50 protein-coding genes and 3 pseudogenes (2 of these 53 only partly in view) are annotated in these 56106 nt (G+C 70.7%); 27 read left to right on the top strand and 26 right to left on the bottom strand.

Annotated features, from left to right (window positions below):
* Positions 1-126, top strand: the 3' portion of a protein-coding gene (locus ACH47Z_RS03945; RefSeq protein WP_399070162.1) for a hypothetical protein. 9 nt of this gene lie to the left of the window's left edge; 126 of the gene's 135 nt are visible here — the last part of the coding sequence; its start codon lies off the left edge, out of view; its stop codon occupies positions 124-126.
* Between the two features lie 7 nt (positions 127-133).
* Here ACH47Z_RS03945 and ACH47Z_RS03940 read toward each other — a convergent pair whose 3' ends face one another.
* From ACH47Z_RS03940 to ACH47Z_RS03925, 4 genes are all read right to left on the bottom strand, one after another.
* Positions 134-550: a Fur family transcriptional regulator gene (locus tag ACH47Z_RS03940; RefSeq protein WP_399070161.1), complete on the bottom strand. Its 417-nt coding sequence runs from the start codon at positions 548-550 to the stop codon at positions 134-136.
* A 63-nt stretch (positions 551-613) separates the two neighbouring features.
* The gene (locus tag ACH47Z_RS03935; RefSeq protein ID WP_399070159.1) at positions 614-1528 is read right to left on the bottom strand and encodes a metal ABC transporter permease; all 915 of its coding nucleotides are present in this window, start codon (positions 1526-1528) and stop codon (positions 614-616) included.
* Complete coding sequence (locus ACH47Z_RS03930) at positions 1528-2295, bottom strand: metal ABC transporter ATP-binding protein (RefSeq protein WP_399070157.1); 768 nt, start codon at positions 2293-2295, stop codon at positions 1528-1530. The genes ACH47Z_RS03935 and ACH47Z_RS03930 overlap by 1 nt, the downstream gene beginning before the upstream one ends.
* 11 nt (positions 2296-2306) lie before the next feature.
* A complete protein-coding gene (locus ACH47Z_RS03925; protein ID WP_399070155.1) occupies positions 2307-3266 on the bottom strand; it encodes a metal ABC transporter substrate-binding protein in 960 nt (319 codons plus the stop codon).
* Positions 3267-3428: 162 nt separating this feature from the next.
* On the opposite strand from ACH47Z_RS03925, the gene ACH47Z_RS03920 reads away from it, so the two are divergent.
* A complete protein-coding gene (locus ACH47Z_RS03920) occupies positions 3429-4811 on the top strand; it encodes a glycine--tRNA ligase (RefSeq protein WP_399070152.1) in 1383 nt (460 codons plus the stop codon).
* Here ACH47Z_RS03920 and ACH47Z_RS03915 read toward each other — a convergent pair.
* Positions 4790-5620 (bottom strand): endonuclease/exonuclease/phosphatase family protein, encoded by an 831-nt coding sequence (locus tag ACH47Z_RS03915; protein WP_399070376.1) that lies wholly within the window; start codon positions 5618-5620, stop codon positions 4790-4792. The genes ACH47Z_RS03920 and ACH47Z_RS03915 overlap by 22 nt on opposite strands.
* Before the next feature lie 247 nt (positions 5621-5867).
* Between ACH47Z_RS03915 and ACH47Z_RS03910 the strand changes: the two genes are divergently transcribed.
* Both ACH47Z_RS03910 and ACH47Z_RS03905 read left to right on the top strand, forming a co-directional pair.
* On the top strand, positions 5868-6890 hold the full coding sequence (locus ACH47Z_RS03910) for an aldo/keto reductase (RefSeq protein ID WP_399070150.1): 1023 nt from the start codon (positions 5868-5870) through the stop codon (positions 6888-6890).
* Between the two features lie 40 nt (positions 6891-6930).
* On the top strand, positions 6931-7527 hold the full coding sequence (locus tag ACH47Z_RS03905; protein ID WP_399070148.1) for a TetR family transcriptional regulator: 597 nt from the start codon (positions 6931-6933) through the stop codon (positions 7525-7527).
* On the opposite strand, the gene ACH47Z_RS03900 is transcribed toward ACH47Z_RS03905, so the two are convergent.
* The 3 genes from ACH47Z_RS03900 to ACH47Z_RS03890 form a co-directional block, all read right to left on the bottom strand.
* Positions 7508-7996, bottom strand: a complete 489-nt coding sequence (locus tag ACH47Z_RS03900) for a hypothetical protein (protein WP_399070146.1) — start codon at positions 7994-7996, stop codon at positions 7508-7510. The genes ACH47Z_RS03905 and ACH47Z_RS03900 overlap by 20 nt on opposite strands.
* A 227-nt stretch (positions 7997-8223) precedes the next feature.
* Positions 8224-8442 (bottom strand): hypothetical protein, encoded by a 219-nt coding sequence (locus ACH47Z_RS03895; protein WP_399070144.1) that lies wholly within the window; start codon positions 8440-8442, stop codon positions 8224-8226.
* Between the two features lie 105 nt (positions 8443-8547).
* On the bottom strand, positions 8548-9975 hold the full coding sequence (locus ACH47Z_RS03890; protein ID WP_399070142.1) for an MFS transporter: 1428 nt from the start codon (positions 9973-9975) through the stop codon (positions 8548-8550).
* A 101-nt stretch (positions 9976-10076) separates the two neighbouring features.
* Between ACH47Z_RS03890 and ACH47Z_RS03885 the strand changes: the two genes are divergently transcribed.
* Positions 10077-10982 (top strand): helix-turn-helix transcriptional regulator, encoded by a 906-nt coding sequence (locus tag ACH47Z_RS03885; protein WP_399070141.1) that lies wholly within the window; start codon positions 10077-10079, stop codon positions 10980-10982.
* Positions 10983-11104: 122 nt separating this feature from the next.
* Here the strand turns inward: ACH47Z_RS03885 and ACH47Z_RS03880 are convergent, their stop codons facing one another.
* Positions 11105-12547, bottom strand: coding sequence for an MFS transporter (locus ACH47Z_RS03880; RefSeq protein ID WP_399070139.1), 1443 nt, complete (start codon positions 12545-12547; stop codon positions 11105-11107).
* Between the two features lie 130 nt (positions 12548-12677).
* On the opposite strand from ACH47Z_RS03880, the gene dusB reads away from it, so the two are divergent.
* Positions 12678-13835: a tRNA dihydrouridine synthase DusB gene (gene dusB, locus ACH47Z_RS03875; protein WP_399070137.1), complete on the top strand. Its 1158-nt coding sequence runs from the start codon at positions 12678-12680 to the stop codon at positions 13833-13835.
* A 127-nt stretch (positions 13836-13962) separates the two neighbouring features.
* Here the strand turns inward: dusB and ACH47Z_RS03870 are convergent, their stop codons facing one another.
* From ACH47Z_RS03870 to ACH47Z_RS03860, 3 genes are all read right to left on the bottom strand, one after another.
* The gene (locus ACH47Z_RS03870; RefSeq protein WP_399070135.1) at positions 13963-15753 is read right to left on the bottom strand and encodes a sulfatase-like hydrolase/transferase; all 1791 of its coding nucleotides are present in this window, start codon (positions 15751-15753) and stop codon (positions 13963-13965) included.
* A 129-nt stretch (positions 15754-15882) separates the two neighbouring features.
* Positions 15883-17820: a glycogen debranching N-terminal domain-containing protein gene (locus tag ACH47Z_RS03865; RefSeq protein WP_399070133.1), complete on the bottom strand. Its 1938-nt coding sequence runs from the start codon at positions 17818-17820 to the stop codon at positions 15883-15885.
* The gene (locus tag ACH47Z_RS03860; protein WP_399070131.1) at positions 17817-19304 is read right to left on the bottom strand and encodes an MGH1-like glycoside hydrolase domain-containing protein; all 1488 of its coding nucleotides are present in this window, start codon (positions 19302-19304) and stop codon (positions 17817-17819) included. The genes ACH47Z_RS03865 and ACH47Z_RS03860 overlap by 4 nt, the downstream gene beginning before the upstream one ends.
* 131 nt (positions 19305-19435) lie before the next feature.
* Here ACH47Z_RS03860 and ACH47Z_RS03855 point away from each other — a divergent pair, with 131 nt between their 5' ends.
* The 5 genes and pseudogenes from ACH47Z_RS03855 to ACH47Z_RS03835 all read left to right on the top strand — a co-directional run bounded on the left by ACH47Z_RS03855 (position 19436) and on the right by ACH47Z_RS03835 (position 26546).
* The gene (locus tag ACH47Z_RS03855) at positions 19436-20659 is read left to right on the top strand and encodes an ROK family protein (protein ID WP_399070129.1); all 1224 of its coding nucleotides are present in this window, start codon (positions 19436-19438) and stop codon (positions 20657-20659) included.
* 408 nt (positions 20660-21067) lie between these two features.
* Complete coding sequence (ppdK, locus tag ACH47Z_RS03850) at positions 21068-23788, top strand: pyruvate, phosphate dikinase (protein WP_399070127.1); 2721 nt, start codon at positions 21068-21070, stop codon at positions 23786-23788.
* A gap of 163 nt (positions 23789-23951) precedes the next feature.
* A complete protein-coding gene (locus ACH47Z_RS03845) occupies positions 23952-24368 on the top strand; it encodes a TIGR03668 family PPOX class F420-dependent oxidoreductase (protein ID WP_399070126.1) in 417 nt (138 codons plus the stop codon).
* Positions 24369-24505: 137 nt separating this feature from the next.
* Positions 24506-24907, top strand: a pseudogene (locus tag ACH47Z_RS03840) (HAD family hydrolase); the annotation flags it as partial.
* Positions 24908-24989: 82 nt separating this feature from the next.
* The gene (locus ACH47Z_RS03835) at positions 24990-26546 is read left to right on the top strand and encodes an oxidoreductase (protein WP_399070124.1); all 1557 of its coding nucleotides are present in this window, start codon (positions 24990-24992) and stop codon (positions 26544-26546) included.
* Here the strand turns inward: ACH47Z_RS03835 and ACH47Z_RS03830 are convergent.
* Complete coding sequence (locus ACH47Z_RS03830) at positions 26543-27364, bottom strand: IS5 family transposase (protein ID WP_228622904.1); 822 nt, start codon at positions 27362-27364, stop codon at positions 26543-26545. The genes ACH47Z_RS03835 and ACH47Z_RS03830 overlap by 4 nt on opposite strands.
* Before the next feature lie 65 nt (positions 27365-27429).
* On the opposite strand from ACH47Z_RS03830, the pseudogene ACH47Z_RS03825 reads away from it, so the two are divergent.
* Positions 27430-27675: pseudogene (locus ACH47Z_RS03825) on the top strand (HAD family hydrolase); the annotation flags it as partial.
* Positions 27676-27836: 161 nt separating this feature from the next.
* Entirely contained in the window at positions 27837-28142 is a 306-nt protein-coding gene (locus tag ACH47Z_RS03820; protein WP_399070122.1) for a helix-turn-helix domain-containing protein, read from the top strand.
* Between the two features lie 116 nt (positions 28143-28258).
* Here ACH47Z_RS03820 and ACH47Z_RS03815 read toward each other — a convergent pair.
* Together ACH47Z_RS03815 and ACH47Z_RS03810 are read right to left on the bottom strand one after the other, a co-directional pair.
* A pseudogene (locus ACH47Z_RS03815) lies at positions 28259-28438 on the bottom strand (NUDIX domain-containing protein); the annotation flags it as partial.
* Positions 28425-29273: a helix-turn-helix domain-containing protein gene (locus ACH47Z_RS03810; protein WP_399070120.1), complete on the bottom strand. Its 849-nt coding sequence runs from the start codon at positions 29271-29273 to the stop codon at positions 28425-28427. The pseudogene ACH47Z_RS03815 and the gene ACH47Z_RS03810, both read right to left, overlap by 14 nt.
* Positions 29274-29383: 110 nt before the next feature.
* On the opposite strand from ACH47Z_RS03810, the gene ACH47Z_RS03805 reads away from it, so the two are divergent.
* The 7 genes from ACH47Z_RS03805 (at position 29384) to ACH47Z_RS03775 (ending at position 35778) form a co-directional block, all read left to right on the top strand.
* Positions 29384-29968 (top strand): hypothetical protein, encoded by a 585-nt coding sequence (locus ACH47Z_RS03805; protein WP_399070118.1) that lies wholly within the window; start codon positions 29384-29386, stop codon positions 29966-29968.
* A 155-nt stretch (positions 29969-30123) separates the two neighbouring features.
* Positions 30124-30417 carry a hypothetical protein gene (locus ACH47Z_RS03800; RefSeq protein WP_399070116.1) on the top strand — a complete coding sequence of 98 codons (294 nt, stop codon included), beginning with the start codon at positions 30124-30126 and terminating at the stop codon, positions 30415-30417.
* A gap of 7 nt (positions 30418-30424) precedes the next feature.
* The gene (gene tgmB / locus ACH47Z_RS03795) at positions 30425-31399 is read left to right on the top strand and encodes an ATP-grasp ribosomal peptide maturase (protein ID WP_399070114.1); all 975 of its coding nucleotides are present in this window, start codon (positions 30425-30427) and stop codon (positions 31397-31399) included.
* The gene (locus ACH47Z_RS03790; RefSeq protein WP_399070112.1) at positions 31396-32577 is read left to right on the top strand and encodes a methyltransferase domain-containing protein; all 1182 of its coding nucleotides are present in this window, start codon (positions 31396-31398) and stop codon (positions 32575-32577) included. Before tgmB ends, ACH47Z_RS03790 begins: the two co-directional genes overlap by 4 nt.
* A 222-nt stretch (positions 32578-32799) precedes the next feature.
* Complete coding sequence (locus ACH47Z_RS03785; protein ID WP_399070110.1) at positions 32800-34053, top strand: ABC transporter substrate-binding protein; 1254 nt, start codon at positions 32800-32802, stop codon at positions 34051-34053.
* Positions 34050-34952, top strand: coding sequence for a carbohydrate ABC transporter permease (locus ACH47Z_RS03780; protein WP_399070108.1), 903 nt, complete (start codon positions 34050-34052; stop codon positions 34950-34952). Before ACH47Z_RS03785 ends, ACH47Z_RS03780 begins: the two co-directional genes overlap by 4 nt.
* Positions 34945-35778, top strand: a complete 834-nt coding sequence (locus ACH47Z_RS03775) for a carbohydrate ABC transporter permease (protein WP_399070107.1) — start codon at positions 34945-34947, stop codon at positions 35776-35778. The genes ACH47Z_RS03780 and ACH47Z_RS03775 overlap by 8 nt, the downstream gene beginning before the upstream one ends.
* A 13-nt stretch (positions 35779-35791) precedes the next feature.
* Here ACH47Z_RS03775 and ACH47Z_RS03770 read toward each other — a convergent pair whose 3' ends face one another.
* The 5 genes from ACH47Z_RS03770 to ACH47Z_RS03750 form a co-directional block, all read right to left on the bottom strand.
* A complete protein-coding gene (locus tag ACH47Z_RS03770; protein ID WP_399070105.1) occupies positions 35792-36559 on the bottom strand; it encodes an SDR family NAD(P)-dependent oxidoreductase in 768 nt (255 codons plus the stop codon).
* Between the two features lie 69 nt (positions 36560-36628).
* Positions 36629-37213, bottom strand: a complete 585-nt coding sequence (locus tag ACH47Z_RS03765) for a TetR/AcrR family transcriptional regulator (RefSeq protein ID WP_399070103.1) — start codon at positions 37211-37213, stop codon at positions 36629-36631.
* A 73-nt stretch (positions 37214-37286) separates the two neighbouring features.
* The gene (nirD, locus tag ACH47Z_RS03760) at positions 37287-37637 is read right to left on the bottom strand and encodes a nitrite reductase small subunit NirD (protein WP_399070101.1); all 351 of its coding nucleotides are present in this window, start codon (positions 37635-37637) and stop codon (positions 37287-37289) included.
* Positions 37634-40246, bottom strand: a complete 2613-nt coding sequence (nirB, locus tag ACH47Z_RS03755; protein WP_399070099.1) for a nitrite reductase large subunit NirB — start codon at positions 40244-40246, stop codon at positions 37634-37636. The genes nirD and nirB overlap by 4 nt, the downstream gene beginning before the upstream one ends.
* Positions 40247-41461 carry an NAD(P)/FAD-dependent oxidoreductase gene (locus tag ACH47Z_RS03750; RefSeq protein ID WP_399070097.1) on the bottom strand — a complete coding sequence of 405 codons (1215 nt, stop codon included), beginning with the start codon at positions 41459-41461 and terminating at the stop codon, positions 40247-40249. It abuts the gene before it with no gap.
* 142 nt (positions 41462-41603) lie between these two features.
* On the opposite strand from ACH47Z_RS03750, the gene ACH47Z_RS03745 reads away from it, so the two are divergent.
* A complete protein-coding gene (locus tag ACH47Z_RS03745) occupies positions 41604-42386 on the top strand; it encodes a sulfite exporter TauE/SafE family protein (RefSeq protein ID WP_399070096.1) in 783 nt (260 codons plus the stop codon).
* 2 nt (positions 42387-42388) lie between these two features.
* Here the strand turns inward: ACH47Z_RS03745 and ACH47Z_RS03740 are convergent, their stop codons facing one another.
* Both ACH47Z_RS03740 and ACH47Z_RS03735 read right to left on the bottom strand, forming a co-directional pair.
* Positions 42389-43045 carry a class F sortase gene (locus ACH47Z_RS03740; protein ID WP_399070094.1) on the bottom strand — a complete coding sequence of 219 codons (657 nt, stop codon included), beginning with the start codon at positions 43043-43045 and terminating at the stop codon, positions 42389-42391.
* 117 nt (positions 43046-43162) lie between these two features.
* Complete coding sequence (locus tag ACH47Z_RS03735; protein WP_399070092.1) at positions 43163-43678, bottom strand: hypothetical protein; 516 nt, start codon at positions 43676-43678, stop codon at positions 43163-43165.
* A 666-nt stretch (positions 43679-44344) separates the two neighbouring features.
* Between ACH47Z_RS03735 and ACH47Z_RS03730 the strand changes: the two genes are divergently transcribed.
* Positions 44345-44764 (top strand): hypothetical protein, encoded by a 420-nt coding sequence (locus tag ACH47Z_RS03730; protein ID WP_399070090.1) that lies wholly within the window; start codon positions 44345-44347, stop codon positions 44762-44764.
* Positions 44765-44841: 77 nt separating this feature from the next.
* Here the strand turns inward: ACH47Z_RS03730 and ACH47Z_RS03725 are convergent, their stop codons facing one another.
* Positions 44842-46494: a M4 family metallopeptidase gene (locus ACH47Z_RS03725; RefSeq protein WP_399070088.1), complete on the bottom strand. Its 1653-nt coding sequence runs from the start codon at positions 46492-46494 to the stop codon at positions 44842-44844.
* A gap of 161 nt (positions 46495-46655) precedes the next feature.
* Between ACH47Z_RS03725 and ACH47Z_RS03720 the strand changes: the two genes are divergently transcribed.
* The gene (locus ACH47Z_RS03720) at positions 46656-47084 is read left to right on the top strand and encodes a gamma-glutamylcyclotransferase family protein (RefSeq protein ID WP_399070374.1); all 429 of its coding nucleotides are present in this window, start codon (positions 46656-46658) and stop codon (positions 47082-47084) included.
* Positions 47085-47461: 377 nt separating this feature from the next.
* Here ACH47Z_RS03720 and ACH47Z_RS03715 read toward each other — a convergent pair whose 3' ends face one another.
* From ACH47Z_RS03715 to ACH47Z_RS03705, 3 genes are all read right to left on the bottom strand, one after another.
* Positions 47462-48292 carry an arylamine N-acetyltransferase gene (locus tag ACH47Z_RS03715; RefSeq protein WP_399070086.1) on the bottom strand — a complete coding sequence of 277 codons (831 nt, stop codon included), beginning with the start codon at positions 48290-48292 and terminating at the stop codon, positions 47462-47464.
* 14 nt (positions 48293-48306) lie between these two features.
* Positions 48307-50400 (bottom strand): molybdopterin oxidoreductase family protein, encoded by a 2094-nt coding sequence (locus ACH47Z_RS03710; protein WP_399070084.1) that lies wholly within the window; start codon positions 50398-50400, stop codon positions 48307-48309.
* 98 nt (positions 50401-50498) lie between these two features.
* Positions 50499-51173 (bottom strand): vancomycin high temperature exclusion protein, encoded by a 675-nt coding sequence (locus ACH47Z_RS03705; protein ID WP_399070082.1) that lies wholly within the window; start codon positions 51171-51173, stop codon positions 50499-50501.
* Positions 51174-51358: 185 nt separating this feature from the next.
* On the opposite strand from ACH47Z_RS03705, the gene ACH47Z_RS03700 reads away from it, so the two are divergent.
* The 4 genes from ACH47Z_RS03700 to dnaG form a co-directional block, all read left to right on the top strand.
* The gene (locus ACH47Z_RS03700; protein WP_399070080.1) at positions 51359-52111 is read left to right on the top strand and encodes a sirohydrochlorin chelatase; all 753 of its coding nucleotides are present in this window, start codon (positions 51359-51361) and stop codon (positions 52109-52111) included.
* Positions 52112-52225: 114 nt separating this feature from the next.
* On the top strand, positions 52226-53500 hold the full coding sequence (locus tag ACH47Z_RS03695; RefSeq protein ID WP_399070078.1) for a deoxyguanosinetriphosphate triphosphohydrolase: 1275 nt from the start codon (positions 52226-52228) through the stop codon (positions 53498-53500).
* Between the two features lie 104 nt (positions 53501-53604).
* Positions 53605-54870, top strand: a complete 1266-nt coding sequence (locus tag ACH47Z_RS03690; protein WP_399070076.1) for an NAD(P)/FAD-dependent oxidoreductase — start codon at positions 53605-53607, stop codon at positions 54868-54870.
* Positions 54871-54908: 38 nt separating this feature from the next.
* Positions 54909-56106, top strand: partial view of a DNA primase gene (gene dnaG, locus ACH47Z_RS03685; protein WP_399070074.1) — the 5' portion only. 704 nt of this gene lie beyond the right edge of the window; only the first 1198 of its 1902 coding nucleotides appear in the window; it begins with the start codon at positions 54909-54911; the stop codon falls past the right edge of the window.

Below are 56106 nucleotides of genomic sequence, written 5' to 3'. Positions count from 1 at the left end.
GACAACACCACGGCCTCCGTCAACTGGGCCGCCCAGCCCCGTTACCGGGAGACGGCGGCCTCGCCGGCCCGGCGGACACCGGACCGGCTGCGGGCGGTCCTGGACCGGCACCTCGCCCGTGTCTGAGTGAGCGTCAGTCGGCCTGGGTCGCGCAGTCCGCGCACGTGCCGAAGATCTCCACCGTGTGGGCCACGTTGACGTAGCCGTGCTCGGCGGCGATCGCCTCGGCCCACTTCTCCACGGCCGGACCCTCCACCTCCACGGCCTTGCCGCAGACGCGGCAGACGAGGTGGTGGTGGTGTTCGCCGGTGCTGCAGCGGCGGTACACGGACTCGCCGTCCGACGTGCGCAGCACGTCGACCTCGCCGGCGTCGGCGAGGGTCTGGAGGGTGCGGTACACCGTGGTCAGCCCGACCGAGTCGCCCTTGTGCTTGAGCATGTCGTGCAGTTCCTGCGCGCTGCGGAACTCGTCGACCTCGTCCAGGGCCGCCGCCACGGCTGCACGCTGTCGGGTCGCGCGGCCCTTCACGGGCGGTCCAGCGGTCGTCACCGTTGTCTCCTCACGTCTCGCTTCTGCCCGGGCGGCCATTGTGCCAGCCCGGACTGTCAGCGGTCAGACGCCGACCTCGTCCCCGGCTCCTCTCGCGGTCGGGAGCGTGGCCGGAATCGTGCACTCCGCCGGGTCCCCGGCGGGCCCGGCCTGGGCCGCCGCGCGGGCGCGCCGCCGGGCCAGCGGGGTGGCCAGGGTGGTCAGCGCGACGAACGCGGCGATGGTCAGCAGGACGATCGTGGCACCGGGCGGAACGTCCTGGTAGTACGAGGTGATCGTGCCGCTGACGGTCACGGCCACCCCGATCGCGACGGCGATCACGAACGTGGCGGTGAAGCTGCGGGTGAGCTGCTGGGCCGCCGCCACCGGCACCACCATCAGCGCGGACACCAGCAGCAGGCCGACCACGCGCATCGCGACCGTCACCGTCACCGCCGCCGTCACGGCCGTGAGGAGGTTCAGGGCGCGCACCGGCAGGCCCGTGACCCGGGCGAACTCCTCGTCCTGGCTGACCGCGAACAGCTGGCGGCGCAGGCCGAGCGTGACCAGCACCACGAACGCGGCCAGCAGACAGATCGAGACGACGTCCGCCTGCGACACCGTCGACAACGAGCCGAACAGGTACGACGTCAGGTTTGCGTTGGAGCCGCCGGGCGCGAGGTTGATGAACATCACGCCGCCCGCCATACCGCCGTAGAAGAGCATGGCGAGGGCGATGTCGCCGCGTGTCTTGCCGTACCAGCGGATCAGCTCCATCAGGACCGCGCCGAGCACCGAGACCGCCGTCGCCATCCACACGGGGGACGTCGACAACAGGAAGCCCAGTCCCACACCCGTCATCGCCACGTGCCCGATGCCGTCGCCCATCAGGGCCTGGCGGCGCTGGACCAGGTAGATGCCGACGGCGGGGGCGGTGATGCCGACCAGGACGGCGGCGAGCAGCGCCCGCTGCATGAAGGCGTAGTTCAGGAAGTCCATCAGCTCAGCAGTCCCGTGCGGATCGGTTCGGCGCCCGCTGCGTGCGGGTGTACGTGGTCGTGGCCGGGCAGGGCGTGCTGGCCGACGGCGCGCGGCGGCGGGCCGTCGTGGAGCACGCAGCCGTCCCTGAGGACGACCGCCCGGTCGATCAGTGGCTCGAGCGGGCCCAGCTCGTGCAGGACGAGCAGGACCGTCGTACCGGACTCGACCTGCTGCCTCAGGGTGCGGGCGAGCACCTCCTGGCTGGCCAGGTCGACGCCCGCCATCGGCTCGTCCATGATCAGCAGTTCGGGCTCGGCGACGAGGGCGCGGGCGATCAGGACGCGCTGGTGCTGGCCGCCGGACAGAGCGTTCACCGAGTCCTTGGCGCGGTCGGCCATGCCGACCAGCTCCAGGGCCCGGTGCACGGCCTGCCGGTCCGTCGTGCGGAAGACGCCGAAGCGGGTGCGGGACAGGCGGCCCGAGGAGACGATCTCGGTCACCGTCGCCGGGACTCCGCCGGCGGCCGTCGTGCGCTGCGGTACGTAGCCCACGCGCGACCACTCCCGGAAGGCGCGGCGCGGGGTGCCGAACAGCTCGATCGTGCCGCCGCTGACCGGGACCTGGCCGATGATCGTGCGGATCGCGGTGGACTTGCCGGAGCCGTTCGCGCCGAGCAGCGCGACGACCTCGCCGCGCCCGACGGTGAGGTCGATGCCGCGCAGCACGGGGCGGGCGCCGAGTTCGGCGGTGACTCCGCGCAGGGCTATGACGGGCTCGCTGGTCATCTGGTCCCCTCTCATTTCGCGCTCAGCGCCTGCTGGAGGGCCTTGAGGTTGGCGTCCTGGACGGAGAAGTAGTCCGTGCCGCGGGACTTGGCGGTGATGCCCTCGAGGGGGTCCAGCACGTCGGTCTTCAGGCCCGCGTCGCCCGCGATGGTCTTGGCGGTCTTGTCGCTGACGAGCGTCTCGTAGAAGACGGTGCTGACGCCGTCGGCCTTGGCCATGCTCTCCAGGTCCTTCACGCGCGCGGCGCTGGGCTCCGACTCGGGGTCGAGGCCGTTGATGGCCTCCTCGGTCAGGCCGTAGCGCTCGGCGAGGTAGCCGAAGGCGGCGTGCGTGGTGATGAAGACCTTGGTCTTCGTGTGCGCCAGGCCGTCCTTGAACTTCTTGTCCAGGTCGTTCAGCTTCTGGACCAGGGCGGTGGTGTTCTTCTCGTAGTCGGCGGCGTTCTTGGGGTCGGCCTTCTCGAAGGCCTTGCCGACGCCCTCGGCGACCTGGGCGTAGCGCACCGGGTCGAGCCAGATGTGCGGGTCCTTGCCGCCGGCCTCCTCGCCCTGGTGGGTGTCGTGCACGGCGGAGTGGCCGCCGACCTCGTTGCCGTGCTCCTCCAGCGTGGTCAGGGAGGCCGCGTCGATCTTCGCCTTGACCTCGGACTGGGCCACCGCGTCGTCGACGGAGGGCTGGAGGTTCTTCAGGTAGAGGACCGCGTCGGAGTCCTGGAGCAGCGCGATCTGCTTGGGGCTGATCTCCAGGTCGTGGGGTTCCTGGCCGGGGGAGGTGAGACTGGTGACGTGGACGTGCCCGCCACCGATCTGCTCGGCCAGGAAGGCCATGGGGTAGAAGGACGCTACGACGTCGAACCTGCCGGTGTTCGCCGCCTCCGCCGTGTCGCTGGAGCAGGCGGTGAGGGTGCCGAGGCCGAGGGCGGTGACCGCGGTGATCGCGGCGGCGGGTATGAGGCGTCGTCGTACGTTCATGACAGTCATTTTCAACAAATATGGAAACCGTTGTCAACAAGCCTCGTCAGGGGCTTTCGGCGGGGGGCCGATTTGGCCGAGGGGGAGCCTGCGCCGGTAACCTGAATCATTCGCTGGAAGCATCTCGCTTCAACGCCCGTCGTCGTTAATGAAGAGAGCACCGTGGCCGCCGACAAGATCGACACCATCGTCAGCCTGAGCAAGCGCCGTGGCTTCGTTTTCCCGTGCAGTGAGATCTACGGCGGACAGCGTGCCGCCTGGGACTACGGACCGCTGGGTGTCGAGCTCAAGGAGAACATCAAGCGCCAGTGGTGGCGCTACATGGTGACGTCGCGCGAGGACGTGGTCGGTATCGACTCGTCCGTCATCCTGGCCTCCGAGGTCTGGGTCGCCTCCGGCCACGTCGCCACCTTCACGGACCCGCTGACCGAGTGCACCTCGTGTCACAAGCGGTTCCGCGCGGACCACCTGGAAGAGGCGTACGAGGAGAAGAAGGGCCACGCCCCGGCGAACGGCCTCGCCGACATCAACTGCCCGAACTGCGGCAACAAGGGCCAGTTCACCGAGCCCAAGCAGTTCTCGGGTCTCCTCTCCACCCACCTCGGCCCGACACAGGACTCCGGCTCCGTCGCCTACCTGCGTCCCGAGACCGCCCAGGGCATCTTCACCAACTTCGCCCAGGTGCAGATCGCTTCGCGCAAGAAGCCCCCGTTCGGCATCGCGCAGATGGGCAAGTCCTTCCGCAACGAGATCACGCCCGGCAACTTCATCTTCCGCACCCGCGAGTTCGAGCAGATGGAGATGGAGTTCTTCGTCAAGCCGGGCGAGGACGAGCAGTGGCAGGAATACTGGATGGAGCAGCGCTGGAACTGGTACCGCGGCCTGGGTCTCCGTGAGGAGAACATGCGCTGGTACGAGCACCCCAAGGAGAAGCTCTCCCACTACTCCAAGCGCACCGCCGACATCGAGTACCGCTTCCAGTTCGGCGGCAGCGAGTGGGGTGAGCTGGAGGGTGTCGCCAACCGCACCGACTACGACCTCGGCGCGCACTCCAAGGCCTCCGGCCAGGACCTCTCCTACTTCGACCAGGAGGCCGGCGAGCGCTGGACGCCGTACGTCATCGAGCCGGCGGCGGGTGTCGGCCGGACGATGCTGGCCTTCCTGCTCGACGCCTACGTCGAGGACGAGGCGCCGAACGCCAAGGGCAAGATGGAGAAGCGGACGGTGCTCCGCCTGGACCACCGTCTGGCCCCGGTGAAGGTCGCCGTGCTGCCCCTGTCCCGCAACCCCGAGCTGTCCCCGAAGGCCAAGGGTCTCGCCCAGGCGCTGCGGCAGAACTGGAACATCGAGTTCGACGACGCCGGCGCCATCGGCCGCCGTTACCGCCGCCAGGACGAGATCGGTACGCCGTACTGCGTGACCGTCGACTTCGACACGCTCGAGGACAACGCCGTGACGGTGCGTGAGCGCGACTCGATGAAGCAGGAGCGCGTGTCGCTGGACCAGATCGAGGGGTACCTGGCTCAGCGCCTGCTCGGCTGCTGAGGCCGGCCGCGGCTTTTCGCCCACCCACCTGTCCGAAACTCTCGGCTGGTGGGTGGGCCTTTTTTCGTCACAGGTCCAGGTCCACGTGCAGCGCCGCGTGGTCCGAGGCCTCCGTGAGTTTCGAGGTCACCGTGTCGAAGTGCTCGGTGTGCAGGAAGATCCCCCGCGTCTCCAGGCCGACCTGTTGCACCCGGTCCCACAGCGTGGGCGGGAGCAGGATGTAGTCGAGCTTGTCCCGTGCCTGGCGGCAGGTGCCGTGGGTGCCGGGCTCGCCCTGGTAGGAGGGGTGGCTCATCACGTCGCGCAGGCCGGTGTCCAGCAGCACGCCGACCGGCTTGCTGTCCGGCTGTCGTTGAGGTCTCCGGCGACCACGGCGTTCGGGGTGCGCTCCAGCGCGGCCCGGTAGATCTCCGCGACCCGTTCCGCCTGGGCCAGGCGCAGCGCCGGGTCGTCGTTGAACGTGCTCTTGAGGTGGTTGCCGAGGACCACCAGGGTCGTGTCCCCGAGCTGGATCTCGTACTCGGGCAGTCGCGGCTGAACAGGGGCCTCGTCGGGTGCGCCGGGTCCGGGTCGAAGAGGTGCGGCCGGACGGACGTGATCGGGTGGCGGCTGAGGATCCCGATGTCGATGCCGCGCGGGTCGTTGCCGTCGATGAGCAGGTTGAAGGGGTACGGCTGCCCGCCCAGTGCCTCGCCCAGGACGTGCTGGTTGAAGCGGTCCAGGGTGGGCCGGTCCTCGACCTCGGCCACCAGCAGGACGTCGGCGCCGACCTCGGCGACCACCCGGCCGGTGTTCCGGACCGCGTCCATGTCCAGGTCGTCCTGCCCGAGTTCGGCCCAGCTGGCCCATGCGCCGCGGCCGCCGGCGCGGATCGTGAGCTGCGTGGGGTGGGTCCCCGGCGCAGGCGTGTCGAAGAGCCCGATCGCCGAGATGTCCTGCTTGTCCGCGTCGGTGTACGTCGGCTTGTCCAGCAGGGCGACCACCGCACGGCGTCGCCTGACATCTATGGAATGACAGATATTGAAATCTGTCAGCTGTCATGGCACAGTGAACGGCATGACGATGCGAACCCGAAACCTCGGAACCACCGGACCTGCCGTCTCCGCCCTCGGCCTCGGCTGCATGGGCATGTCCGCGCTCTACGGCGACGCCGACCGCGCGGAGTCCATCGCGACCGTCCACGCCGCCCTGGAGGCGGGCGTCACGCTCCTCGACACCGGCGACTTCTACGCCATGGGGCACAACGAGATGCTGATCGGCGAGGCCCTGCGCACGGCGCCCGCCGCCCTCCGCGAGCAGGCCCTGACCAGCGTGAAGTTCGGCGCCCTGCGCGACCCGGAGGGCAACTGGGTCGGCTACGACGGCCGCCCGGCCGCCGTGAAGAACTTCGCCGCCTACTCCCTGCAGCGCCTCGGCGTCGACCACATCGACGTCTACCGGATCGCCCGCCTCGACCCCGACGTGCCGGTCGAGGAGACCGTCGGCGCGATCGCCGAACTGATCGAGAAGGGGTACGTCCGGCACATCGGCCTCAGCGAGGTCGGCGCCGAGACGATCCGCCGGGCCGCCGCCACCGCTCCGATCGCCGACCTCCAGATCGAGTACTCGCTGATCAGCCGGGGCATCGAGCGGGACATCCTGCCGACCACCCGCGAGCTGGGCATCGCGGTCACGGCGTACGGCGTGCTCTCCCGTGGTCTGATCTCCGGCCACTTCACCCGGGACCGGCAGCTCGCCGCGAACGACTTCCGCGCCCACTCGCCCCGCTTCCAGGGCGAGAACCTCCAGCACAACCTGAACCTGGTCGAGGCCCTGCGTAAGATCGCCGAGCAGAAGGGCGCGACGGTCGCCCAGGTCGCCATCGCCTGGGTGCTCGCCCAGAGCCCTCGGCACAACACGGACATCGTGCCGCTGGTCGGCGCCCGTACCCGCGTGCGGCTGGCCGAGTCCCTCGGCGCGCTGGACGTCGCCCTGGACGCGGCCGATCTGGCGGCGATCGAGGAGGCCGTACCGGCGGACGCGGCGGCGGGCGACCGCTACCCGACCGCGCAGATGGCCCACCTCGACAGCGAGCGCTGACCGGGCAGCCGGCCCCGGACCATGACGTACGGTCTATGACATGGCACCGCCCACCGAGACCCTGACCGCCGAGCGCATCCTCGAAGCCACCGAGGATGTGCTGCGCCGGTACGGCCCGGCCAAGGCCACCGTGGTCGACGTGGCCCGCGCGCTCGGCGTCAGCCACGGCAGTGTCTACCGGCACTTCCGTACCAAGGCGGCGCTGCGCGAGGCGGTCACCAAACGCTGGCTGGACCGCACGTGTCAGCAGCTCGCCGGGATCGTGGACTCCGGCGGCGGCCCGGAGGAGCGGCTGCGGGCGTGGCTGGCAGCGCTGTTCGAGGCCAAGCGGCACAAGGCGGGGGACGATCCCGAGCTGTTCGCGACGTACACGGTGCTGACCGACGAGAACGTCGCGGCGGTCGCCGAGCACATCGCCGACCTGAGCGGACAACTGACCCGGATCATCACGGCAGGAGCCGGGTCGGGCACCTTTCCGGTACCCGACCCGGCCGCCGCGGCCCGCGCCGTCTTCCAGGCCACCGGCCGCTTCCACGATCCCTGTTACGCCCGGGAGTGGACTCGGCCCGGCATCGACGAGGAGTTCACGGCTGTGGTGGACCTGCTGGTGAGAGGGCTCAGCTCACCGTCACCGTGACGGTGTTCGAGACGACCTTGCCGACCTTGCCGGACCTGGTCAGGCTCGCGATCCGCACCGTCTGGGTGCCCTTGGTCTTGAACGTGGTGGAGACGGCGAACGAACTGCCGGTCTTCACCTTGCCGGTGGCGCCCAGGGCGACCCACTTGCCGTTCTTCAGGTGCTGGAGCACCAGCGGGGAGCCGACCTTCAGGCCCTTGGTGCGTCCGGCGAACACCACGGTCTGTCCGACCTTCGCCGAAGTCGGTTTCGCGGTGAGGGAGATCGACGCCATGCCCGTGGTGGGGCTGGCCGTCGGCCTGATCGACGGCGTGACCGACGGCGTGGCCGACGTGGTCATCGTGGGCGTGGGACTGGGACTGGGCTTGTCGTTCGCCGCGAAGGCTCCGGCCGTACCGGCCGACAGCAGGGCGGCGGACAGGGTGCCGGCGGTGAGCGCTCGGACGCTGCGGCTCCGGGTGAAGCTCATGTGGGTCTCCTGTTGTGTGGGAGTTCCCCCCTGGTCGCGAGCGAGCCCCGCGGGGGCCGCTCGCGACATCCAGGCTCGCCCGAACGAGGCGGGACGGCATGTCGAACCGGCCCCCGGAGACGTTGAAACGTCTACGGCTTTCCGTAAAGCCGCAGGTTGGACAACGTTTTCCCAGATGCCTTCTTTGCCCGTTTCTTACCTCTGAGGTCATCAGAGGTCACGGAGAGTCACCGGGCCGGGGCCGCCGGGTCGACCGTCGCCTGATGAGCCTCGGCCAGATGCTCCTCCGCCTTCAGCCACGGCAGGAACTGCGCGCTCCGGCGCCAGCCGCAGGTGTCGCAGCGGATCAGTCGCTGCACCCCCGTACGCTCCACCCGTACGACGTGCTCCCGGCCGTGCCCGTCCCAGCGGCTGACCTTGCTCGTACTGCTGCCGTCCCGCGCCATCACGCCTCCCCGCGCCGCAACTCACCCCGACCGGAGGGAGTGTGCAGCACGACGAACATCAACAGGGGGCGATTCACGGGGCATTGGCCAAGTCGTGGCCGGGTCTCAGCCGATCTCGCGGGGCAGCCGCAGGCTGAGCAGACCCGTCAGCACGATCCCGGCCAGCTGCACCAGCAGGGTGATGACCAGCGCGTCCCGCATGCCGTGCCGCGGTACGAGGGTCATGAAGAGGGTGCCGAGAGTGGCGACTCCCAGCGCCAGCGCGGACTGCTGCGTGGTCACCATCACACCGCTGCCGACCCCGGCCCGGGCCGCCGGTACCTCGGACAGCACGATCCGGAAGATGTTGGGCAGTTGGAGCGCCTGCCCGGCACCGGCCACGGCCGTGCCCGGCAGCAGCGAGACGAAGTCCAGGTGCGGCCAGTCCCGCCAGGCGGCCAGCACGATCAGCAGCACGCCCACGCCCTGGACCACGGCCCCGACCGTGATCACCCGGGTGCCGTGCCGGGCGATGAGCCGAGGTCCGGCGAGCGAGACGAACAGGAACACCACGGCCATCGGCACGAGCGTGAGCCCGGCCGCCACCGGACCGAGCCGGGCGCCCTGTTGCAGCGCCAGCGCGATGACGAACATGAACCCGCTGAAACCGATCGAGAACGGCAGGATCAGCACCAGACCGCGCCGCAGCGAGTCCAGCGCCAGCAGGCTCGGCGGCACCAGCGGGGTCCGGCCCGCCCGGTCGGCCCGCCGCTCCACGGCCCAGAACGCACCGGCGGCGAACGGGAACGCGGCCAGCGACAGCCACGTCCACAGCGGCCAGCCGGCCGCCCGGCCCTCGGTCAGCGGGGCGAGCAGCGCCAGCAGGGAGACCGCGAGCAGGACGGTGCCGGGCCCGTCGACGGGCTCGGGGTGCTGCGACCGGGTCTCGGGTACGACGCGCAGGGCGAGCACCAACCCGAGTGCGACCACGGGCACGTTGACGAGGAACACGGACCGCCACCCGGTTCCGGCGACATCGGCGGCGACGAGCACGCCACCGAGTATCTGCCCGGCCACCATGGCGAGCCCGGCGGTGGCGCCGTACAGACTCATGGCGCGCGCCCGCCGCGTACCGCTCGTGGTGGCCTGGATGGTGGCGAGCACCTGCGGCAGCATCGCGGCGGCGGAGGCGCCCTGCGCGATCCGCGCCGCCACCAGGCTCCAGGCGTCGGGCGCCAGCCCGCAGGCCAGCGAGGTCAGCCCGAACGCGGCCATCCCGCCGAGGAACAGCCGGCGCCGACCGAACAGGTCCCCGAGCCGCCCGCCCAGGACGAGCAGCACGGCGTACGCGACGCCGTACCCGGCGACGACGAGCTCCAGCACGGCCTCGCTCGCGGCGAGATCACGGCCGATGGTGGGCAGGGCGACGTTGACGATGAAGAAGTCGATCAGCGGCAGCGCCGCGGCCAGCAGGACGGTGAACAGCCCGAGCCCGCCGAGCGCGGGCGGCGCGGCCGTCGTACGGACGGCCCGGGTGGTGACGGTCTCACTCATGTCCTCGAGCCTGCGCCGCCGCGCAGACTGGTACCAGAGTGTCTTCATCCTGGTAGAAGAAGTACCTGGCAACAGGATGACGGGAACGGCACCCTGGGAACATGACGACCATGGCCCAGGACAGCACAGCGGACGCGGCGGGCGCCGTACAGCCCGCCGGCGGTGCGGCGATCCGGCGGCACGAGCTGGCCGCGTTCCTGCGCAGCCGCCGTGAGCGCATCGCTCCCGAGCAGGCCGGCCTGCCGCGCGGGGCCCGGCGCCGGACGCCCGGACTGCGCCGGGAGGAGGTCGCCCAGCTGTCCGCGGTCGGGGTGACCTGGTACACGTGGCTGGAGCAGGCCCGCAACATCCAGGTCTCCGTCCAGGTCCTCGACGCCCTGGCCCGCACCCTGATGCTGGACGCCAGCGAGCGCGCCCACCTCTTCCAGCTGGCCGGCGCCACCGATCCGACCCCCGCCGCGAGCTGCGCGAGCGTCACCCCGGCGCTGCGCGAACTGCTGCGCCGGCTGGAGCCGGTCCCGGCCTGCATCCAGAACAGCCGCTACGACATCCTCGCCTACAACCGCACCTACGGCCGTCTCTTCGGTGACCTGGACGCGATCCCGCCCGAGGACCGCAACTGCATGCTCCTCGTCCACACGAACCAGGACTGGCAGGACGCGGTCGTCCACCTGGAGGAGACCCAGCGCCTGATGGCCGCCCGTCTGCGCGCCGCCCTCGCCGGCCACCTCGGCGAACCGGCCTGGAAGATGCTCCTCAAACGCCTGAAGACCGCGTCCCCCGAGTTCCGCGAGAACTGGGAGCGGTACGAGGTGGTCGGCACCCGCACCAAGACCAAGGAGTTCCGCAACGCGTACGTGGGTCACCTCACGCTGGAACACACCGACCTGTGGCTCGGCCCCGAGGTCGGCGCCCGCATGGTGACGTACACCCCGAAGGACGAGGAGACGCGGGAGCGGCTGGAGAAGCTCCTCGAGCTGGCCTGCGGGGCCGCACCGGTGCGCTGAGCAGGCCGTGCGAAGTCGGCTGCGGTTCGGCAGCGCCCTGAAGGGGCGCGGGGAACTGCGCGACCAGCCACGATGGTGCCGCAGATGATCGACGGCCCAGCACGGCACTTCCAGCGGAGCGCTTAGCCGGCGTTCACCGGCTCGCGGATCTCCGGTGCCTGCAGGGTCTCCGCCGCACGGGCCGCCGTCGCGCGGGCCCACCGCCCGCTCGTGACCAGCCCGAGGACGAGCACGGCCAGGCCGCACACCGTGAGGATCCACCAGCCGGGGCGGGCCGCCGGGACGAAGGCCTGGTGGTACGAGGACGCGCCGATGCCCGAGGCCAGGACGGAGCCGATCACCGCGACGCCGAGCGTCTGGCCCAGCTGCCTGCTGGTGGAGGCGACCGCGGCGGCGACCCCGGCCTGGGTGCGGGGCATGCCCGACACGGCCGTGTTGGTGATCGGCGCGTTCACGAAGCCGAAGCCGATGCCGAACAGGACGTAGCCGAGGACGAGGGTGACGTTCGACGTCTTCGCCTCGAAGGCCGCGAAGAGCAGGGCGCTCGCCGTCATCGCCGTACCGGCGATCACGAGCGGCACGCGGGGACCGCGGCTGCCGACCAGGCGGCCGGAGACCGGCGCGCACAGGAAGGCCGGTGCGGCCATCGGCAGCATCCACAGGCCCGCGTGCAGGGCGTCCAGGCCGCGCACGTTCTGCAGATACAGCGTCGACAGGAACAGGAAGCCGCCCAGCGCCGCGAACGCGCTGACCGCGATCACCGTGGCCCCGCTGAACGGCGCCGAACGGAAGAACCGCAGGTCGATGAGGGGTTCGGCGTGGCGGGATTCGTACCGGAGGAGCACCACGAGGGCCACGGCGGCGATCGCCACGAAGGGCGCCACCACGGCCGCGCCCGAGTCCGGCGCCTCGATGATCGAGTACGTCAGCGAGCCGAACAGGGCGATGACCAGGAGCTGGCCGACCGGGTCGGGCCGGCGGCCCTTGGGCGCGCGGGACTCCGGGACGAAGCGGAGGGTGAGCAGGAGGGCGGCGAGGCCGACCGGGAGGTTGATCCAGAAGATCGAGCGCCAGCTCACCGACTGCACCAGCAGACCGCCGACCAGCGGGCCGGCCGCCATGGATATGCCGACCACCGCGCCCCACACGCCGATCGCGCGGGCCCGCTCGCGGGCGTCCGTGAAGGTGTTGGTGATGATCGACATGGCGACCGGGTTGAGCATCGAGCCGCCGACCGCCTGCATCATCCGGAACACGATCAGCAGGGCCAGGTTCGGCGCCAGTGAGCAGAGCACCGAGCCGATGGTGAAGATCACCAGGCCCGCCATGAAGACCCGCTTGCGGCCGATCCGGTCGGCCGTCGAGCCCGCGAGCATCAGCAGCGAGGCGAGCACCAGCGTGTAGGCGTCGATCGTCCACTGCAGGCCGGAGGTCGTGGCGTGCAGATCGCGCTGCATGGAGGGCAGTGCCACGTTCAGCACGGTGTTGTCGAGGCTCACGATCAGCAGGCTCATGCAGCAGATCGCGAGTACGAGCAGGCGGCGGCGGTGGCTGGGCTGGGGCATGGGTCTCACCGTACGCCGATTTTAATAGTGTGTCTAACTAATGACTTGTGGGCCGAGCTGCCGGGGGAGTGAGGGACAATGGGTGCTTGCCCTGTGTCCCCGTGTCGTAGATCCGTCCCGGAGTCGTCTGATGTCCCACCCGCTCTCCATCGGCCCGCACACCGTGACGCCGCCGGTCGTGCTCGCACCCATGGCGGGCATCACCAACGCGCCCTTCCGCACGCTGTGCAGGGAGTTCAGCGGGGGCAAGGGGCTGTTCGTCAGCGAGATGATCACGACCCGGGCGCTGGTCGAGCGCAACGACAAGACCATGCAGCTGATCAGGTTCGACGCGAGCGAGCGGCCGCGCTCGATCCAGCTGTACGGCGTCGACCCGGCGACCGTCGGCAAGGCCGTCCGCATGATCGCGGAGGAGGACCTGGCCGACCACATCGACCTGAACTTCGGCTGCCCGGTCCCGAAGGTCACCAGGAAGGGCGGCGGGTCCGCGCTGCCGTACAAGCGGAACCTGCTGCGGGCGATTCTCCGGGAGGCCGTGAGCGGCGCCGGTGACCTGCCGGTGACGATGAAGATGCGCAAGGGCATCGACGACGACCACATCACCTACCTCGACGCCGGCCGCATCGCCGTCGAGGAGGGGGTGACGGCCATCGCCCTGCACGGCCGTACGGCCGCCCAGCACTACGGCGGCACCGCGGACTGGGAGGCCATCGCCCGCCTCAAGGAGCACGTCCCGGAGATCCCCGTCCTCGGCAACGGCGACATCTGGTCGGCGGAGGACGCGCTGCGGATGGTCCGCGAGACCGGCTGCGACGGTGTGGTCGTGGGGCGCGGGTGCCTGGGGCGGCCGTGGCTGTTCGCGGACCTGGTGGCGGCGTTCGAGGGGCGCCTGGATGCCCGTGCCGGGGGCACTGATGGATACAGTGCCCGGCCGTCGCTCCGGGAGGTGGCCGACGTCATGGTCCGGCACGCCACGCTGCTCGGCGAGTGGCTCGGGGACGAGTCCAAGGGCGTGGTCGACTTCCGCAAGCACGTCGCCTGGTATCTGAAGGGCTTCGCGGTCGGCTCCGAGATGCGCAAGCGTCTCGCGATCACGTCGTCCCTGGAGGAGCTGAGGGCCGGACTGGACGAGCTGGACCTCGACCAGGCCTGGCCGCTCGGCGCCGACGGTCCGCGTGGCCGGACGTCCGGCAACAACAGGGTGGTGCTGCCGGACGGGTGGCTGAAGGACCCGTACGACTGCGTGGGCGTGAGCGAGGAAGCGGAGCTGGACACGTCGGGCGGCTGAGCGGTTTCCCGCCCACCCGACTCGGTGGGCTGAGGGGTGGCCGCCACGGGGCTCCGCCCCGGGCCCCGGCGCCGTCCGCCCGGCTCGGTGGGCAGGGCCGGGGTCGCTCGGTCGGCTGGAAAGGGCCTCAGTTCTTCTTCGGGTGCGGTGTCGAGCCGAAGGCTGTCAGGAAGCGGTCGCGGAAGGCGCTCATCTTCCAGACCGGGGCGTTGTGGGCGGGGCGCAGGCCGTCGGTCCAGCCCCAACTGGTGATCTTCTCCAAGACCTTCGGGTCCTTGGCGACGATCGAGATCGGTACGTCACGGCTGGCGTGGTCGCCGCTGACGTGGGAGTTCGCCTGGTGGTCGCCGAGGAAGACGAGCACGGTGTCGTCGTTGCCGTACCGCTCCAGCCACTGGGTCAGGGCCGTCACCGAGTACTGGACGGACTTGCCGTACTCCTCCCTGGAGTGGGTGTCGCTGGTCAGGGTGTAGGAGGCCGGGTTGCCCGCCTTCTCGACGGAGTCGAACACCGAGCCGTCGCCCAGCTGGTTCCAGGGGACCATCTTGGGGATCGGTGCCCAGGGCGTGTGGCTGGAGGTCAGGATGACGAACGACATCAGGGACTTGCCGTCGGCACGCTTCTTGCCGTGCACCCGCTGCTGGAACTGTTCGAGGGTGTACTGGTCCGGCATGGTCGACCAGCTGAACTTCGGTCCCTTGTAGCCGAGTTGGAAGGCGTTGTACACCTTGTCCAGGCCGTAGTACTTCTGCTCCGGCCACGCCTTCTGCACACCCGGCATCACCCCGACCGTGTCCCAGGCGCCGGTCTTCTTGAACGCCTCGGTCAGGCTCATGTGGTCGCTCGCCATGACCGTGCGGTAGCGCTGCTGGTTGCTGATCCACAGGCCCGACATGGTGGTGGAGTGCCCGAGCCAGCTGCTGCCGCCGTAGGTCGCCGAGGTGAGCCAGCCGCTCTTGGCGTGGAACCCGGCCTTGGCCAGCGCCGCGGTGCGGGCGTCCAGGGTCGCGTCGACGCCGGGTGCCATGAGCGGGTCCTCGATCGCGCTGCGGCCGTAACTCTCGATGAACGTGAAGACCATGTCCTTGCCGCGCAGGCCGGGGACCAGCTGGCTGCCCGGGGTGTTTCCGAAGGCGTCGACCTTCGCGACCTTCCGGAACTCCGCCTCGTCCTTGAGCGTGTCCGAGATCCGGTGGGCCTGCGCCTTCAGCGCGGTGGCGGTGCCGGCGGAGGCGAGCGGCACGCCGGACATCTGGAGGCCGAGGGAGGAACAGGTGATCCACACGACCCCGGCGACCAGCGTGCCCCGGGTCGCGGTGCCGGGGTGCCGGGCGAGCAGATTGCTCAGCCGGACCATGGACAGGGCCGGCAGCGCGAGGAGGAGGAGCACGAGGATGATCACCCCGGCCAGGGCGACGAGGGTGGCCGTATGACCGTAGGAGTCCTCCAGATACGACTCCGCGTCGCTGAACAGGCTCCAGTCGAGTACGACGTTGAACGGGCGGCCGAGATACTGGTTGAAGCCGATGTCGAGTAGGTTCAGGACGGTCATCGCGCCCAGCGCGACCCCGGACACGGCCGCCAGCACGATCCGCGGCCGGCGCGGCAGCGCGATCAGCACGGCCGCGCCGATCACGCCTTCCGCCGGTATCCGCAGATACTTCGAGGGCTCCTCCAGCGCGGCGAGGGAGTTGGGCATCACGAGCGCGGCGACGACGAGGGCGGCCGCCAGCAGGGTGACACCGACGGACAGCGCCTGGCCGGCGGCCGGATGCGCCGCCCGCCACCGCCGTACCCACGCGGCCGCCGCGGCCCAGGGCCGGGGGAGAGATCTGGGGAAGGGCCGGGATGCGAGCACGGGCGCGGGTATCTCCTCTTCGGCACCCTCGGCCGTGCCCGTTGCCTGCCGCGTACTCATGTCCTGGGACAACCCGAAGGTCCTTCCGTGCGAGACCCGTATCGCAGTCTCGTACGGCGACCGGAAGGCCCCTGTTCAGGGAACTGAGCAAACACCGGGCAAATACAACGCCCTGCATCCCCTCACGCGCTACACCCCACCCACCGCCGTGAGCAGAGCCAGCGGCGCCGCGGCCGACCGGGACTCCCTCACACACGCATGCGGATACGGAACCGGCTCCGGATGCGTGTCCCTGCCGTACCCCGCCAGAACCTCCGGCAGCCGGTACCCCGCCGCCACCGCCGCGTCGACCAGCGCGTGCGCCACCGTCCGCGCCTCGTCATGCAGCCCGTACCGCGCCAGCCCCAGCGTGATCAGCGCGTTGTCATGGGGCCAGACGGACCCCCGGTGATACGACAGCGGATGGTACGCGGGCTGTCCGGCGGCCACCGTGCGCACACCCCAGCCGGAGAAGAAGTCCGGCTCCAGCAGCCGTCGGCCCACCACCTCGCCGTACTCCTTGTCCAGCAGCCCCGACCACAGCAGATGCCCGGCGTCGGAGGCGAGCGCGTCGACACGGCGGCCGTCGCCGTCGAGCGCGAGGGCCGGGAAGGAGTGCTCCGGCATCCAGAAGTCCCGCTGGAACCGGTCCCGGAGATCGGCCGCCGCCTGCTCCAGCAGCGCCGCGTACGTCTCGTCGGCCCACACCGTGCGCGCCACCCACGCCGTGCGGCGCAACGCGTCGTACGCGTAGCCCTGCGCGCCCGCCGCCATCACCGCGCCGGTGGGCCGGGTGCCGTCGGCGGAGCAGATCGCGCCGGGGGAGTCCTTCCAGTTCTGGTTGGCGAGACCGCCCTCGTCGGCGCGGTAGACGAGGTAGCCGCGCGAGGTCAGCCCGCCGTGGTCCAGCATCCAGCCGACGGCGGCACGCGCGTGCGTCTCCAGGCGGCGGGCCAGATCCGCGTCCCCGGTCTGCTCGACGTACGCGCCGAGCAGGATCAGGAACAGCGGGGTCGCGTCGACGGAGCCGTAGTACCGCCCGAACGGCACCTGCCCGAAGTGGGCCAGCTCGCCGTGCCGTACCTCGTGCACGATCTTGCCGGGCTGGGCGACCGGGGACAGGGCGGAGCCGGTCGCCTGGCTCGCGGCCAGGGCGAGGAGGGTGGCGGAGGCCGGCCGTGGCCGGTACGGCAGCGCGAACAGGGAGGTGAGCAGGGCGTCCCGGCCCAGCAGCGTCAGGTACCAGGGGGCGCCGGCGGCCGGGACGCGCAGTTCCTCGCCGTCCGGTCCGGTGGCCGGCACCTGGAGCGCGGCCAGGTCCGCGAGGCCGCGCGCACAGGCGGCCGACAGCTCCGGCCAGCCGGTCGGGAAGGCCACGCCCTCCATGAACTCGGCTTCCAGAGCGCGCTGTTGCTCATGTACGGCGGCCGGGTCGCGCGGCACCCGCAGGGCCCGCTTCGCGCCGTGCGGGCGGGCGATCACGCGCAGCACCAGCTCGGCCGTGCCGTGCGCCGGAAGGTCGAGGGTCCACACCAGACGGCGGGCGCCCGTGCCGGTCTCCTCCACGGCGTCGGGCGCCGGGTCGGCCGTGATCGCCGTACAGGAGTGCCATTCGGCGCGCCGGTAGGTGAACTCGATGCCGTCGTCCAGGATCTGGCGGGAGCGTACGGCGCCGGGTTTGCCGTAGGTGCGGTGGTCGGAGCGCAGCTCGAACTGGTCGGTGAAGTCGGCGTCGGCGGTGAGGGCGAGCCGGACCGTGGTCGGTACCGGGCGGTTGCTGGTGACCCGCAGGGACTCCACGAACGAGCTGTCCCCGACGGCCTGTTCACGGAAGACGGTGTGCGCCGGGGGCTCCTGCCGGCCACCGCGCGGGACCAGGACGCAGCGGGCCGCGTCCCCGTCGGCGACCGGGGTGAGTACCTCGGGTACGGCGCCGTCGACGGTGAGCTGCCAGCGGCTGAGGTGCCGGGCGTCGCGTACGAACAACCCGTCCGGGGCGCCGCTGCCCCGGACCCCGCTGATGTCGCCCCGGTCGCCCACGGCGGCGAACGTCGCTCCGTGCACGAGCAGATGATGCCGGTCCGTCATCGCCGGTCTCCTCCTTTGTCACTCGTGTCGAACGCGCCGGTGCCCGGACCGGACACGCCCTGTCCGCGGTGCTTGAGAAGCTCTTGGTGCAGCTCTTGGTGCAGCTCTTGGTGCAGCTCTTGGTGCAGGTCGTGGTGCAGGTCGAGGGCGAGCGCGGCGGTCCAGCCGAAGCCGGTCGCGCCGCACGCCTCGCCGGTGTACGGGTCGACGTACTCCGCGAAGCCGGTGACGTCGGCGAGGTGCAGCACCGCCGCGCGCAGGGCGTCGGCCCGGTGCAGCTCCCCGTGGGCGCGCAGGCCCCGCTCCAGCAGCCAGTTCGTGTTGAACCAGGCGGGGCCGCGCCAGTACCGGTGCGGATCGAAGGCCTCGCCGAGGAGGTCGTGACTGGGGACGAGCCGGGTGCGGTCGCCGAGCGCGAAGTGGGGGCCGTACAGGGTGCGTACGAGGGCCGCGGCGATGTCCCTCGGCAGGCCGGGGAGCAGGAGCGGGACGAGGCCGGAGACGCCTCTCTCACGGATCAGGCCACCGCCCTTCAGATCCCGGCACAGGAACATCTCCGTCTCCGGGTCCCACAGCCGCTCCACCAGCGCCGCCGTCAGGCGTTCCGCGCGGGCGTGCCGGGCGGTGCCGGGTGCGCCCAGCTCCTCGGCGATCCGGGCGAGCGCGTGCTCGGAGGCGATGAGCAGGGCGTTGAAGGCGGGGTCCTCGACCGCGAACTCCCCGTCCCCGTCGGCGTACCCGGCGTCCCGGTAGTCGGCGGCCAGCCGGACGTACCGCCCGTAGTCCAGGTCCGTCGGCCGGTCCTCCGCCGCCCCGTGCTCGAGGTCGGCGCGGCGGAAGGAGCGGGCCGGGGCCGGGGTGATCCGGGCCAGCGGGGCGTCCCAGCAGGGGCTGTTGTCCATGCCCTGCTCCCAGGGGTGGACGACCGACACCAGCCCGCCGCCGCCCAGGTCGCGCCGGTGCAGCAGATAGCGGTGCCAGGCGGCCAGCCGCGGGTAGACCCGGGCCAGGAAGCCGCGGGTGCGCGAGAGCACGGGGTCGGCGCGGTGCACCAGCCAGGCCGCGAGCGCGTGCACCGGTGGCTGGACGATGCCCGAGGTCTGTACGGTGCGCGGGGCGCCCGCGGTGCGTCCCGCGGTGGAGGAGCGCCAGAAGTCGGGGCTCGGGAAGTAGGCGTCGAGCGGTACGGAGGGGTTGAAGACGATGTGCGGGACGCGCCCGTCGGCCCACTGGGCGGCCAGCAGCGTCTCCAGCTCGGTCTGCGCCCGCAGCGGCGAGACGTGCCGCAGTCCGATCGCGATGAACGCCGAGTCCCAGGACCACTGGTGCGGATACAGGCTCCGGGAGGGGACCGTGGATCCGCCCGTCCAGTTCGCCTCCAGTACGCGGGCTGCCCTGACGTGCAGAGAACCACCGGAGGCGGGGGGATCGTATGCGATCTCGTACTCCGTGGAACGGGTGGTGAGCTGGGCAGTGCGGTCCACTCGGGGCTCCCCGAAGACGAAGACGCCCGGCCGGGCCGACCGGGTTTGGTTGTGTCTACCGTAGGGTTACGTCTATTTAACACGCAAAACTCACTATGTAATGCAGAGTTGGAAAACACAAGGGGGTGCGCATGACCGGACGTCCGGGAAGAGCCGTCAGGAGCGGCGGCCAGGCGGGCGCCGGGGAGCTGCTCGAACTGGTGCGCAGCGGCCGGGCGGTGACACGGGGTGCGCTGCAACAGGTCACCGGGCTCTCCCGGGCCACCGTCGGCCAGCGCCTGGACCGGCTGTTCCGGGCCGGCTGGCTGCGCGAGGGCGCCGGCGGCCCGGTCGACTCGCCGCTCGGCGGCCGCCCCTCCATCACCCTGGAGTTCGACGGCTCCCACGCCGTCGTCCTCTCCGCCGACCTCGACACCCGGCACGCCCGCGCGGCCGTCCTCTCCCTGACCGGCGAGATACTCGCCGAGCACTCGGGCACGCTGGCCGTCGAGGACGGCCCGGAGGCCGTCCTGGCCGAACTCGGCCGCTGGTTCGCCGAGTTGCTGGAGAAGGCCGGGCACCTGGCCGCGGAGGTCTGCGGCATCGGGATCGCGGTGCCCGGCCCGGTGGACAGCGAGACCGGCCGCGTGGTGCAGCCGCCGATGATGCCGGGCTGGGACGGTTACGACATAAGGGGCCGCCTCTCCCGCGCCTTCGCGGAACACACCGGGACCCCGGCCGCCGTCCCGGTCCTGGTCGACAACGACGCGAACCTCATGGCGTACGGCGAACAGCGCGCCGGACACCCCGACTGCCGGGCGTTCGTCCTGGTCAAGGTCTCGACGGGCATCGGCGCCGGCGTGGTCGTGGACGGCTCCGTCTACCGGGGCATAGACGGCGGCGCGGGCGACATCGGGCACATCCGGGTCGGCGCGGACGCGCTGTGCCGGTGCGGCTCGTACGGCTGTCTCGCCGCCGTCGCGAGCGGCGGCGCCGTGGCCCGGCGGCTGGCGGAGTCCGGCGTCCCGGCCGCCTCCGGCTCGGACGTGCGGGACCTGCTGGCGGCCGGGCATCCCGAGGCGGCGGCGCTGGCCCGGGAGGCGGGGCGCCGGGTCGGGGACGTACTGGCGACGGTGGTGACCCTGCTGAACCCCGGGGTGCTGATGATCGCGGGCGACCTCGCCGGCACCCCCTTCCTCACCGGCGTACGCGAACTGCTCTACCAGCGGGCGCTGCCCCGCTCCACGGCCCGCCTGGACGTCGTTACCTCCCGGCTCGGCGAGCGGGCCGCGCTCATCGGAGCGGGGGCGCTGGTCGTGGAACACCTCTACGCGCCGGAGCGGGTGGAGGAGCGGTTGCTGGCGCTGGGGGTGTGACATGGGTGTTTCCGGGTACTTGAAGCCGTCCGCATGGTGAAATCCGGCGGGCTGTGGCAGCGTGATTCTCGCCACCCTTGATAAGGGTTGCGCTCAGATGAGCGGATCATGGGCGACTGCACTTCTCCAAGGGGTGGCACTGGGTGCCACCCCTTGATCGTTCATCGATCGAAATCAGACGTGCATAGAGTCCGCTCATCTGAGCGAAAATCCACCCCTGCGGCGGGTCTTGCGTTCAAGAAGTGAAAACATACTCCCGCCATGGCTTGCCAAGCTTTGACTTTCGATCCGCTGGCGGACGAGTGGTTACGGGCGCATGACGCGCAAGTGGACATACCCATGCGCCTTCGATCTGGGTATGTTCCTGGCCGTCAGGGCAGCCACCGTGGCCTCAAGGAGTCGAGACCCGTGTCGGAAAACAAAGAACCCCGCGCAGAGAAGTTCGTTTACGACTTCACCGAGGGAAACAAGGACCTCAAGGACCTCCTCGGCGGCAAGGGTGCCAACCTCGCCGAGATGACCAACCTCGGTCTGCCGGTCCCTCCCGGCTTCACCATCACCACGGAGGCCTGCAAGGTCTACCTGGAGAGCGGCGAGGAGCCCACGGCACTGCGTGACGAGGTGAGTGCGCACCTCGACGCCCTCGAGAACCGCATGGGCAAGAAGCTCGGCCAGCCCGACAACCCGCTGCTGGTCTCCGTCCGCTCCGGCGCGAAGTTCTCCATGCCCGGCATGATGGACACGGTCCTGAACATCGGCCTCTCCGACAAGTCCGTGCAGGGCCTGGCCAAGCAGGCCGGCGACGACCGCTTCGCCTGGGACTCCTACCGCCGCCTCATCCAGATGTTCGGCAAGACCGTCCTCGGCGTCGACGGCGAACTCTTCGAGGAGGCCCTCGACAAGGCCAAGGAGGCCAAGAAGGTCACGGTCGACACCGACCTCGAGGCCGCCGACCTGAAGAAGCTGGTCACCACCTTCAAGAAGATCGTCAAGAAGGAGGCCGGCCGGGACTTCCCGCAGGACCCGCGCGAGCAGATGGACCTCGCCATCAAGGCGGTCTTCGACTCGTGGAACGGCGACCGCGCGAAGCTGTACCGCCGCCAGGAGCGCATCCCCGGCGACCTCGGCACCGCCGTGAACATCTGCTCCATGGTCTTCGGCAACCTGGGCCCGGACTCCGGCACGGGCGTCGCCTTCACCCGCGACCCCGCCTCGGGCCACCAGGGCGTCTACGGCGACTACCTGCAGAACGCCCAGGGCGAGGACGTGGTCGCGGGCATCCGCAACACCGTCCCGCTGGCGGAGCTGGAGTCGATCGACAAGAAGTCGTACGACCAGCTCATGCAGATCATGGAGACCCTGGAGAACCACTACAAGGACCTCTGCGACATCGAGTTCACGATCGAGCGCGGTCAGCTGTGGATGCTCCAGACCCGGGTCGGCAAGCGCACGGCGGGCGCGGCCTTCCGTATCGCCACTCAGCTGGTCGACCAGGGCCTGATCGACGAGACGGAGGCCCTCCAGCGCGTCACCGGCGCCCAGCTGGCCCAGCTGATGTTCCCGCGCTTCGACGAGCACGCCAAGGTCGACCAGGTCGCGCGGGGCATCGCGGCCTCCCCGGGCGCGGCGGTCGGCAAGGCGGTCTTCGACTCCTACACGGCCGTCAAGTGGTCCCGCTCGGGCGAGAAGGTCATCCTGGTCCGCCGTGAGACGAACCCCGACGACCTGGACGGCATGATCGCGGCCGAGGGCATCCTGACGTCGCGCGGCGGCAAGACGTCCCACGCGGCCGTGGTGGCCCGGGGCATGGGCAAGACGTGCGTGTGCGGCGCGGAGGAGTTGGAGGTCGACACCAAGCGCCGCCGTATGACGGTCCCGGGCGGACACGTTGTGGAAGAAGGCGACCTGATCTCCATCGACGGTTCGTCGGGCAAGGTCTACCTGGGCGAGGTACCGGTCGTCCCGTCCCCGGTGGTGGAGTACTTCGAGGGCCGGATGCACGCGGGCGCCCACGACGCCGACGAACTGGTCGAGGCCGTGCACCGCATCATGGCCTTCGCCGACCGCAAGCGTCGGCTGCGGGTGCGGGCCAACGCGGACAACGCCGAGGACGCGCTGCGGGCCCGCCGCTTCGGCGCCCAGGGCATCGGCCTGTGCCGTACGGAGCACATGTTCCTCGGCGACCGCCGCGAGCTGGTCGAGCGCCTCATCCTGGCCGACACGGAGGACGAGCGCGAGGAGAGCCTGAAGGCCCTTCTCCCCCTCCAGAAGCAGGACTTCGTTGACCTGTTCTCGGCGATGGACGGCCTGCCGGTCACGGTCCGTCTCCTCGACCCCCCGCTGCACGAGTTCCTGCCGGACATCACGGAGCTGTCGGTCCGGGTGGCCCTGGCCGAGTCCCGCCAGGAGCCCCACGAGAACGAACTGCGCCTGCTCCAGGCGGTCCACCGCCTGCACGAGCAGAACCCGATGCTGGGCCTGCGCGGCGTACGCCTCGGCCTGGTGATCCCCGGCCTGTTCACCATGCAGGTGCGCGCGATCGCGGAAGCGGCGGCCGAACGCAAGAACGCCAAGGGCGACCCGCGGGCCGAGATCATGATCCCGCTCGTCGGCACGGTCCAGGAGCTGGAGATCGTCCGCGAGGAGGCCGACAAGGTCATCGCGGAGGTCGAGGCGGCGACCGGCACGGAGCTGAAGCTGGCGATCGGCACGATGATCGAGCTGCCGCGAGCCGCGCTCACGGCGGGCCAGATCGCGGAGGCGGCGGAGTTCTTCAGCTTCGGCACGAACGACCTCACGCAGACGGTCTGGGGCTTCTCCCGGGACGACGTGGAGGCTTCGTTCTTCACGGCATACCTGGAGCGGGGCATCTTCGGCGTCTCCCCCTTCGAGACGATCGACAAGGACGGCGTGGGCTCCCTGGTGAAGCTGGCGGTGGAAGCGGGCCGCCGCACCCGCCCCGACCTCAAGCTCGGCGTCTGCGGCGAACACGGCGGCGACCCGGAGTCGGTCCACTTCTTCCACGAGGCCGGCCTGGACTACGTCTCCTGCTCCCCGTTCCGCATCCCGGTCGCCCGTCTGGAAGCGGGCCGCGCTGCCACGCAGTCGGCGGGCAGCGACCACCGATAGGCCCTTGCGGGCCGGTTGAACCCCGGAGCCGCCGCTGGTCCCCGACCCTCACCGATCGGCGGCGGCTCCGGCGCACGAAAGAGGAGAGGCGACACCCTGTGCGGGGGTGTCGCCTCTCCGGCGTTCCGGCAACCATTCTTCGGGCTTCACTACCGTGGTGTGCATGAAGCTCTCACCGCCCGTCGCCCGGGACCGATTCGTCTCGTCACCCGTCGCCCGGCTGGCGACCGTTGACGGCGCCGGGGTGCCTCATGCGGTTCCCGTGACCTTCGTCGTCCAGGACGACGTCCTGTACTTCGCGGTCGATCACAAGCCCAAGAGCACCTGGGACCTACGGCGCCTGCGCAATATCAGGGAGAACCCCGCAGTGACCGTGCTGGCCGACCACTACGACGACGACTGGTCGCAGCTGTGGTGGGCGCGCGCCGACGGCCGCGGGGAAGTCCTGGAGGAAGGCGAAGAGCGCTTGCGCGCGGTGAGGTTGCTGTGCGACAAGTACGCCCAGTACAAGCAGTCCCCGCCGCAGGGCCCCGCGGTCGCCGTCCGGGTCGGGCGGTGGAGCGGCTGGGCCTTTACATAGCCCTGCCGGGACAGCCGAACCCGAGGGTGACGTTCATGTCGGGCCGGGACCTTCCCCTTGCGCGCGGGCGAGGGCGTCGGGAATTGGGCTCATAGCCGGATTTTCTCCGCATCTTCTCGTGCCCGTAGGCTCGCAGGGTGATTGAGACCATCGTGTTCGACGTCGGCGAGACGATCACCCGGGACGACCGTTACTGGGCGTCCTGGGCCGATTGGCTGAACGTCCCCCGCCATACTCTCTCTGCTCTCGTCGGTGCCGTCGTCGCCCAGGGGCGGGACAACGCCGACGCGCTCCGCCTCGTGAGACCTGGCGTGGATGTCGTGGCCGAGTACAAGGCCCGGGAGGCCGCCGGCCGTGGTGAGCACCTGGATGAGGCCGATCTGTATGAGGATGTCCGGCCGGCGTTGTCGGCGCTTCGGGCTCAAGGCGTGCGCGTGATCATTGCAGGGAACCAGACCGCTCGTGTGGGAGAACTGCTGCGTGGCCTGGCCCTCCCGGCAGACCTGATCGTCACGTCTGGGGAGTGGGGGGTCGCTAAGAACTCCTAACAGAATGGACCGCCCTCCAAGCCGCGCGGGGTGAGTCAAGGCGAGCACGAAGGTAGATCACTACTCTGCAGGAGTGCTTTCATACGACGAGTTGACTTCCTCGGAGCGTGAGTTGTGGGACGCGTTCCCCGAGGGACGCCGCGTGGACTTGCGCACGGGTGCGCCCGAGGACGATCGTGTCGCCGCGGGTGGGCAATGGGGCCCCGGGCGGGCGGTTCGGGCTGCCGTGATCGTGGCGCTCCTCCTGGGCGCGAACACCACGCAACCGGGCGCCGTCGCATGCCTGAGGCTCACCGGGGCTCGGATATCGGGCCACCTCAACCTGGCCGGCGCACAGATCGGTCACTCCCTATGGATCGAGGACTGCTGGTTCGATGAGCCGGTGAACCTTCTCGGGGCGTCGACGCAGACGCTCGTGATCACGGGCAGCCGGGTGCCCGGCATCGAAGCCGGGTCGGCCCGCATCGAGGGAAACCTCGACCTGCGGCGCTCGCTCGTGGAGAGCGGCGCTCCCGGACCTTTCCACCACGACATTACCGCTTTGTCGCTCACCAACGCCCGCGTGACCGGCGGCGTGGTCCTCAACAAGGCTGAGATCAACGCGCCCGGAGGGTGGGCCGTGGCCGCCGGTGGCCTGGTTATGGAAGGAGGCGTCTTCTGCAAGGGCGGGTTTGTCGCGCGAGGTGAAGTGCGCCTGCTGGGGGCACAGTTGCCGGGTGGGCTGTTCATGCAGGGCGCGCGCTTGGAACAGCCCGGCCCGCGCGGAGTGGCCCTCGCCCTGGACAACGCCGTGGCCTCGTCGATCAACCTCTCCGGCGGGTTCACCGCGAACGGGACCGTACGGCTGCGGGGTGTACGGATCTCGGACAATCTGACCTTCGAAGGGGCCGTCCTGAACGGGCCGCCCGACGGCAGCGGCCCCTCTTTGGTCGCCCTGTTGATGCAGGCCGTCGACTTCGACTTCATCCTCGCCCGGCCACCGTCCGGCATCGTGGACCTGCGGGGTGCGCAGGTGTCCTACCTCCACGACAGCGAGCACAGCTGGCCGGACGTGGTGGAGCTGGACGGCTTTGTCTACGGCTCCATCAAGGTGGACGAGGCCGGCGAGCGGCGGGAGGCAGTGGGGCGGCGGGATTCCGTGGCCCACCGTGTGGCGTGGATACGACGCAGCCCGGGCTACAACCCCCAGCCCTATGAGCAGTTGGCGAGCTGGTATCGGAAGGCCGGCCACGACGACGACGCCCGCCGTGTACTCCTGGCCAAGCAGCGCCATCGGCGTCAAACTCTTCACCCGGCCGCGCGCGTGTGGGGGCACCTGCTCGACGCGACTGTCGGCTATGGCTACCGCCCCTGGCTGGCCGGCGTCTGGCTCCTCGCGCTGACCTTGCTGGGCACGCTGTCCTTCGGTACTCACTCCCCCGACCCGGTCCAACGAGGCCAAGGCGCCCCGTTCCAGCCCCTCGTCTACACACTCGACCTCTTGATCCCCATCGGCGGTCTGGGCCAGCGCACGGCCTGGTTCTGGCCGAACGACAGCCTCCAATGGCTGGCCTACCTGCTGATCGCCTTCGGCTGGGTGCTGACGACCGCCGTCATCGCGGGTGTCACGCGCGCCCTGCAGAAAAACTAGCGAGCGACACCTGCGTTCAGGCGTCGCCAGCAGATCAGCGCGCAGCCGAGGGTGAGGAAGGCTTCGTGGATGTCGTCGCGTATCTCCCAGCGGATCCGCAGGCGGCGGAACCAGTGCAGGTGGGCGAACGCGCGCTCCACGACCCAGCGGTGGGTGCCGAGTCCGGAGCCGTGCTCGGCGCCCCGGCGGGCGATCAGCGGCTTCACGCCGAGATCCCAGACCAAACGGCGGTACTTGTCGTGGTCGTAGCCGCGGTCGCCCAGCACCACGTCCGGGCGACGGCGGGGCCGGCCGCGCTTGCCCCGCACCGGCGGCACCGCTTCAAGCAGTGGGATCAGCTGGGTGACGTCGTTGCGGTTGCCGCCGGTCAAGGTAACGGCGAGCGGGATGCCGGTGGCGTCGGTGATGAGGTGGTGTTTGCTGCCTGTTCTGCCCCGGTCGACGGGGCTTCGTCCGGTCTTGGAGCCCCCCTTTAGCGCCCGGATGTGTGAGCCGTCGACGGCCGCCCAGGAGAAGTCAAGGGCGTTCGCGCTGCGGAGCTTGGCGAGGAAGACCTCGTGCAGCCGGGGCCATACGTCAGCTTCGGTCCACTCGGCCAGGCGCCGCCAGCAGGTCATGCCGGAACCGAAACCGAGTTCCTGTGGCAGGTGTTCCCAGGCGATCCCGGTGTGCAGGACGAACAGGATGCCCTGGAACACCAGCCGGTCCGGATGCCGCCTGCGCCCGGGGTGCCGGGGCCGACGCTCGACCCTGGGCAGCACCGGCTCGATCACCGCCCACAGCTTGTCGTCGACTTCCCATGGCTTCGGCCGCGCCACCCCGCACCCCCAGATCACCAAGCCCGGAGCAATCCAACTACCGCGAAGATCATTTCGTTAGGAGTTCTAAGCCGCAGCCGGAATTCTTCCAGCGCGTGATCGAAGTGGCGGAGTCTGCGCCGGACGCGACTCTGTACGTTGGCGACCATCCCGCGAACGACGTGTTTCCGGCCAAGGCGGCGGGCCTGCGTACCGCGCACCTCCGCCGCGGCCCGTGGGGGCACCTGTGGGCGCAGGACGCCGACGTCGTCGCAGCTGCCGACTGGCGAATCGACAGCCTCACCCAGCTCGCAGCCATCCTCGGCGGCTGAGCAGCAACCAGCCCTGTCAGCAGAGCAGTTGGTGGGGCGCTTGTGTGCGCACGGAGTCTCGGCGTGGGTACTGTTTGGAGCGGTTGCATCGAGCTGGAGCCAAAATGCCCGCACGCCCCCGCGGCGGGGTAGGCGCCCGAATCGCCTACTACCGCAGTGTCATGCGCCCGAAGTTGACACAGCAACAGCTCGCCGAAGCTTCCTGCGTAGCCCTTGGCACCATCCGGAAGATCGAACGCGGCGAGCGCGGAGTAAGCGACAGCACGCTCGAAGCCATCGCGGACGCCCTCGGCATTGATCCAGCACGGCTCCGCTCGGATCGGGAGTCCGTGCAAACGCGGGTCCACGACGCACTGCCCGCACTGTCCGCCGCGTACGACGTTCCCGACGACGGACCGGTCCGTCCCCTCCACGAGCTGCGCGCGGTGGTGGCTGCGGCTGTCAGCTGGCGGCTCGCAGCCCAGTAAACGCGAATCGCACGTGAGCTGCCAGACCTGCTCGCCGAACTCGCCCGCGGCTACCACCAGGCCCCGGCTGCGGAACAGGCTGAACTGGCCGGACTCCTCGTCCGGGCCTACCGCACGCAGTCCGGCAGGGACTCGCCGAGTTGCATCGCGCCGCCGGGCAGGGCCCACATGCCGTTGTCGGCGCGCCGCTGGAGCAAGATGCGCCCCGCGGCGTTGACGACGACGGCGGAGGCCGCCGGAACCAGACTGTTCGCAGACGGGGCGTCCGGGTCGTCTTCGTAGTCACGCCGCGCCATCGGGGGTCCCCTCCCATACCGGGGTCCCCCGGCTCCACAGCTCCTCGGCGTGGTCGCGGAAGCGGTCGAACATGCCGCCCTCGCCCTGGCGCCGCATGTGCAGAAGCGGCGAGTCGTGGCCGACCAGCCGGGCGAGGTGGGGCGTGACCAGGGCATCGTCGTCGAAGCGGAAGACGGACAGGGAGACATGGTTCACGGCATCCTCAGGAGCGCTGTAGCGCGTCTTGAGGCCTTCGAGCGGGCCGAGGCGCTCCAGATGCTCAATGGTGATCCTGATCCGGGTGGAAACGCTCAGTGCCGTGTCCTCGATGGCCTCACGCTGTCTGGTCACCTCACCCTCAGGATCCCCGAGGAGGAACCGCACTCTGACGCCTGACTCGACCTTGCGACGCAGGAGGTCGGCGAACGCGGGGACTGACGTGAAGAAGAAGTAGTTCGTGTACCCGCTCAGGAAGATCTCTCTCGTGGCAGCCCCCGTCAGCTCTGCCCACAGCACGGACGGCGCCGCCGACCGGTACGGGTAGCTGTGGATGATCTCGCGGTCGCTTCCGGTTTTGATGCGGTCCTTGACCACCTGAGGCCAGATCATTTCCTCGTCCACTCCCAGCGCGCGGGCGGCATCTTCGCGGTTTCTGGCATGCGGCGTTAACGCCTCGTTCGACACCCATCGTTCCACTTGCTTTGGCGATACCCCCACCCGGTACGCCAGTTGCCGCGGGGAGAGCCCTGCCCCATCCATCGCGGAACGAAGTCTGACGTTCAAGTCAACCCCCTCGGCGCAGACTTTTGAGCCTTCTTGAGACCCTATCGCCACAGAGCCCAACTGTCCTCGCATACAGGGATATACGTCCCGGGCGGCAGGCCACGATCGGGAGACAGGAAGACCCCCGCGACCGCGCGAACGGCCCGGGGGCATGGCCAACGCTGCTGAGGAGCGTCAACATCATGGAACCTACCGCCGTACCCGGGACCGCCGCACTCCGGCCCGTCGAATCGGAGTCAGGCGTACTGGTGCACTCCAGCGCCGACCGGCGGCTGGCCACCGAGCACTGGCTGATGGCGACCTGTCCCCCGGCGAGTCACGAGCGGATCCGCATGGAGTGGCAGGAGAACAGCGTGGCGCTGCTGCCGCTGGGAACCCTGTTCTCCGCCGTGCGGATCCCGGGCCGCCTGATCTCCTCGATGGCCCTGGCGGAAGACCTCGAAGGGGTTGACGCCTTCCTGGAGGACGCTCTGAGGGGCGGTCCGGTCATCTGTGCCCCGCACGGGCGCCGCTACTACGCCTTGGTGCCGGGGAGCGTGGCCCGCACCTGGAGTGAGGCCGCCGAGGAGTGGCGGCGGGCGGGCGTCGAGGTCCTCGGCAACGGCTCCTACCTCGGTGTGCCGCGGGTGGACGCCACGCAGTGCGACCCGCAGACGGTCTCGTACTGGTCGGTGCCGATGGAGTCGGCAGCCGTACTGTGCACGCCGCTCGCGGTGGCCCGGCTGATCGCGGCCGGGCTGCATGCGATGGCCGACGACTCCGAGTAGCCCCCTGCGCCTGCCCCGGCAGAAGGGGCCCCATGGCGACCGCAGGGTCAGGGTCGCGCCGACAGAACACCCGTCGCGCCGGTGTCCCGGAAGACGCCGGCGGGACGGGTCACGTCAGCTTCGCCATCCGCAACCGAGCCAAGGAGAGACAAGCCATGACCGTCGTAGACGTGCGGGAAGCGTTCCCGCTCGCGCCCGAAGGCGGGCGCATCCCCCGCAGCACGGAGCCGCCCACCGGCCCCGACAGTCGTCCGTGGATCTTGCGCTTCGCCCGGGTCCCCGACGCGTCCCAGGCGACCGTGTTGCCGCTTGCCGTCTACGACGAGGAGTCGCAGGTGTCCGTCGGTCTGTACGACGGCCCGCTGCCCTACATGGCAACGCACACCCCGACGGTCCCGGACGGCAACGTGAAGAACCCGCCGCCGCTCGACGAGGGCACGAAGGACTGATGCCACGATGACCGCCGTTCTCGTGATCGCGGCCCGTGACGACTGGCCGACCGACCGGATCGTCACGGCGCTCACCGACGGCGGCGCGGAGGTGTTCCGCATGGACACCGCGGAGTTCCCGATGGACCTGACCCTCGCCGGGCGCATCGACGCCCGGCGGGGCTGGTCCGGCAGCCTCACCACTCCGTTCCGAGCCGTCGACCTCGCCGACATCACCGCCGTGTACTACCGCGCCCCGAACGCCTTCGCGCTGCCGCCCACCATGTCGGAGCCGGAGCGGCGGTTCGCCGCCGCGCAGGCCCGCTCCGGCCTCGGCGGCATCATCACCGCGCTCGACTGCCGGTGGGTCAGCCACCCTGCCGCGATGTCCCGCGCCGAGTACAAGCCCCTCCAACTGGCCACCGCGCGCGCCTGCGGTCTCGCGATCCCGCCCACCCTCGTCACCAACAGCGCCGACGCCGTAGGCGAGTTCGTCGACGACATCGCGGAGCTCGGCGGCCAGGTCATCTGCAAGCCGGTCGCCAGCCCGGTCCTGATCGAGGACGACCAGCTGAAGACCGTCTACACCCGCCTGCTGACCGAAGCCGACCTCGACGACCTGCGAGGCATCGACACCACCGCCCACCTGTTCCAGGCCTGGATGCCCAAGCTTCACGAGGTGCGGCTGACCGTCGTGGGGCACCGGCTGCTGGCGGCAGAGATCCACGCGGAAAGCGACGCGGCGGTCATCGACTGGCGCAGCGACTACGCGAACCTCGTGTACGAGGTCACGGACGTCCCTGATGCCGTCGCTGCCGGGGTGCGAAGCTACATGGACCGGCTCAGCCTGCGCTTCGCCGCCATGGACTTCATCGTCGGCCTCTCCGGCGCCTGGACGTTCCTGGAAGCGAACCCCTGCGGGCAATGGGACTGGATCGAGCACGCCACCGGCCTGCCCATCGCCCAGGCCATCGCCGACGAACTCCAAGGAGTCACCTCATGAGCCTTCCCGACTGGTGCGTGGCCCACCCGCACATGGCCGCACTCGCCGGGGAACTCAAGCGAGCCGGCGCGATCCGCACCCGAGCGTGGGCCGACGCATTCGCCACCGTTCCGCGCCATGTGTTCGTGCCGCACTGGTTCGAGCAGGAGACCGACGAGCGTGGCATCACTGTGTGGCGTCAGCGGAGCGTCGACGGCGAGGGAGCCCTCACGGCCGTCTACCGGGACGTGACGCTCGTGACCGGCCTGGACCCGGCGACGGCCGAACAGGTCGACGCGGATGCCTGGACCGGCATTCCCACGTCATCCAGCACGCTGCCCAGCCTGATGGCCGGGATGCTCGAAGACCTGGGCGTCCAGGACGGGCACCGGGTCCTGGAGATCGGCACCGGCACCGGCTACAACTCCGCTCTGCTGTGCGCACGCCTGGGGGGCGAACGCGTGCACTCCGTGGACGTCGACCAGGCCCTCGTCGACGCCGCCCGGGACCGTCTTCGCGGTGTCGGATTCGACCCGCAGCTGCTGCCCGGAGACGGAACGCAGGGCTACCCGGACGCAGGGTTCTTCGACCGGATCATCTCCACCTGCTCCGTGCCCTCCGTCCCCACCGCGTGGATCGACCAGCTGCGGTCCGGCGGCGTTCTGCTGACGGACGTGGCGCTCGGGATCGAGGGCGGACTGGTGCGGCTCTCCGTCGACGCCGAGGGCCGGGCCCGCGGCTTCTTCACCACCACGGCGGGCCGCTTCATGGCCGCCCGGAGCGACGCCCGTACCTACCCCTCGGCGGAGCGACCGGAGCGGCCGTCGGCCACCGGTGCACGGCCGACCGCGCTCACGGCGCCGGAGATCCGGAGTAACTACCCGCTGCGGCTCGTGCTCGCGTTCCAGCTGCCCGCCACGGAACTCGTGTACTACGTCGACGACATGACGGGGGAGATGGCGCTCCAGCTCCAGCGTGGCGACGGCTCGTGGGCCCGCGTCCCGCTCACCGGCGACAACCAGGGCATGGTGACCTTCGGCGGCGACGAGGGGCTGTGGAAGCAGGCCGAGGAAGCCTGGGCGTGGTGGAGCGGTGTCGGCCGCCCGACGCATGACAGGTTCGGCTATGCGCGGGAGACCGACGGCAGCGCCTACGTCTGGCACCTGCACGACGGGACACGGTGGAACCTGCCCGGCTGAGCCCCTGACCGGCCCCGCTCATCCGCTTCCCCCGTGGCGGATGGGCGGGGCCTTCCCGCGCCCGGGGTCAGCGGAATCAGCGATCTTGGCCAGCTCGGTCAGAAACAGCGCCCCGTGACACACGCCCCCAGTGACACACGGCCGCAACGCCCCCTTCGTAATCATCCCGCAGGGTTGATCGTTGGGCCGTGCATCGATGACCGACGTCAGGGGGCACAGACGATGACCATGAGCCGTAGGGCACTGCTAGCCGCGGGTGCCGGGGCCGGGGTGGCGGGGTTGATCGCCGCTTGTGGGTCCAACACCGGGCGCGGGGGCGGGGGTTCGGGGACGGAGTTGTCGCAGTGGTACCACCAGTACGGCGAGGCGGGTACCCAGCAGGCGGTCCAGCGGTATGCCGCCGCGTACAAGAAGGCGCACGTCACGGTGCAGTGGCGGCCCGGGAACTACGATCAGCAGACGGCCGCCGCCCTGCTCACCGATTCCGGGCCGGACGTGTTCGAGGGCAGCCCGACCCTCGACCAGATTCAGGGTGGCCAGGTCGTCGACCTCACCGACCTGCTGGACGGCGTCAAGGACGACTTCAATCCCGCCGTGCTCACGCCCAAGACGTACGACGGGCGGATCTGGGGCATCCCGCAGACCATTGACATGCAGGTGCTCTACTACCGGAAGAGTCTTCTCAAGGACGCCGGGGTCACCCCGCCCACCACGCTCGACGCCCTCGTGGACGCCGCCCGCAAGCTCAGCGACAGCAAGGTCAAGGGGCTGTTCCTCGGGAACGACGGAGGGGCCGGGGTGCTCGGCGGAACTCCCCTCTACGCCACCGGACTTCAGCTCGTCACCGAGGACGGCAAGGTCGGCTTCGACGACCCCGCGGCCGCCCGCACCCTGGGCAAACTGCATCAGCTGTACGCCGACAAGTCCCTCCTCCTCGGCGCCCCCGCCGACTGGTCCGACCCGTCCGCCTTCATCCAGGGGCTGACCGCGATGCAGTGGTCGGGGCTGTGGGCCCTGCCCCAGGTGCAGAAGGAGTTGGGGGACGACTTCGGCGTCCTGCCGTTTCCGGGAGACGGCAGTGCCGGCCGTCCGTCTGTGCCCGTCGGGGCGTACGGCGCCGCCGCCAGCGCGCGGGGCAGGCACAAGGAGGCCGCCAAGGAGTACGTGAAGTGGCTGTGGGTCGAACGGACCGACTATCAGGAGGACTTCGCCCTCTCCTACGGGTTCCACATCCCCGCCCGGATCTCCCTCGCCAAGAGGGCCACCAAGCTGAAGTCCGGTCCTGCCGCCGACGCCGTGCGCTTCACCACCGACCACGGCTACGCCCAGCCCCTGCTGTGGACGCCGACCGCGCAGACCGCCTACCAGGACGCGCTCAGCCGGATCATCAGGAGCGGGGCGAGTCCGGAGAGTGAACTGCGGGACGTCGTACGGAAGGTGTCGAGCGAACTCCAGCGTGTGAAGAAGAAGTCGTGAGGCGGCGCGGAGCGCTCTGGTTCTGGGTGTTCGTCGGGCCGTTCGCCGCCGGGCTCGCGCTCTTCACCTACGTCCCGCTGCTGTGGAGCGTGGGCCTGAGTTTCTTCGACGCGCACAACACCGTCACGCCCACGCGCTTCGTCGGCCTGGACAACTACACGGCGATGCTGCGGGACGACGCGTTCGTCGGCAGCCTGAGGACGTTCCTCGTCTTCACCGCCTTCATCGTGCCCGTCACCTACCTCCTCTCCCTCTCGCTCGCCCTCATGGTCAACCGTGTCCGCCGGGCGCGCGCCTTCTTCCGGTCCGTGTTCTTCCTTCCGGCCGCGTGCAGTTACGTCGTCGCCGCCCTGGTCTGGAAGATGTCGATCTTCAACGGGGTGCGGTTCGGGCTGGCGAACACCGTGCTGGGCTGGTTCGACGGCGATCCCGTCGCCTGGCTGTCGAGCGCCGATCCGCCCTGGTACTGGCTGGTCATCGTCACCGTACGGCTGTGGCTGCAAGCCGGTTTCTACATGATCCTCTTCCTGGCCGGGTTGCAGCGGATCGATCCGGTGCTCTACGAGGCGGCCGCCGTGGACGGGGCCCGGCCCGGCTGGACCGTGCTGCGGCACGTCACGCTGCCGCAGCTGCGCGCCACCTCGGTCGCCGTCGTCCTGCTGCTCGTTATCAACGCCTTCCAGGCCTTCGACGAGTTCTACAACCTGCTGTCGGACGCACGGGGTTACCCGCCGTACGCCCGGCCGCCGCTCGTCTATCTCTACTACACCGCGCTCGGTCAGGGGCAGAACCTCGGGCTCGGCAGCGCGGGCGCGGTGATCCTCGCGCTGGTCATCGCGGTCGTCACGGTGGGGCAGGCGCGGTGGCTGCGGCTGGGAAGGACGGACGCCGATGGATGACGCGCTGGTGCGGGTCGGGCGGGCCTTGCGACTGGTGCTGCTGATCGCGCTCGCGCTTCTCTTCCTCATCCCCTTCTATCTGCTCGTGCGCAACGGGCTGTCGAGTGAGCAGGACATCACCTCACCCCAATGGACCTTCTTCCCCGGTGAGTTGAAGTGGGGGAACGTCCGGGAGCTGTTCGACGATCCCTCCGTCCCCTTCGCCCGCTCCCTGCTCAACTCCGCGCTGATCGCCGTCGCCACGACCGTCGGCACCCTGCTCCTGGCCTCCCTCGCGGGCTACGGCCTGGCCCGCATCCCGTACCGCCACGCGAACAAGGTCTTCTACGGCATCCTCGGCACCCTCCTCGTCCCGGCCGCGGTGACCTTCGTACCGAGCTTCGTCCTGGTGTCGTCGCTCGGCTGGATCTCCACGCTGCGCGGACTGATCGTCCCGACTCTGTTCCCGGCGTTCGCCTGCTTCGTCTTCCGGCAGTATTTTCTCGGTTTTCCAAGGGAGTTGGAGGACGCGGCCCAGGTCGACGGGCTCGGCTACTGGCGCACGTACTGGCTGGTCGTCGTACCCAACGCGCGGCCGGTGTTCGCCGCCGTGGGGACCATCGTGTTCCTGGGGGCGTGGAACTCCTTCCTGTGGCCGCTGGTGATCGGGCAGGACCAGAACTCCTGGACCGTGCAGGTCGCGTTGTCGTCGTTCACGACGTCCCAGGTCGTCCGGCTGCATGAGCTGTTCGTCGCCGCCGTCGTGTCCGTCCTGCCGCTGCTGCTGGTCTTCCTGTGCTTCCAGCGGTGGATCGTGGCGGGGGTGGAGCGGTCGGGGATCGAGTGACGAGTCAGCCGGGTCAGAGTGTGGCCCCGCTGTCCACCACCAGGTCCGTGCCGACCGCCGACGCCGCGTCGTCCGAGGCCAGGTAGAGGACCGCGGCGGTGATTTCCCGCGTGGTGGCGATGCGGCCGAGGGGGAGGGTGGTGCGGGCGCGTTCGGCACGGGCCGCCTCCGTTTCGTCCGGGCGCAGGGACATGGACGTCTCGGTGGCGCCGGGGCTGACCACGTTGATGCGGATGCCGTCCCGGATGTGGTCCAGGGCGGCGCCCCGGCTGAGCGCGGTCACGGCGGCCTTGCTCGCAGCGTAGGCGGCGGCTCCGGGGGACGCGGCGTGCTGGCCGAAGGTGGAGGAGATGTTCACGATCGCGCCGCCCGCCGGCTGGGTGCGCATCTGCCGGATCTGGGCCTGGAGGGCCAGGTGGACACCGGTGACGTTGGTCGCGAGCTGGATGTGCCAGTCCTCCTCCGGGAGGTCCGCGAGGGGCTGCCCGCCGCGGAAGACGCCCGCGTTGTTGACGGCCACGTCGAGCGAGCCGAAGTTCTCGACGGCTGTGCGCACCAGCGTCTGAGCGTCGGCGGCGCGGGAGACGTCGGCGCTCACCGCGAGGGCCTTGCCGCCCTGCTCCTCGATCAGCCGAATCGTTTCGTCCAGCGGGTCCCGCCGCCGTCCGGCCACGACGACCTGCGCACCCTCCGCCGCGAGGGCGAGCGCGATGGCGCGTCCGATGCCGGAGCCGGCGCCGGTGACGAGCGCGGTCCTGCCGGTGAAACGTGTGGTGGTCATGATCTCCCCTTTTCTTGACCGATCGGTTCAGTTTGAAGGCGGGCGAGAGACCCTCGGTGGAGGGTCTCGTCAGTCGAGCAGGGCCAGGGCCTGTTCCGTCGCGTCCCGCACCCGGGCCGGGTCCGCGGAGGCCTTGCCGACCACGCGCAGGCCCTGCATCAGCACCAGCAGCATGCGGGCGAGGGCGAGCGGGTCGCGGTCGGCGGGCAGCTCGTCCTGGGCCTGGGCCCGGGTGAGCGCCGAGTGCAGCGCGGTCTCGACGTGGTCCCAGTTGCGCTCGACCTGCCGCGTGGCCGCCGGATCGTGCGGGGCCAGTTCGGACGCCGTGTTGGTGATCAGGCAGCCGCTTTGGCGCAGTTCGTCATGGGACGCCTCGGCCGCGTACCGCCGCAGGAGCGCGCGTACGGCGGGCAGGGCGGGGCCCGGCTGGGACAGCTCGCGCACGATCCGGGTCAGGCCCGAGCGTTCGTAGCGGTCCAATGCCTTCAGGTACAGCTCGTGCTTGCTGCCGAACGTCGCGTACAGGCTTGCCCGGCCGATGCCGAGGCGGTCGACCAGGTCGGCCATCGACGTCGCCTCGTAGCCGCGCCGCCAGAACAGCTCCAGGGCTGCCTGCAGCGCGGCGTCGGGGTCGAACTCCTTGGTCCTGGCCACGTAGCGCAGCCTAGGCTTTCTGGAACGATCGGTCAATCAAGGGGTGTGTGGCCGTTCCGGTCGGCGGCCCGTGTCAGGCGGCGCGGACCTCGTACGCCGTCACCCGTACCGTCTCGTCGTCCAGGCACTCCCCGCTCGCCAGGTCGAAGCGCTGCTTCAGCAGGGGGGAGGCCACGAACGGGCGGCCCTCGTGGGTGCCGGTCAGGCCGCGGGAGAGGACGGCCGCGCCGGTGAAGGGGTCGCGGTTGTCGATGGCGTAGAGGCGGTCGGCGCGGTCACGGAACAGGGCCACCTGGCGGCCGTCCGGCAGCAGGGCGGCAGCCCCGCGCCCGGGCGACAGCGCGTTCAGGTCGCAGGCCGTGAACCAGCCGTCCGCGAGCTGGAGCTGGACCTTCAGGGTCGTGGCCTCGACGGTCAGGGTCATCGCTGGGTGCTTCCTTCCAGGACGTCGGCGGCGGGCCGCATGCCGATGGCGAGCAGCGGCAGGTCGGGCTTGATCTGGTCGCGCTCGGGGACGAAGGCGACGACCGGGTCGGGGGTGTCCGGGGCGTTCACGAAGGACACGAACCGGGAGAGCTTCTCGGGGTCGTTGATGGTCTCGGCCCACTCGTCGCGGTAGTGGGCGACGTGGGCCCGCATCAGCGCCTCCAGTTCGTCGCAGATGCCGAGCTTGTCGTGCACCACCACGTCCCGTACGTGGTCCAGGCCGCCCGGGATCCGCTCCAGCCAGACCGAGGTGCGCTCCAGGCGGTCGGCCGTGCGGATGTAGAACATCAGGAACCGGTCGATCAGGCGGACCAGTTCGGCGTCGGACAGATCCTGGGCCAGGAGGTCCGCGTGGCGCGGGGTCGCGCCGCCGTTGCCGCCGACGTACAGGTTCCAGCCGCTCGCCGTGGCGATCACGCCGAAGTCCTTCGACTGGGCCTCGGCGCACTCACGCGCGCACCCGGAGACCGCCGACTTGAGCTTGTGCGGGGAGCGCAGGCCCCGGTAGCGCAGCTCCAGGTCGATCGCCATGCGGACCGAGTCCTGCACGCCGTAGCGGCACCAGGTGGAGCCCACGCAGGACTTCACCGTCCTGAGGGCCTTGCCGTAGGCGTGGCCGGACTCGAAGCCCGCGTCCACCAAACGGGCCCAGATCAGGGGGAGTTGCTCGGCACGCGCGCCGAACATGTCGATCCGCTGGCCGCCGGTGATCTTCGTGTAGAGGCCGAAGTCCCGGGCGATCTCACCGATCACGATCAGCTTCTCGGGCGCGATCTCGCCGCCGGGGATGCGTGGTACGACCGAGTACGAGCCGTTCTTCTGGAGGTTGGCGAGGTGGTGGTCGTTGGTGTCCTGCAGGGCGGCCTGCTCGCCGTCCAGGACGTAGCCGCTCGCGCCGATCGTCGGGGCGAGGGAGGCGATGATGGACGCCACCGCCGGCTTGCAGGTCTCGCAGCCCTCGCCGTCCCGGGCGCCGTCGCGGCCGTGGCGGTCGAGCAGTTCGCGGTACGACGTGATCCGCAGGGTCAGGACGATCTCGTACAGCTCCTCGCGGGTCTGGGCGAAGCAGCCGCACAGGCCCTTGTCGACCTCGATGCCGGACGCCTCCAGCTCGGCGTCGACCAGCTGGCCGAGGACCTTGACGCAACTGCCGCACGTCGTACCGGCCTTGGTGCACTTCTTGACCTCGGGAACGGTGGTGCACCGGTGTGCGGTGACCGCGCCGCGGATCGTGCCCTTGGTGACGTTGTTGCAGGAGCAGATGATTGCCTCGTCCGGCAGCGCGGTCGGGCCGAGCTGGGCCCCCGAGTCCGCTCCGGCGGGCAGGACGAGGGACTCGGGGGAGATCGGCGGCACCGAACCGGTCAGCGCGCGCAGGGTGCCGTAGGCCTCCGCGTCGCCGACCAGGATGCCGCCGAGCAGCGTGCCGTCCCGGCCGATGACCAGCTTCTTGTACAGGCCGGCGCGGGAGTCGGAGTAGACGACGTCCAGGCAGTCCTCGGTGGCGCCGTGCGCGTCGCCGAAGGACGCCACGTCCACGCCGAGCAGCTTCAGCTTGGTCGACAGGTCGGCGCCGGTGAAGGCCGACTCGTCCTGCGCGATCGTGGCCGCGGCCGTCTGTGCCTGCTCGTAGCCCGGCGCGACCAGGCCGTACACCCGGCCGTCCGCCGCCAGTGCGCACTCGCCGATGGCGAAGACGTGCGGGTCGGTGACCGTACGGCACTGCTCGTCCACGGTGATGCCGCCGCGCTCGCCGACGGCGAGCCCGCAGTCCCGGGCCAGCTGGTCGCGGGGCCGTACGCCGGCGCTGAACACCACTATGTCGACGGCGAGTTCGGAGCCGTCGGACAGCTTCATGCCGCTGACCGAGCCGTCCTCGGAGGTCAGGATCTCCTGCGTGCCCACGCCCGTGTGCACGGTCAGGCCCATGCCCTCGATGGTGCGCAGCAGCGCCGCGCCACCGCCCTCGTCGACCTGCACCGGCATCAGGCGCGGCGCGAACTCCACGATGTGGGAGGTCAGTCCGAGGCCCTTGAGCGCGCCGGCCGCCTCCAGTCCGAGCAGACCGCCGCCGACGACGGCACCCACCGTGGCCTTCGACTTCGCGTACTCCTCGATCGCGAGCAGGTCCTCGATCGTGCGGTAGACGAAGCAGCCGTCGGCGTCCTTGTTCGGGACGGGCGGCACGAAGGGGTAGGAACCGGTGGCCAGGACGAGCGTGTCGTAGGCGAAGACCTTGCCGGAGCGGGCCGTCACCTGCTTCGCCTCGCGGTCGATCGTCTGCGCCGGGTCGCCTACGTACAGCTCGATGCCGTGGTCGTCGATGAACTCCATGTCCGTCACGGAGAGGTCCTCGGGGGTCCTGCCCGAGAAGTACGAGGTGAGGGCGACGCGGTCGTAGGCCGGGCGCGGCTCCTCGCACAGCACGACCACGCGGTGCGTGGCGGTCAGGCCGCGCTCGGCGAGCGCCTCGAGGAAGCGCTGGCCGACCATGCCGTGGCCGACGAGCACGATCGTGGGGGCGGCCCCCAGGGTGTTGTCGGTCATTCAGGAGCCTCCGTCATGGGTGAGCAGGTGGAGCAGGGGGCCGTCGCCGGGGAGCGGCTCTGCTCCCTCCCAGGCGCGGGCGAGCGCGCCGACGGTGCCGAGTTCGCCGACGAGGACCCCGCCGACGAGGCGGTCGTCGCGGACGACGACCTTGCGGTAGGTGCCGCGGGTGGCGTCGGCGAGTCGTACGACGTCGTCGCCGGGGCGGGCCTCGGTCTCGCCGAACGCGGCGAGGTCGAACGGGGAGCCCGGCCCGGTCAGGGTCAGCCGGGTAAGAGAACGGGTGCCGGTGTAGCGGGCGTTGGTGTCACCCGCGAGCAACTCGGCGAGCAGGTCGGCCTGTTCGAGCGCGGGTGCGGCCAGGCCGTAGAACGTGCCGTCGTGCCGGGCGCAGTCGCCGAGGGCGTGGATGTGCGGGTCGGAGGTGCGCAGTTCGTCGTCGACGAGGACACCGTCGTGGACGGCGAGCCCGGCCTCCGCGGCCAGGCCGGTGCGCGGGCGCACTCCGCAGGCGAGGACCACGAGGTCGGCGTCGAGGACGTACCCGTCGGCCAGCTCCACCGAGCGGACCGCGCCGACCACGCAGCGCATGTCCCGCACCCGGCACTCGGTGTGCACCTCGACGCCCAGGTCACCGAGGTGCCGCCGCACCAGACGGGAGGCGTCCGGGTCGAGCCGGCGCTCCATGAGCCGCTCGGCCTGCTGGGCGAGGACCACCTTCGCACCCCGTGCGGCGAGCGCCCGGGCGGCGGAGACGCCGAGCAGCCCGCCGCCGATCACCACCGCGCGCGCCTCGGGCCGTACCGCCCGGGACAGCGCCAGGCAGTCGTCCAGGGTGCGGAACGCGTGCACGCCCTGCGGGAGTTGGTGGTCGGCGGTGAACAGGGCGCGCAGCGGTGGCAGTACCGGGTTGGCGCCGGTGGCCAGCACGAGCGTGTCGTAGGCGATCGGCGGGCCGTCGGCGCGGCTCACGGTCCGGGCGGCCCGGTCGATCCCGGTGATCCGGGCGCGCAGCAGCCGCTCGGGCTCCGGGAGGCTGATCACCTCAGGGGCGTACCGGCCGGCCAGGACCTCGGCGAGCAGGACCCGGTTGTACGGCGGGTGCTCCTCGTCGCCGACGAGCAGCGCGGGCACGCCCAGCTCGCCGAGCCGCCGCGCGAGCCGTACGCCCGCGAGGCCGGCGCCGATCACCACCACACGCGTATTCGAGGTCATGTCCCCGAGCCTGCGACGTGGACGTTACCCGGCCGCATCACCTCTGTTTCCCGCGCGGAACGCTGCCCTCAGCGGGCACGGCCGCCGGATGTGAGGGTCCCGTGCGCGCGCCGGAGCGGGCTGTGAGGTTAGGGTCGCGATCATGCCCGACATACCCATGACGACCGTGGCCCTGCTGTGTACAGCCTCACTCGCGGCCGGCTGGATCGACGCCGTGGTGGGCGGGGGCGGGCTGCTGCTCCTGCCGGCCCTGCTGCTCGGGCTGCCGTCGTCGACCCCGGCCGCGTGGGCGCTCGGCACCAACAAGGCGACCGCCATCGTCGGGACCACCGGCGCGGCCGTGACGTACGCCCGCAAGGCGTCGGTGGACGTCGGCACAGCCGTCCGCATCGGGCTCGCCGCGCTCGCCGGGTCCTCGGCGGGCGCCTTCTTCGCGGCCGGGATGAGCACGGACGTCCTCAAGCCGGTGATCATGGTCGTGCTGCTCGGGGTCGCCGCGTTCGTGATCCTCCGCCCGGCCTTCGGCAGGGCCTCGGCGGCCGGCCCGGTCACCCGGCGCCAGAGACTCGCCGCGATCGGCCTGGCCGGCCTGGGCATCGGCTTCTACGACGGCCTGATCGGCCCCGGCACCGGCACCTTCCTGGTCCTCGCGCTGACCGCCCTCCTCCGGCTGGACCTGGTCACCGCCTCCGCCACCGCGAAGATCGTCAACTGCTGCACCAACGCCGGCGCCCTCGCGATGTTCGCCTGGCAGGGCACGGTCCTGTGGGAGCTGGCGGCCCTGCTGGCCGCGTTCAACCTCGCGGGCGGCACACTGGGCGCCCGCACCGCGCTCAAGCAGGGCAGCGGGTTCGTCCGGGTGGTGCTGCTGACGGTGGTCTTCGCGTTGGTGGCGAATCTGGCGTACGAGCAGTGGATCGCCTAGGTTCAGCGACGTGCCGTCAGGTGCGCGAACACCACCACGTTGCCCTGATACCCGGTCGCCCTCGAGTAGCCGCCACCGCAGGTGATGACGCGCAGCTCGGGGCGGTGGGCCGCGCCGTAGACCTTCTCGTCGGGGAAGTCGCGTGCCGCGTACACCTCCACCGCGTCCACGGTGAACACGGCCACGGAGCCGTCCCGGCGGTCCACCTCGATACGGGCGCCCCGCTTGAGCGCGCCGAGGTCGAAGAAGACGGCGGGGCCCTCGGCGTTGTCGACGTGCCCGGCGACGATCGCGGTGCCGGTCTCGCCGGGCAGGGTGCCGGCCTCGTACCAGCCGGCCAGGTTCCTGTCCTGCGGGGGCGGCACGTCCAGGCTGCCGGCGGGGGTGAGGGCCAGGCCCATCAGGGGGGCGTTCACCCGGATCGCGGGGATGCGGATCCGCAGGGGCGGGGACGGAGCGAGGGCGGGCGCCGCGGACCGCACGCCGCCCGGCTCGAGGCGGCCCTCCGCGGCGGCGGGCTGCGGCGGCGTGTGCGTCCCGGCGCCCCCGCCGAGCAGCCACACGCCGGAACCGAGTGCCACGACGGTGACCCCGGCTATCGCGGCATCCCCGACCCTGGCACCCCGGCCGCGCCCACCACGCCCGGCACTTCCACGCATACCAACCCCTCTCCCGGAGACGAAGCCCCGAAGCCCCCTCCCCCTCCGGGCCGCGAGGGGCGTCTGACCCGGAGGGGGTGGGTTGTGCGGTACCGGACGGACAGCTGAGGGTGTCCGTCAGATCCTGTCGCCTCTCGCCCGGCGGTGCAGGAGCCAGGTACCGCCCGCGGCTGCGACGGCCAACGCCGCCACACCCACCGCGGTCTGCACGGGGCCGGGACCGAGCGCGCCGCCGACCCCCGTCTTCAGACTGCCTCGCGGCTGCACCTGTTCGTGCCCCGCGCTCAACGCCACCACCAGGTCGCCCGCCACCTGCCGGTTGCCCTCGGCGCACTTCGCGACGATCTCGTACGTCCCCGGCTGCGCGCTCTCCGGCACCTCGAACTGGCCGATCGCCTCGCCCTCGTGCGTGGTGGGCGCCAGCATGAAGGTGCCGGCGCCGACCGCACCCGCGTCCCCGGTCGCGCTGCCGCCCTTGTCCCCGCACGCGGCGGTGTTCACCGTGACGTGGCTGCCGGGCACCACGGTGGAGGGGTACACGTCCAGGCTGTCGGCGGTGCCGGCCCAGGCGGGTGCCGCGGCGGCACCGACGAGCGCGATGCCTGTCAGCAGACGGGCGGCGGTGCGGCGCATGGTGCTCCCCAGAGCTTCGCGAATCGGCGGTTCGTTATCGAGGTAAGCCGCAGCCGGGGAGTTCCGCCTCCTGAGAGTCCGCCAGGAATGCGGTGAACGGGTGTCCTCCCCGGCCCCCACACGGCCTAGCCCGTGTGACGTTTCAGCAGGTCACAGGCCTGCAGAGGAAACCGGTATGAAGAGAACACGAATGGCGCGGCGGGTGCCGTTGAACGGGTGACGGTGCGTCAGTGACCGTCGGCCACACCACCGGTTCGGCCGCCGCTGTGAGTCTGTGCCTGTCACCTGGCTGGACGGGTAACGTCTAGCCACGATCGAGACGGCCTGAAGGCGAGGGGCGGCGATGAGCGGGGGCGTCCTCGGGCTACTGCTGGGAGCTCTGGTGCTGGCGGGGGCGGCGATACCAGCAGTACGTGTTCTGGGCCGTCTCCTGCGGTTCGATCGTCGCTACCGACGGTTTCTCCGAAGCCGGTACAGCATCAGCAACCTCAACGGGATCACGATCCGAGGTGTGCGCAGCCCGCGTCTGGAGGACGTGTTCGTCGACGTCAGTCTGCAATCGCGGCCGCTGCACGAGGCGGCACGGGCGCGGCTGGCCGGGACCGACGTGGACCTGGGACACGGTGAACGTCTGTCGCTTCACCAGGTGCTCAGCGGCCAGGAACCATGCCGGACACGCTTCGCGAGAGCCTCGAACGCCTGTCGCATGCCGTGGGAAATCTGCCGCCGCTCTCCGTCTCCGAAGTGTTCGACCTGGAACGGGTCGGTCCCGACGCAGACCAGTTGATGCGGGTCTGGAAACGCATTCTCGTGCCCTGGGCCAATCGATGCGTACAGGAAGTGGCCTACCACGTACGCCACTTGGGGCTGGCCATGCTGGAGCGCCCCATGGTCCTGGACTCGCCCGCGGCGGCCGTACGCACCGCTGCCCTCATTCTCGCCGCGGCAGAAGTGGCAGGGACCAAGGACGGCGCCGGTGAGGTGGCCCGTCTCTGCCGCACCATCGCGGCCGGCGTCACCCTCCTCCAGGACCGCGCCGAGGGCCTGCTGCCCCCTCGCGAAGCCCTCATGCTCATACGAGCCTGACGATCTTCAGGGATGACACCGTCGGCCGCCCCGATGTCGTGATCGGGGCGGCCGCTGTCGCACGCTGCCAGGGCCGGTCAGTTGACGTTGACCGCACTCCAGGCGGCGGCCACCGCGTTGTACTCCGTACTCCCCGCACCGTACAGATCCTTGGCGGCGTTGAGAGTTGCCGTCCGCGCGCCCGCGTAGTTCGTCGAGGACGTCATGTAGACCGTCAGCGCCCGGTACCAGATCTTGCCGAGCTTGTCGCGGCCGATGCCGGTGACCGTGGAGCCGTTGTACGTGGGCGAGTTGTAGCTGACGCCGTTGATGGTCTTCGGCCCGCTGCCCTCCGCCAGCAGGTAGGCGAAGTGGTTGGCGACACCGGAGGAGTAGTGGACGTCGAGATTCCCGACCGAACTGCTCCAGTAGTCCGCCGAGTTGCCGTCCTTCGACGGCTGGTCCATGTACCGCAGGGCGGTCTTGCCGAAGCCGGACTTCACGATCTTCTCGCCGATGAGGTAGTCGCCGGGGTCGGAGGGGTTGTCGGCGTACCACTCGACCATCGTGCCGAGGATGTCGGAGGTGGCCTCGTTCAGTCCGCCGGACTCGCCGGAGTAGGTCAGCGCGGCCGTCTTGGACGTGACGCCGTGGGTCATCTCGTGCCCGGCGACGTCGAGCGCGACGAGCGGTCCGAAAGTGGTCCCGTCACCGTCGCCGTACGTCATGCAGAAGCACGTGTCGTCCCAGAAGGCGTTGTTGTAGTTGCTGCCGTAGTGGACGCGGTTGTACGAGCCCTTGCCGTCGCCGGCGATGCCGTTGCGGCCCTGGACGTTCTTGTAGTAGTCCCAGGTCACGTTGGTGCCGTACTGGGCGTCGACGGCGGCGGAGGCGCGGTCGGACGTCGTCCCCGTGCCCCAGTGGTTGTCGGAGTCCGTGAACACCGTCGAGGGCGCCCGGCTGATGCAGATGCCGAAGATGCACAGGTCGGTCTGGTTGGCCGCGTCACCGGTGTAGGTGTTGCCACGCGTCGGGTCGGTGAGCTGGTACGACGAGCCGGACTGGGTCGTCTGCAGCGGCACCGTCCCGCTGTACAGCGACTGGCCGTCGCCGGCGGCGGTCTCGATGCTGTCCCAGGCGTCGATCTGCCGGCCGGTGCGGGCGTCGGTGAGCACCGTGCGGGCGACCGGGTTGCCGAGCGAGTCCTGGCCGGCCGCGTTGGTGCGCCAGGCGAGCTTCGGCGTGCCGTGCAGGGCGTCGACGATCAGCTCGGGCTTGGCCTTGACCTGCTTCAGCGCGTTCCCGAGGTTCACCGCCCGCAGCGCGTTCACCGCGAGATCGGCGGCCTTGGGCGCGGATATGTCGGGGGTGAGGGAGGCGAGGGATATCGTGCTCCGGGTCGCCCGGTCGGCACCCCGGTAGCTGCCGTCCTTCTTCAGATGGACCACGAAGTCGCCGCCCAGCACCGGGAGTTGATGGTAGGTGCGGTCGTAGCGGACGTGCTGGGTGCCGTCCTTGTCCACGATCACGTCGCGGACGCTGGTGCTCTCGGCGGAGGTCAGGCCCAGGCTCGCGGCATGGGCCAGGAGTGCCGAGGCCGCGTTCTGGATCGCACCCGCCCTGGTCGGTCTCGCGTCGGCGTGGGCGGTGGGGGAGAGGGCCACGGTCAGCAGGGTCGCGGTGGTGACGGCGACACCGGCGGTGGTGGTGAGACGACGGGAACCTCGGACGTGCTGCCGTATCCGGCTCATCTGTCTCCTCGGGGAAGCGCCAGGCTAGGCGTGGGGTGGCGCGGATGCCGACAGAGATTCAAGAGCGCACGACATGTCATGTCCATACCGCATTCATGGAGGTGTGTGAGAAGTCGGCCAGATGTGTGACCGGCCGACGGGGGTACAGAATCGTTTCCGTGATCACTCCGGCCCCCGGGACCCCGCTGCCCTTCTTCGTCTACGGCACCCTGCGCCCCGGCGAGCCCAACCACGACCTGTACCTGCGGGGCCGCACGATCGCCGAGGAACCGGCGCGCCTCCCGAACGCGGCCCTCTACGACGGCCCCGGCTATCCCTACGCCGTGGAGCGGCCGGGCGGCGAGATCCGGGGCGAACTGGTCACCGCCCGCCCGGAGTCGTACGACGACCTGCTGGCTGCCCTGGACCGCCTGGAGGAGTACACCCCGGGCGACCCCCGCAACCTCTACGAACGCCTCGCCCGGCATGTCATCCGGGCCGACGGCAGCAGCGTCCCCGCCTGGGTCTATCTCGCGGCCCCGCGCATCGCCGCCGGGCTGCACGCCACCGGCGCACGCATCGAGAGCGGCGACTGGCTGACCCGCGGCTGAGTCAGGGACCTCCTCGGACCACGCCCTCGGCAACCTCTCCGAGACCGCCGCCGAGCCCGACGACGGCAAGGCTCCTACGGCGAATACGCCAACGCCGCCATCAGCAACGTCCAGCTCTACAACACCGCGCTCCCTGCATCCGAGGTCAGCGCGCTCGACTACGACCAGACCCCCTACACACAACTCAGCTGAAGCACCTACGCCAACGGGCCCCCAGCTCACCCAGAGCCGGGGGCCCCCTTTACTGCGGACGGTACTCCCGCTGAAGTCCGCGCCGCCTCACCGCCACCGCGTGTCCAAGCAGGAGATCACCCGCGCCCGGCTCTGCACTCACGCCGCGATGACCTGGATGCCGTGGGGGAGCCCATCCGCCAGGCTCAGCCCAGCAACCTCAGCCCCTCCGGCACGACGATCCCGAACTCCTCCTCCACCACCCGCCGCGCCTCCGCCTCGTCCGTCAGCTTGCGCTCGGTCACGGTCCCGTCGGCCCGGGTGTCGGTCAACAGGCCGCCGTCCAGGGCGAGATGACGCTCGGCGGTGGTCCGCTGGAGGTAGGGCCGCTTGGTGAAGGGGGAGCGGGGATTCGTGCCGACGTGCCAGTTGAAGACCTCGTAGTCCGGGGCGGCGAACGGCTCCAGGGTGAACGCGTACTGGCCGACCCAGTCCCGCCTCTGCCCGTCGTACGCCTGCAACTCCAGTAGCTCCAGCGGCCCTTCGGATGGCAGCGACGTGAGCCGGTGGCGGCGGCCGGCGCCCTCGGACTCGGTGCCGGTGAGCAGGGGGATCGGTGCCAGGAGGGAGCCGGACGCGCCGAAGCCGACGTCCGCCAGAAACGGGTACGGCTCGCCCGGGACCTCGACTCGCATCATCATGTGGGTGCGCGGGCGGCTCCACGGGGTCGGGGCGCCCAGTACCACCCGCGCGGCCAGGCCGCCGACCCGGAAGCCGAGCGCCTCCAGGGCGAGCCACAGGAGCGTGTTGTGCTCGTAGCAGTAGCCGCCGCGCGGGCCGTGGATCATCTTGGCCATGAGATCACCGGGCGCCAGCGAGGGTGCCCGGCCGCTCAGCGGGTCCAGGTTCTCGAACGGGAGAGACAGGGCGTGGGCAAGGTGGACGCCCCGCAGGGTGTCCAGGTCGGCCCGCCGACCGCCCTGCCACCCGATCCGCTCCAGGTAGGCGTCGAGGTCGAACTGCTCGCTATCAGCCATAACGGCAATCTACGTCAGCCGAGCACCTCCACCCGCACCGCGCACGACTTGAACTCCGGCATCCGGGACGTCGGGTCGAGCGCGGGGTTGGTCAGGGTGTTGGCGCGGCCCTCGCCCGGCCAGTGGAAGGGCATGAAGACGGTGTCCGGGCGGATGGCGGAGGTGATCCGGGCGGGCGCGGTGGCCCGGCCCCGGCGGGAGACCACGGTCACCGGGTCGCCCTCGGCCGCGCCGAGGCGGGCCGCGAGGCGCGGGTGCAGCTCCACGAACGGCCCCGGAGCGGCGGCATTCAGCTCGGCCACCCGCCGGGTCTGGGCGCCCGACTGGTACTGCGCGACCACCCGGCCGGTGGTCAGCAACAACGGGTATTCGGAGTCCGGTTCCTCAGCCGTGGGGCGGTGGGTCACGGCCGCGAAGCGGGCCCGGCCGTCGGCGTGCGCGAAGCGCTCGAGGAAGAGGCGGGGGGTGCCGGGGTGGATCACACCGCCGCCGGTCTCCGCGGGCTCCGGGCACGGCCAGAACACCCCGTTCTCCGCCGCCAGCCGACCATAGGTGATCCCCGAGTAGTCCGCCGGCCCGCCCGCGCTTGCCCGGCGCAGCTCGGTGAAGATCTCCTCCGGGTCGGTCGGGAAGCCCTTCTCCACGCCGAGGCGGGCCGCCAGCTCGTGCAGGACGTACAGGTCGGTGCGGACGTCCGCCGGTGGGGTAATCGCCTGCCGGCGCAGCAGCACCCGCCCCTCCAGGTTGGTCGTCGTGCCCGTCTCCTCCGCCCACTGCGTCACCGGTAGGACGACGTCCGCCAGCTCGGCCGCCTCCGACAGGACGACGTCACAAACGGCCAGGAAATCAAGGGACTTGATGCGCTCCTCGATGTGTGCCGCGCGGGGTGCCGACACCACCGGGTTGGAGCCCATCAGCAGCAGCGCCCGCACATCGGTGCCGAGGGCGTCGAGAAGCTCGTACGCACTGCGCCCCGGCCCCGGCAGGCTGTCCGGGTCGACGCCCCACACCTCGGCCACATGCCGCCGGGCCGCCGGGTCGTCCAGCTTGCGGTAGCCGGGCAACTGGTCGGCCTTCTGGCCGTGTTCGCGCCCACCCTGCCCGTTGCCCTGCCCGGTCAGACAGCCGTAGCCACTCAACGGCCGCCCCGCCCGGCCCGTCGCCAGGCACAGGTTGATCCAGGCGCCCACGGTGTCCGTCCCCTTGGACTGCTGCTCCGGCCCGCGCGCGGTGAGCACCATCGCCGCCTCCGGCTCGCAGAACAGCCGTACGGCCTCCCGGAGTTGGGGAACGGACACTCCCGTGATCCGCTCCACGTGCTCCGGCCAGTGCGCCATCGCCGCCGCCCGGGCCTCGGTCCAGCCGCTGGTCCGCTCCCGTATGTACGCCTCGTCCGTCCGCCCCTCGGCCACCACCAGGTGCAACAGGCCCAGCGCCAGGGCGAGATCGGTGCCGGGGCGGGGTGCGAGGTGCAGGTCGGCCTGCTCGGCGGTGCGGGTCCGGCGCGGGTCCACGACGATCAGCTTTCCGCCGTTCTCCCGTAGTTCACGGAAGAAGCGGAGCGACGGCGGCATGGTCTCGGCGAGGTTCGAGCCGACCAGGATCACGCACCCGGTCCTCGGGATGTCCTCCAGCGGGAACGGCAGCCCCCGGTCCAGCCCGAACGCCTTTGTGCCGGCCGCCGCGGCGGACGACATGCAGAAGCGGCCGTTGTAGTCGATCTGCGAGGTGCCGAGCACCACCCGCGCGAACTTGCCGAGCGCGTACGCCTTCTCGTTCGTCAGCCCGCCCCCGCCGAAGACGCCCAGCGCGTCGGCGCCGTACCGCCCCTTGACGCTCCGGAGCCGCTCGGCGACCAGGTCGAGAGCCTCGGCCCAGCTCGCCTCGACGAGCCGACCGTCCTTCCGCACCAGCGGCGCGGTCAGCCGCGCCCCCGGCGCCAGCACCTCGGCGGCCGTACGTCCCTTGCCGCACAGGGCGCCCTGATTGACGGGGAAGTCCACCCGCTCGGAGACCTCGACGCCACCCTCTGCCAGGGGCGTGAGGTTCATTCCGCACTGCAGGGCGCAGTACGGGCAGTGGGTGGGCGTCGAGGCGATCGGTTCCATACCGCCCAGCGTGCTTCGGGCGTGTTACGGCGCCGGGGCGCTCCTCGTTACACGCCCGGGACACCGACCTCCCCGCCCGGCCCGGCCCGCGGTGAGGATCACCGTGCGGCGAGCGCCCGCGCGACCCCCGGCTCCTTCGGCCCGAGGAACTGCGGATCTGGATGGAACACCGTGTCCAGCACCGCCTTGCCCGCCGCGAACACCTCACGGGTCCCGCCGTAGTACCAGGTCACGTCGTGCTTCTCGTCGACCCCGACCCCGTACGCGTCGATCCCCGCCGCCTCGCACAGGGCCACGGCCCGCCGGATGTGGAAGCCCTGGCTGATCAGCACGGCCCGGTGCACCCCGAAGATCCTCCGGGCCCGCACACAGGAGTCCCAGGTGTCGAACCCGGCGTAGTCGCGGACGATCCGGCCGCCCGGCACCCCGTGCCGGGTCAGATAGGTCCGCATGGCATCGGGCTCGTCGTAGTCCTTCCGGCTGTTGTCCCCGGTGACCAGGACGACCTTGACCCGCCCCTGCCGGTACAGGGTCGCGGCCGCGTCCAGCCGGTTCGCGAGGTACGGCGACGGCTCCCCGTTCCACAGCCCGGCCCCGAACACCACGGCGACCTTGGCCGACGGCACGTCCGCGACCGCCCGCAGCCGGTCGGCCGTGGACACGTACAGCCAGGTCACCGGCAGCAGCGCCAGCACACATCCGGCCATCACGGCCTGCACCAGCCGCCGCTGCCCGGTGCGCGTACGCGGCCAGCGCGGTCGACGGATCTTCATGAGGCCCCCAGCGATCTGTACCTGACTGATCGGTTACGACGACTGATCGGTTACGACCATGGAGGACGCCGGCGGCCCGGATCCGGTTTCGCCTCACACCGTGCGACCGTACGAGGTGAACCCGCGGAAAATCCCCGTGACGGCCAGGCAACGGCCACGCAACGTATCCCCGTCACCATCGGCCCATGACACCGTCGCACCCGTCGTTCGCCCCGTCCCCGCCGGCCCTGGTCCTGGTCGCCCACGGCAGCAGGGATCCGCGCGCGCTCACGACGGTGACGACACTCATGGACCGCATCCGCGAGCTGCGCCCCGGCCTCCCCGTCCACCTGGGCCACATCGAGCTGAACGAGCCCCTGCTCCCGGACACCCTCGCCGCCCTCGGCGACACCCCCGCCGTCCTGGTCCCGCTCCTGCTCAGCCGGGGCTACCACGTCAAGCACGACATCCCCGAGATGGCGGCCACGGCCCGGGTGCACGCACGCGTGGCACCCCCACTGGGCCCCCACCCCCTCCTGGCGGAGGCCCTGTACGACCGCCTCCTGGAGGCCGGCTGGCCCACGGTCCCCGACGACGCCGTGGACCGGGGAAGCGCGGTGATCCTCGCGGCAGCGGGCTCCCGCGACCCCGACTCGGCCACGGACCCCCGCCACACGGCCCGCCTCCTCGCGGCCCGCCTGGGCGTCCCGGTCCTCCCGGCCTACGCCTCGGCGGCGAGCCCGACCGTCCCGACGGCGCTGCGCGCATGGGCGGCACGCGGCCGGCACCGGGTGGCGATCGCGTCGTACTTCACAGCACCGGGGCGCTTCGCGACACAGTGCGCGCAGGCGGCGCCGTGGATCGCTTCGGCGCCATTGGGGGACCATCCGGCGATGGCGCGCTTGATCTTGAACCGATACGAGGAGTGCTTGTCAACGCCGGTGGCGCAAGCTGCCTGAGGGGCGCGGGGCTGTATCGATGTGCGGCTCCGCCGCGTGGGCGCGAGTCACCACATACGACCTGTAGCCGCCCGAAAACAGAACTCGGCAGATGAGTGGGCTTACTGTCGAGCCATGGAAGGCACCGCACCAAACGGAACCTACGGCTCAACCTCAGCGGAGCGCTACGCCCCCGAACCCGACAAACGCCCCGGCCGCACCGCCTTCCAACGCGACCGCGCCCGCATCCTCCACTCAGCCGCGCTCAGAAGACTCGCCGGTAAGACCCAGGTCGTCACCCCAGGCACCCGCAGCCAAGCATGGGACGCCAGCCCCCGCACCCGCCTCACCCACTCCCTCGAATGCGCCCAGGTAGGCCGGGAGCTGGGCGCAGCCCTCGGCTGTGACCCGGACCTCGTGGAGGCCGCCTGCCTGGCCCACGACCTGGGCCACCCACCCTTCGGCCACAACGGCGAACAGGCACTGAACGACTTCGCGGACGACTGCGGCGGCTTCGAGGGCAACGCCCAGTCCCTGAGACTCCTCACCCGCATCGAGCCCAAACGGTTCACCCCGGAGGGCTCCGTCGGGCTCAACCTCACCCGCGCCACCCTCGACGCCGCCACGAAGTACCCGTGGCCGCGCGGCGCGCACCCCACCGACCCGGGGTCGCGGAAGTTCGGCGTGTACGAGGACGACCGCCCGGTGTTCGAGTGGGTCCGCAAGACCGCCCCCGGCATCCGTACCTGCTTCGAGGCGCAGGTCATGGACTGGTCGGACGACGTGGCGTACTCGGTGCACGACGTCGAGGACGGTCTGCACGCCGGTCACATCGACCCCAACTGCCTGCACGCCGAGCCCGAGCGGCAGGCGGTGTTCGCGGTCGCCATCGGCCGCTACGTCCCGGCGGACACCGACCCGGCCGAACTGTCCGCCGCCCTCGACCGCCTCCAGGACGAGGAGTGGTGGCCGCACGGCTACGACGGCACGGCGGTCGCCCAGGCCCGCCTCAAGGACGCCACCAGCCAGCTCATCGGCCGGTTCTGTCTGGCCGCCGAGGGCGCCACGCGCGCCGCGTACGGCACCGGCCGGCTCACCCGCTACGACGCCGAACTCGTCGTACCGTCCGAGACCCGGACGGAGTGCGCGGTGCTCAAGGCGGTCGCGGACCGGTATGTGATGCAGCGCGCCGAGCAGGAGCGGCTGCGCGCGGACCAGCGGGTGATCGTCGCCGAGCTGGCGGAGGCGCTCACCGCTCGCGCGCCGGACGGTCTTGATCCGCAGTTTCGGGCCCTGTTCGACGGGGCAGGCGACGACCACGCGCGCAAGCGGGTGATCGTGGACCAGATCGCTTCCCTGACCGACGCCTCCGCACTCTCCCTGCACGCGAGACTTACGGGGCATATGTGAGCGGTACGTGACCTGTGGTGGCCTGATCGGGTCACTCCCTCTTCCCGCAGCACGCCGCGTGCGGGACGCTCGCCTATGGCGGCACCCTTACGAGGAGGCATCAAGTGGTCGACGCGGATCAGACATTCGTCATCGTCGGGGGCGGTCTCGCCGGCGCGAAGGCGGCCGAGACGCTCCGGGCGGAGGGCTTCACCGGCCGGGTGATACTGATCAGTGACGAGCGCGACCACCCCTATGAGCGCCCGCCGCTGTCCAAGGGCTATCTGCTCGGCAAGGAGGAGCGGGACAGCGTCTTCGTGCACGAGCCCGCCTGGTACGCGCAGAACGACATCGAGCTGCACCTCGGCCAGTTCGTGGACCGCATCGACCGTACGGCGAAGACGGTCCGCTTCGGCGACGACGGCACGCTCGTCCGCTACGACAAGCTGCTCCTGGTCACCGGCGCCGAACCGCGCCGCCTCGACATCCCCGGCACCGACCTCGCGGGCGTGCACCATCTGCGCCGGCTCGCGCACGCCGAGCGGCTCAAGGGCGTGCTGACCTCCCTCGGCCGGGACAACGGGCACCTGGTGATCGCGGGCGCCGGCTGGATCGGCCTGGAGATCGCGGCGGCGGCCCGGGAGTACGGCGCGGAGGTCACGGTGATCGACCCGTCGCCGACCCCGCTGCACCACGTCCTCGGCCCCGAGCTGGGCAACGTCTTCGCCGAGCTGCACCGCGAGCACGGCGTCCGCTTCCACTTCGGGCGGCAGCTGACCGAGATCGTCGGCCAGGACGGCATGGTCCTCGCGGCCCGCACCGACGACGGCGAGGAGCACCCGGCGCACGACGTGCTCGCGGCGATCGGCGCGGCCCCCCGCGTCGGCCTCGCGGAGGCGGCCGGCCTGGAGATCGCGGGCCGGGCGCTCGGCGGCGGCATCGTGGTCGACGAGCGGCTGCGCACCTCCGACCCCGACATCTACGCGGCCGGCGACGTGGCGAACTTCCCGCTCGCCCGGTTCGGCACCCGGGCGCGGGTGGAGCACTGGGCCAACGCCCTGAACGGCGGACCGGCCGCCGCGCGCTCGATGCTCGGCCAGGACGTGACGTACGACCGGGTGCCCTACTTCTTCACCGACCAGTACGACCTGGGGATGGAGTACAGCGGCTGGGCGCCGCCGGGGTCGTACGACCAGGTGGTGATCCGGGGCGACGCCGGCAAGCGGGAGTTCATCGCGTTCTGGCTGGCGGAGGGGCGCGTGCTGGCCGGGATGAACGTGAACGTGTGGGATGTCACAGAGCAGATCCAGAAACTGATCCGTTCCCAGGCCCAGGTGGACACGGAGGCGCTGGCCGACCCGCACGCACCGCTGGACGACCTGGTCTCCTGACGAACGGGAGTGTCAGCGGACCCCCGTAGAATTCACGCGTGGCAGGACGGATCAACGACGAGGACGTGAAGGCGGTACGGGACGCGGTCCCGATCGACGCCGTGGTCTCCGAGTACCTCCAGCTGCGGGGCGCGGGCGGTGGCAACCTCAAGGGCCTGTGCCCGTTCCATGACGAGAAGTCGCCGTCCTTCCAGGTCAGCCCGAGCAAGGGACTCTTCCACTGCTTCGGCTGCCAGGAGGGCGGCGACACCATCACCTTCGTGATGAAGGTGGACCACCTCTCCTTCTCGGAGGCGGTGGAGCGGCTCGCCGCCCAGGCGGGCATCACGCTGCGCTACGAGGAGGGCGGGTACAACCCGGCCCACCAGCGCGGCGAGCGGATCCGCCTGGTCGAGGCTCACAAGATCGCCGCGCAGTGGTACGCCGAGCAGCTGGCCACCAGCCCCGAGGCCGAGACCGGCCGGATCTTCCTCGCCGAGCGCGGCTTCGACCAGGCCGCCGCCGTCCACTTCTCCGTCGGCTACAGCCCCCAGGGCTGGGACCACCTCACCCGCTACCTGCGCGGCAAGGGCTTCAGCGACAAGGAGCTGGTCCTGTCCGGGCTGTCGCAGGAGGGCCGGCGCGGGCCGATCGACCGCTTCCGGGGCCGCCTGATGTGGCCGATCCGGGACATCGGCGGCGAGGTCGTCGGCTTCGGCGCGAGGAAGCTGTACGAGGCGGACAACGGCCCCAAGTACCTCAACACCCCCGACACGGCGATCTACAAGAAGTCGCAGGTCCTGTACGGCATCGACCTGGCCAAGCAGCACATCGCCAAGTCCAGCCGGGCCGTCGTCGTCGAGGGCTACACGGACGTCATGGCGTGCCACCTGGCCGGGGTGACGACGGCCATCGCGACCTGCGGTACGGCCTTCGGCGGCGAGCACATCAAGATCCTCCGCCGTCTCCTCATGGACAACGGATCGGCCCGGGTGATCTTCACCTTCGACGGCGACGCGGCCGGGCAGAAGGCCGCCCTGCGCGCCTTCGAGGACGACCAGAAGTTCGCCGCCGAGACCTACATCGCGATCGCGCCGGACGGCATGGACCCGTGCGAACTGCGCCTGGCGAAGGGCGACGAGGCGGTGGCCGACCTGGCCGAGCCGCGCACGCCGCTGTTCGAGTTCGCGCTGCGCCAGATCGTGGACCGCTACGACCTCGACACCCCCGCGGGCCGCGCCGCCGCCCTGGACGAGG

It is taken from the genome of Streptomyces sp. NPDC020192 (genome assembly GCF_044388685.1).
Classification (GTDB): Bacteria; Actinomycetota; Actinomycetes; order Streptomycetales; family Streptomycetaceae; genus Streptomyces.
The sequence above is the reverse complement of the archived record's forward strand: the minus strand, read 5'-3'. Positions and strand labels throughout refer to the sequence as shown.

Coding starts and splice junctions, on each gene's coding strand:
- ACH47Z_RS03935 (WP_399070159.1), bottom strand. CDS start 1,528: ATGGACTTCCTGAACTACGCCTTCATGCAGCGGGCGCTGCTCGCCGCC.
- ACH47Z_RS03930 (WP_399070157.1), bottom strand. CDS start 2,295: ATGACCAGCGAGCCCGTCATAGCCCTGCGCGGAGTCACCGCCGAACTC.
- ACH47Z_RS03925 (WP_399070155.1), bottom strand. CDS start 3,266: ATGAACGTACGACGACGCCTCATACCCGCCGCCGCGATCACCGCGGTC.
- ACH47Z_RS03915 (WP_399070376.1), bottom strand. CDS start 5,620: ATGGACGCGGTCCGGAACACCGGCCGGGTGGTCGCCGAGGTCGGCGCC.
- ACH47Z_RS03910 (WP_399070150.1), top strand. CDS start 5,868: ATGACGATGCGAACCCGAAACCTCGGAACCACCGGACCTGCCGTCTCC.
- ACH47Z_RS03905 (WP_399070148.1), top strand. CDS start 6,931: ATGGCACCGCCCACCGAGACCCTGACCGCCGAGCGCATCCTCGAAGCC.
- ACH47Z_RS03900 (WP_399070146.1), bottom strand. CDS start 7,996: ATGAGCTTCACCCGGAGCCGCAGCGTCCGAGCGCTCACCGCCGGCACC.
- ACH47Z_RS03895 (WP_399070144.1), bottom strand. CDS start 8,442: ATGGCGCGGGACGGCAGCAGTACGAGCAAGGTCAGCCGCTGGGACGGG.
- ACH47Z_RS03890 (WP_399070142.1), bottom strand. CDS start 9,975: ATGAGTGAGACCGTCACCACCCGGGCCGTCCGTACGACGGCCGCGCCG.
- ACH47Z_RS03885 (WP_399070141.1), top strand. CDS start 10,077: ATGACGACCATGGCCCAGGACAGCACAGCGGACGCGGCGGGCGCCGTA.
- ACH47Z_RS03880 (WP_399070139.1), bottom strand. CDS start 12,547: ATGCCCCAGCCCAGCCACCGCCGCCGCCTGCTCGTACTCGCGATCTGC.
- dusB (WP_399070137.1), top strand. CDS start 12,678: ATGTCCCACCCGCTCTCCATCGGCCCGCACACCGTGACGCCGCCGGTC.
- ACH47Z_RS03870 (WP_399070135.1), bottom strand. CDS start 15,753: ATGAGTACGCGGCAGGCAACGGGCACGGCCGAGGGTGCCGAAGAGGAG.
- ACH47Z_RS03865 (WP_399070133.1), bottom strand. CDS start 17,820: ATGACGGACCGGCATCATCTGCTCGTGCACGGAGCGACGTTCGCCGCC.
- ACH47Z_RS03855 (WP_399070129.1), top strand. CDS start 19,436: ATGACCGGACGTCCGGGAAGAGCCGTCAGGAGCGGCGGCCAGGCGGGC.
- ACH47Z_RS03845 (WP_399070126.1), top strand. CDS start 23,952: ATGAAGCTCTCACCGCCCGTCGCCCGGGACCGATTCGTCTCGTCACCC.
- ACH47Z_RS03820 (WP_399070122.1), top strand. CDS start 27,837: ATGCGCCCGAAGTTGACACAGCAACAGCTCGCCGAAGCTTCCTGCGTA.
- ACH47Z_RS03810 (WP_399070120.1), bottom strand. CDS start 29,273: ATGCGAGGACAGTTGGGCTCTGTGGCGATAGGGTCTCAAGAAGGCTCA.
- ACH47Z_RS03805 (WP_399070118.1), top strand. CDS start 29,384: ATGGAACCTACCGCCGTACCCGGGACCGCCGCACTCCGGCCCGTCGAA.
- ACH47Z_RS03800 (WP_399070116.1), top strand. CDS start 30,124: ATGACCGTCGTAGACGTGCGGGAAGCGTTCCCGCTCGCGCCCGAAGGC.
- tgmB (WP_399070114.1), top strand. CDS start 30,425: ATGACCGCCGTTCTCGTGATCGCGGCCCGTGACGACTGGCCGACCGAC.
- ACH47Z_RS03790 (WP_399070112.1), top strand. CDS start 31,396: ATGAGCCTTCCCGACTGGTGCGTGGCCCACCCGCACATGGCCGCACTC.
- ACH47Z_RS03785 (WP_399070110.1), top strand. CDS start 32,800: ATGACCATGAGCCGTAGGGCACTGCTAGCCGCGGGTGCCGGGGCCGGG.
- ACH47Z_RS03775 (WP_399070107.1), top strand. CDS start 34,945: ATGGATGACGCGCTGGTGCGGGTCGGGCGGGCCTTGCGACTGGTGCTG.
- ACH47Z_RS03770 (WP_399070105.1), bottom strand. CDS start 36,559: ATGACCACCACACGTTTCACCGGCAGGACCGCGCTCGTCACCGGCGCC.
- nirD (WP_399070101.1), bottom strand. CDS start 37,637: ATGACCCTGACCGTCGAGGCCACGACCCTGAAGGTCCAGCTCCAGCTC.
- nirB (WP_399070099.1), bottom strand. CDS start 40,246: ATGACCGACAACACCCTGGGGGCCGCCCCCACGATCGTGCTCGTCGGC.
- ACH47Z_RS03750 (WP_399070097.1), bottom strand. CDS start 41,461: ATGACCTCGAATACGCGTGTGGTGGTGATCGGCGCCGGCCTCGCGGGC.
- ACH47Z_RS03745 (WP_399070096.1), top strand. CDS start 41,604: ATGCCCGACATACCCATGACGACCGTGGCCCTGCTGTGTACAGCCTCA.
- ACH47Z_RS03740 (WP_399070094.1), bottom strand. CDS start 43,045: ATGCGTGGAAGTGCCGGGCGTGGTGGGCGCGGCCGGGGTGCCAGGGTC.
- ACH47Z_RS03735 (WP_399070092.1), bottom strand. CDS start 43,678: ATGCGCCGCACCGCCGCCCGTCTGCTGACAGGCATCGCGCTCGTCGGT.
- ACH47Z_RS03730 (WP_399070090.1), top strand. CDS start 44,345: ATGCCGGACACGCTTCGCGAGAGCCTCGAACGCCTGTCGCATGCCGTG.
- ACH47Z_RS03725 (WP_399070088.1), bottom strand. CDS start 46,494: ATGAGCCGGATACGGCAGCACGTCCGAGGTTCCCGTCGTCTCACCACC.
- ACH47Z_RS03715 (WP_399070086.1), bottom strand. CDS start 48,292: ATGGCTGATAGCGAGCAGTTCGACCTCGACGCCTACCTGGAGCGGATC.
- ACH47Z_RS03710 (WP_399070084.1), bottom strand. CDS start 50,400: ATGGAACCGATCGCCTCGACGCCCACCCACTGCCCGTACTGCGCCCTG.
- ACH47Z_RS03705 (WP_399070082.1), bottom strand. CDS start 51,173: ATGAAGATCCGTCGACCGCGCTGGCCGCGTACGCGCACCGGGCAGCGG.
- ACH47Z_RS03700 (WP_399070080.1), top strand. CDS start 51,359: ATGACACCGTCGCACCCGTCGTTCGCCCCGTCCCCGCCGGCCCTGGTC.
- ACH47Z_RS03695 (WP_399070078.1), top strand. CDS start 52,226: ATGGAAGGCACCGCACCAAACGGAACCTACGGCTCAACCTCAGCGGAG.